Consider the following 57,671-nt stretch of genomic DNA (forward strand, 5'->3'; position numbering starts at 1 on the left):
CAATGACTTTACGATGACGATCATTACAAGAGAGACGAGATGACGAAGAACGATCTGTTGCGCCGTGCCGTGGCGGTCCACGTGGGACTGGCAATCGCCGTGCTGGCGCAGGGCGCGGAACCGGGTACCGAAGCGAATACCAAGGCAGGCGTGCAGGCCTGGCGCGACGCCACGCAGGCGCCGGAAGTGCGCGCCGGCCAGGTGCTGAAGGCCATGAGCTTCGAGCAGAAGGTGGCGCTGGTGAGCGGCGTCGACCCGGCCGACTATGCGCCGCTGGCGCCGCTGGGCATCCAGCCGCTGACGCGCGTCGATGCCTCGGCGGGCCTGCGCGGCGACAAGGGCGTGACGGCCTTCCCCGTGCCGCTGATGCTGGGCGCAACGTTCGACGCGGCACTGGCGCGCCGGTACGGCAGGGCGATCGCCGTGGAGGCGCGCGGCAAGGGCTGGAACGTGATCCTCGGCCCCACGGTCGACGTGGCGCGGGACGGGCTGTCCGGGCGCCTGACCGAATCGTTCGGCGAAGACCCGCTGGTCAATGCCGTCATGGGTTCGGAAGTGGCGTCCGGCATGCAGGGCGAGGGCGTCATCGCGATGGCCAAGCACTACACGGTGTACCACACGGAACGCGAACGGCTGACGATGAACGTGGAAGTGGGGCCCCGCGCGCTGCGCGAGGTGTACGACCTGCCGTTCCACTACCTGATTGAAAAGGCCAGAATCGGTTCGCTGATGGGCTCCTACCCGAAGGTGAACGGCACCTTCATGCTGGAGAACGCCGCGCTGCTGGCGCAGATCAAGCGCCACGGCTTCCATGGCTACATGGCCACCGACTTCATGGGCGGCGCCGACGGCATCGCGCAGTTCAATGCCGGCATCGATTCCTGGTCGCTGCAGCCGTTCCTGCGCAAGGCCGAAGGGTTTCGGGACGGGCGCATTCCGGCCAGCCGGCTGGACGATGCGGCGCGCCGCATGCTGTGGGCGCTGTTCTCGACGGGCACCTTCGACCGCCCCGTCACCGGCACGCCGGCAGCGGTCGTGACGAACCCGGAACACCAGGCGCTGGCCGTGCAGGTGGCCGAAAGCGGTACCGTGCTGCTGAAGAACGAGGGCAATGTGCTGCCGTTGCGGCGCACCGGCCAGATCGCCGTCATCGGCCCGGCCGGCAAGGAAACCGTGACGGGCGTGATGTGGTCGACCTTCGTCGATCCCGGCCAGTTCACCACGCCGGTCGAGGCGATCGCCGCCAGGGCCGGCACGGGCGCGAAGGTGGTCCATGCGCAGGGTTCGCTGGGCGACGCCGTGCTGCCGTCGATGTCCGCCGACGGCGGCATCTTCGCGCCGCCGGTGGGGCTGGTCGCGCCGGACGGCAAGCCCGGATGGCAGGTGCGGTACTTCGGCAGCGAGGATTTCAGCGGCGCCGCGCTGGCGCAGGACATCGTCAAGGAGATCGACATCAAGGGCAGGCCGTCGATGGCGATGCCGGCGAAATGGTCGGCCCGGTGGGTCACGGACTACACGCCGGACAGGGATGGCGCGGTACGCCTGGCAACCTCGCTGAGCGGGACCGTGAAGGTCAAGGTCGACGGCAAGGCCGTCGTCGACGGCGCCCGCTCGACGGCGGAGGGGTTCCCGGGCTCCGGCCCCAACACGTACCCGCTGCACGGCGTGGTACAGCTGGAAAAAGGCCGCAAGGTGCGCATCGAGGTCGAGTACTCGTCGCGCGGCGCATTCACGGGCCCGCGCATCCAGCTGGGCTGGCAGGGCGCGTCGATGATCCCGGATGCGGTGGCGCTGGCGAAGAAGTCCGATGCCGCCGTGGTGTTCGTCAACCAGGTGACGGGCGAGGAAATGGACCGCGACAACTACGCGCTGCCGGCCGACCAGGATGCGCTCGTCGAAGCGGTGGCTGCCGCCAACCCGAACACCGTGGTGGTGCTGAACACGGGCGGTGCCGTGAAGATGCCATGGCTGCCGCGCGTCAAAGGGGTGGTGCAGATGTGGTATCCCGGCGCCGCCTCCGGCACGGCGATCGCGAACGTGCTGTTCGGCGACGCCGAGCCGGGCGGCCGGCTGCCGGTCTCGTTCCCGGCCGACGAAAGCCAGGGTCCGCGGCCGTACCAGGGCGGCGGCACGGTGCGCTACGACGAAGGCGTGTTCACCGGCTACCGCTACCTGCACAAGCACGGCCAGAAGCCGCTGTTCCCGTTCGGCTACGGCCTGTCGTATTCGTCGTTCGGCCTGGACGGGCTGGAGGTGCGGGCGGAGAAAGGCGGGAAGGGCGGATTGGCCGACGTGGCGGCCACGGTATCGGTCCGGGTGAAAAATACCGGTGCGCGGGCCGGATCGACCGTGGTGCAGGTGTACAACGGGGCGTTGCCGGCGCCGGTCGACACGCCGGCCGTCAAGCTGGTCGGCTTTGTGCGGGTGCAGTTGCCGGCTGGCGGCGAGCAGGTGGTGACGATTCCCGTCGAGCGCCGGCTGCTGTCATACTGGGACGAGAAAGGGGGCAAGTGGGTGACGCCGGCCGGCAAGGTGTCGCTGGGCGTGGGCTTTAATGCCGCCGAGATCGTGCAGCGGCAGGAGGCTGTTTTGTCGCGATAGCGCCGGCCTTCGACGAAGGCAGCCGGCCGCCAGGCGCCTCGAGCCGCAGGGTCCGGCTGCCGGGGCGCGCCTGCCGGTCAGGGTGGGCTACTGTTTGACATAGGGGCGTGCGTCGATCGGCACAGTGACTGTAAAAGTCGTGCCGCGTTCCGCGGCGCTATCGACCACGACGGTACCGCCATGGCTTTCGGCGACATTCTGGACATACGGCAATCCAAGCCCCCAGCCCTTGACCTGCGTTGTTTCAAGTCGTTGATAGCGCTTGAACAGCCGTTCCATCTCGGACTTGGGGATCGGCACGCCTTCGTTGTGCACGGATAGCAGCATCGAGTCGTCTTCGCGCTGCACCTGCACTTTGATCGGCCTGGCGGAATCGCCATACTTCTGCGCGTTGGTCAGCAGGTTTTCAAGCACACGCTTCATCGAGTCGCGGCACCAGTGACCGATGATCCGTTCGCCGAGAACGCTGACATGTTTTCCGAGTACGGGAAGGTCGGCGCAAATCTCTTCTACCAGCGTCATGATGTCGAATGAAGTCAGGTGCAGTTTCAAGTTCATCTGCTCATGCGCCAGCGCCGCATCGAGCAGGGTTTGAATCATTCCATCGGCTTCCGCGATCTTGCGGCACACCCGTTTGGCCAGGTCGACGACGCCCGGGTCGGACGATTTGAGTTGTATCAACTGTGCACTCGCGTTCGCGACATTCAACGGATTGCGCAGATCATGGGACAGCGTAGCGATAAAGCCGACGCTTTTCTCACGGTCGGCTTCATCGAATCCGCTGATGGATTCCCGCGCGGCTTCTTCGATCGAGCAGCCGATCACCTCCGCATCGTGCTTGCTCAGGAAAAGCCCTTCCGTTCTCGCCACCGAGAAAATCACTTCCCGGAAGATCTGGAACTCATGAAGCAGATCGGGAGGCTTGTAGTCCGTCATGTTGGCGCGCTCCCGGCCGTGGGAAATAGCGAGATTCGTGCCCATGGTAGCGGTGAGGCGCAGGCTTTCTGCCGACAATGCCTCGACAATATTGTCGTACAGCTTGGGGACCATATTCATCAGCAATGGTTCGCCAAGCTTCACTGCGGTCGGTATTTCGGTCGATACCCGCAATTTCCAATGCTCGAGTATTAACTCGCGAAGCCCTGAAAACGCTGAAGCGAGTGCATTGATGGAGGGGGCTCGATTGTCTTCGGTATTCATTTTATTCTCGCACTGCTGAGTTGAGATGAACGCCGTCGAGTGGATATGCCAAACTGTCGACAGCACCCCCATGGTCCGGACAAAGGCACGACAATTCAATCGATGAGTTAAGGAGCCGCCGATTTATTCATGGCGGCGATCCTGGCCCTGGGAAAACGCGCCCAGCTGCGCCGCAAGTGCCACGCCATGCCCAGGTATGACGGAACATTTGCGTCTTGCTGAACACGTTTTTCAAGCCTGATCTCATCCTTCAGCAATACATCAGCGCTTCCTTAACTACGCAGTGGAAGCCGGCGCTGGCCGGGTTTTCGCAGCACGCGGCAGACCGTCTCGAACGATACGCCCCGTTCGCACAGCAGGCGTGCGGCAACGTAGATGCCGTGCGATCCAAGAATACCGATCGAAAAGTCAATCAGCGTTGCGGTTTCCCTGTCGTGGCGCGGCATCATGGTCGGGCATTTCTCGGGTTGGTGGAGATATTTCCATAAGTTTAGTTTAGTCTTGCCGGCGGTGTATTTCATTACGTTTGTGCATCGCACGAGACCTGTACCAGATTGCTGCAGCCCGCCAGGATTTGCCCCTGCTCATCCGCCTTTATGGATGTGTTCACCCATCAGTCCAGCCCGGCGAGGCCGAGACCGGCTGATTCGATGTGTCCATGATTGCTGCGCATAAAACAAAGACGCGAAAAACAGTCCATTCGCGATTGCGATAAGGTAGATACATATTCTATTGGCGGTTTTTTACTTTTTTCTTATGCAAAATATTCCATCAACCATTGAAGACGAGGAAACACTGCGACGTGTTTATGACAAACCGGCATCGCCCGGCGCGCTGCGGAAATGCCTCGACCATCTGGATGCGCACGCCCGTCATTTCATCGGCCTGTCACCCTTCCTGGTCATTGCCACCAGTGACGGCATGGCGTCATCCGATGTGTCTCCTCGCGGCGGCAGTGCGGGCCATGTAATTGTCCTGGACGATCGCCACTTATTATTGCCCGATCTTTCCGGCAATAATCGGCTCGACAGTTTTTATAATATCCTCCGGTTTCCCTGGGTCGGACTGCTTTTCTTTATCCCGGGCATGCCGGAGACATTACGCGTCAACGGGCGCGCGTCGATCTGTACCAGTACCGAGCTGCTGAAACATTGCGCCGGCAAGCGATTGCCGAAGGCGGGGCTGCTCGTGGAAGTCAACGAAATGTTCCTGCACTGTTCACGCTCCGTCGAGCTGGCATCGCTATGGGAACCGGAGTCCTGGCCGGATACGGCGGCGTTGCCGTCGCCGTCGCGGATCTTCTCGGACCACATCAGGCAATCGTCGCAGGCCGCGGGAATCGCGGCGAGGTAAGCGGCCCGGCGCTGTTGCCGCCGTGTCGCGCGCGGAGCCGTCCTGCCGGCGGCTTCGTGGCGGCTGGCGCCGGTACCTGCACACGGTTTGCATGAATGGCCGTGCCGCCCGCCGGTGGCCGGCAGTGGCCGCTCATTTTGATAACGCAGCATCCAGGGAGCACCATGTTCGGCTTTACCGCACTGGAACTGGCCCGCATCCAGTTCGCTTTCACGATATCGTTCCATATCCTGTTCCCGGCCGTGACGATCGGCCTGGCCAGTTTCCTCGCCGTGCTCGAACTGTCCTGGTTACGGACCAGGCGCACCGTGTACGTCGACCTCTACCATTTCTGGCTGAAGATCTTTGCCGTCATGTTCGGCATGGGCGTGGTGTCGGGCATCGTGATGGCCTACCAGATCGGCACCAACTGGAGCGCCATGTCGGAGTTCGCCGGCTCGATCATGGGCCCGGTACTGGCCTACGAGGTGCTGACGGCGTTCTTCCTCGAGGCCGGCTTCCTGGGCGTGATGCTGTTCGGCTGGACCCGCGTCGGGCCGCACCTGCACTTCGTCGCCACGTGCATGGTCGCGGTGGGCACCCTTATTTCCGCCACCTGGATCCTTGCCGCCAACAGCTGGATGCAGACGCCGCGCGGTTTTGCCATCGAGGGTGGGCGGATGGTACCGGCCGACTGGCTGGCAATCGTGTTCAATCCGTCGTTTCCCTACCGGTTGATGCACATGGTGGTGGCGGCCTATCTGGCGACGGCGCTGATCGTCGGTGCCACCGCTGCCTGGCAACTGCTGCGCGGCCGGGACAGTCCGGCGGTGCGCAAGATGCTGTCGATGGCGATGTGGCTGATCGTGCTGGCCGCGCCCGTCCAGGCCGTGATCGGCGACTTCCACGGCCTGAACACCCTCGAACACCAGCCGGCCAAGGTGGCGGCCATGGAAGGCCATTGGCAAAACCGGCCGGGCGAGGCGGTGCCCCTGCTGTTGTTCGGCATTCCCGACATGGCGGCCGAGCAGACCCGCTACGCCGTCGGCATCCCCCACCTCGGCAGCCTGATCCTGACGCATAGCTGGTCCGGCCAGATTCCCGGGCTGAAGGAATTCGCCCCCGAAGACCGCCCCAATTCGCTGATCGTCTTCTGGAGTTTCCGCCTGATGGTGGGCCTCGGGTTGCTGATGATCGCCCTGGGCGCGTGGAGCGTCCTGATGCGCAGACGCGGCCGCATCTTCACCGCCAGGCCATTCCTGCGCGCGGCGCTGTGGATGGGGCCGGCCGGGCTGGTTGCCATCCTGGCCGGCTGGGTTACCACGGAGGTGGGGCGGCAGCCCTGGGTGGTATATGGCGTGCTCAGGACAGCCGATGCGGTGTCGCCGCACAGCGCCGGGACGCTTGCCCTGACACTCGGCCTGTTCGTCGTCGCCTACTTCTTCGTGTTCGGCGCCGGCACCGCCTATGTGCTGCGCCTGATGAAGAAAGGCCCGCAGGCATTCGCACTGCACCGCGCCACCGAGGGCGGACCGGGCGAAACGCGCACGCCGATGCGGCCCTTGTCGGCGGCCGACGTCGGCAACGATGACGATGGCACCGGTACCGGCAGCGACGGCGCCAACCGGCGCGACGGAGACTGAGCCATGGGCATCGATACCTCGGTCATCTGGGCCGTCATCATCTTTTTTGCCGTCTTCATGTACGTTCTGCTCGACGGTTTCGATCTCGGCATCGGCATGCTGTTCCCGTTCGCCAGGGACAAGCGCGACCGCGACACCATGATGAATACCGTCGCCCCCGTCTGGGACGGCAACGAAACCTGGCTGGTGCTGGGCGGGGAGGGGCTGCTGGCCGCGTTCCCCGTGGCTTACTCGATCATCCTGTCCGGGCTCTACCTGCCATTGATCTTCATGCTGATCGGCCTGGTGTTCCGCGGCGTGGCCTTTGAATTCCGCTTCAAGGCGAAGGAGCACGAGCGTCACCTGTGGGACAAGGCCTTCATCGGCGGCTCCGTGACGGCGGCCTTCTTCCAGGGCGTGTCGCTGGGCGCCTTCCTGGACGGTATCGCCGTGTCCGGCCGCAGCTATGCCGGCGGTCCCGTCGACTGGATCGCCCCGTTCCCGCTGCTGGCAGGTGCCGGTGTCATGATCGCCTACACGCTGCTGGGCAGCACCTGGCTGATCATGAAGACGGAAGGGGAGCTGCACCGGCGCATGGTGCAGGTGGCGCGGCCGTTCGCGCTGTTGCTGCTCGGGGCGATCGTCGCGGTGAGCATCTGGACCCCGCTGCGCGACCCGGCGGTCGCCGATCGCTGGTTCTCTTTCCCTAATATCGTCTTCCTGGCCCCGGTACCGATCCTGGTGCTGCTCTTCATCACCATCCTGCTGCGATCGCTCAGGCGCCAGCCGCACCGCTGGCCTTTCGTGGCCTCGCTGGCACTGGTCTTCCTGGGTTACTCCGGCATGGCGATCAGTATCTGGCCGCACATCGTGCCGCCCCATATCTCGATCTGGGAAGCCGCGTCGCCGCCGTCCAGCCAGGGTTTCGCGCTGGTCGGCACGCTCTTCATCCTGCCCATCATCCTGATGTACACCATGTGGTCGTACTGGGTCTTCCGCGGCAAGGTCAAGGCCGATGCGGGGTACCACTGATGAATCCGAAACGGCTCTGGCTGCGCCGCCTCGGCTGGATGGTCGGCCTGTGGAGTGCCGGCGTGGCGGCCCTGGCTGTTGTCGCCGGGCTGCTGCGCATGCTGATGCATGCTGCCGGTATGCGCTAACGCGACCGGGTTTTTACGTGAAGGTCAGGTCCAGCCCGACCCACCTCGTCAGGGCGATAGTGAAGAGTCCCAGCAGCAGCAGCGCCAGCAGGAAGACCGCGGCGACCTTGACGGCCGCGATCAGCACCGCGCGCTTTTCCTGCGCCTCGTTCGTCTCCCCGCCTTGCTCCTTATCCCGTTTTTTCCTCCCTTGATCGTAATGCCACTTGACGGCGTAGTACATGCCCGTGCCCAGCACGAGAATCTTGAACGTCGCGAAGACGATAGGGATCCATTCCATTCTGCGTATTTCCCGGGTATTTCCTGTGACTGTCCGAGGAGCACCGCCTCGTAACAATGTGTCGGCAGCTGCGTGCTTGTTCAAGCCCGTTATCGAGCTCTGAGGCATACTACCGGAAAGCAAAATCCATACGTTGAGACAAAATGTCCCATGTGAAAACCATACAAGATGACGAACTGCCAGGCTGGTTGCCGGGATTGGCGCCGCATGGGGGCCGCGCTTCCTGCAGATCGCGGATGCGCTGCCACCGCAGCGCCGGCTGGCAGCACGGCTGGACGTCGACCTGACAACGGTCACGCGTGCCTACGACGAGGCCAGGCGCCGCAACCTGCTGGTCGGCCGCGGCGCCCGGGGCACGTATGTCGCGGCGCCGCGAGTGGAAATGACTCCGGTCCTCGACCTGAGCATGAACGTTCCGCCACCGCCGCAAGGCGTGGACTTCGACGACATGATGAAACAGGGCCTGGCCCAAGTACTGATGAGGTCGGACAATGGCTTGCTGATGACTTACCACCTGGGCGGGGGAAGCGACTCCGACCGCCAGGCTGCAGCCAGATGGCTGGAACCGGTCCTTGGACACCTGGATCCCGGGCAGCTTGTCGTCTGCCCGGGTGCACAAGCGGCGATCGCCGCCTTGCTCCTGGCGCTGACCGGGCCTGGCGATGTCATCCTGGCAGAACCAATGAGTTACCCCGGCCTGCGTGCCGCGGCGGCCCAGCTCGGGCGCCGCATCGTTGCCGTGGAAGCGGACAGGCAGGGGATGGTGCCTGCGATGCTCGAGGAAGCGTGCCGCCGGCACAAGCCGGCGCTGGTCTACCTCAATCCGACATTGCAGAACCCGACCGCGATCACCATGCCGGAACGCCGGCGCAAGGAACTCGCCGGCATCGCGAAGCGCTGCAATGCACGCGTCGTCGAGGACGATCCCTACTGGCTACTTGCCGATGCGCCGCCACCGCCGATCGCCACGTTCGCCCCGGAACGCGTGTACTACATCTCGACCCTGTCGAAATGCCTGACGCCCGGCTTGCGCGTGGCGTTCGTGCGCGTACCGGACCCTCAGGAACGCGAACGATTCCTCGTCGCGCTCAGGTCGTTCGCGCTGATGGCCGCTCCGCTGACGGTCGCACTGGCCACGCAGTGGATCCTCGACGGGTCGGCCGCGGGATTACTCGAAGGCGTACGCAGCGAGGCGCGCCTGCGCCACCGGATGGCCCGGGATATCCTGGCGGGCCGGTACAGCGGCGCCGGAGACGGCCTTCACGTGTGGATCGAGTTGCCGGCGTACTGGAACTCGCCGCAGCTTGCGCATGCCGCCGGCAGCGAGGGCATCGCAGTCATGCCGGCGGAAGCCTTCGCGACAGGCAGCGGATCCGTGAACGCCGTCCGGATCTCGCTGGGGACCGTCAAGGACCGTGGGCAGTTACAGGCGGGTCTTCAACGGCTGTCATATCTGCTTGCCCGGCGGCCCGGGTCGGTCAGCGCTGCGGTGGTTTGACTGTCCGGGAATACCACTAAAAAACGGCCCGGTCCGGTCAACAGCCGGCTCCCGCGAGAACTGCGGGAAGCCGGCGTACGGGTCATGTTCAGGCGCGGCGTCGTCGGTTGGCGGCTACCAGGCCCAGTCCGGCGAGCAGCATTCCCCAGGTAGCGGGCTCCGGCACGGCCGAAGGCGTCCACTGATAAGCGTTGGAATAATTGTTGATGCTGAGGCTGAACGCAACCGTACTTGCCACGTCGGTCGTATTGGCGATGGCATACCAAAATGGCCTGGTTGTGGTGCCTTCCAGCGGCGCATTGTACAGTCCGAAGTCCTGGCCGGTGACCGAATTACCGGAAGTCAAAGACAGGAGGGTCGACCAGTTCGCCGAGAACCCGGTATCGCCCGGATTGGACAGCACCGCGCTGCGGAATACCTCGCCGCTGAGTGTCAGCACGGAATGCGGGGCAAGCCGCAGCGTCCAGGATTGGTCTATGTAGCCCTCGGCGCTGAACGACTCGTCCATTTCACGCCCGACGGTCGTCGTCAGCGCAAGGTTGCCGGAAATTGCGTCGGCACTCGTGGCCACACGGCCTGAGAGAAACGAGGTTTCAAAGGCCGACGGGTCGGTGCCCGAAACGTCTTCCGTCCGATACGGCCCTTCGGATGGAATTGTCCATTTCGTCACGGAGTGCCAGTGCCGGGTGGCGACATCCTCAATGGTGAAACCTGCCGCCGCGCTGTCGGCGGGTGTCAGGTCGATGACGCCGAATTGCAGGTTCCTGAGGCCCGACGTTTGCGTGAAACTCTCCGCGGCCAGCGCAGCCGCAGGCAGGCACGCGGCTGCGAGGGGGAAGACCAGTATCGAAAGCTGTTTTTTCATTGGTAGAGTCCTTGCGAATCAGGCGCGGCTTGCGCGGCGGCGCGCTGCGGCGCCCAGGGTCAGAAGGCCGAGACCGAGCATCGCATAGGTCGCCGGTTCGGGAACGGGAAGGGCTTCGACAATCGTGAAGGAATCGGTGAGGAACTGGACAGTCACGACTGAATCCTCGGTCCCGGGATTGGCAAAAGCGAGCCAGAAATCTTCGGCATGGCTGTAACCGACTTCCCGGGTGCCCAGCGAGGTACGCGTGACCGGACCATTGTCGTTCCTGGAAAACATGTAAATCGTCGTCGATGCATTGGTCAGCCTGTTGCCGATGCCATTGCCCGAATAGCCAAGGTCGAGGAAGGCATGGCCGGACAGCGTCAGCGCGCTGCCGGCAGAGAGCGTCACGTCATAGGTCTGCACTGCCCTGATCTCGACGAGCGCATCAGCCTCCCTGTATGGAGAGATCGCTCCATGGATGCTGATTTCGCCGATGCCGTCTCCCGCAGTGAGGGTGGCGTTCAGATCTCCAGCACTCAATGTGTGCGTCACCGGCTGCTGGCCGGAAGTTTCGTCGGAAAATTCCTGGTCGAGGGAGCGTCCGTCGAGGCGGCCATAGTAACTGCTGTTCCGCAGGCTGGCCGAATACGATGCCGTTACACCGTCATCCGGCTGGAGATCGATGACACCGAACGTTGCGCCGCTGATGCCGCCGCTGAATGTGACGCCATCGACGGCCTGTGCGCCGGTCATGGACAAGATGAGGGCTGCCGCAAGCCCGGTTAATCTGCATATCCTGGAATTCATTTTTCCTCGCAAAGTGGATTCAGCTGCTGGAGTGTCCTTCACCAGCGAACTTCGGTTCAGGACACGAGGTGGTGGCTGCCGGCATGCCTTGCTTTCAATATAAAAGTAGCATTTTGACAACCATTGACAATCATAGCTTATTGTCATGCTTTGAGGTCAGGGGCGTGACAGGCCGGAACTGGCCGTTTCGCTGACACCACAAGCGCAGCGAGGGAAGGAGGACAGGGCGCACGGACCCGGCTGCCGTATGAAACGACAGCCGGGTTGACCCGATGGGGGGTTACTTGAACGAGTAGGCCAGCGCGGTGTAGAACTGGCGTCCGCGCGGGTCGGTATAGCTGGGATCGTACCCGACGGAGAAACTGAACAGCTGGTTCGACCGTGGGGGATTCTTGTCGAGCAGGTTCCTGATGCCGGCCCGCAGTCTCAGGCCCGGCGAGATCTGATACCCGCCGGTCAGGTCCAGCAGCGAGTAGGAATCGACACGGTGGACCGAGCCGTCGGCCAGCAGGTTCTGGTCGCGATAGCCGCTCAGGTAGGTTTGCTGCAAGGTCAGGTTGAGCGGGCCCCGTTCATAGTCCAGGCTCACCGTATGGCGCCAGCGCTGGACGATCTGGTCGTTGGTGTACACGCCCAGCGCGCTGATATCGGGGCCGTCGTTCGATTCGCGCGTCTTGTAGTCGAACACATAGGTGCCGTTGAGCGAGAAGGCAAACTTGCCCACGGCGGTGGCGGGCAGGCGCCAGTCGACGCCCAGGTCGACGCCCGAGGTTTCCAGCGCGCCGATATTGCGCAGCCGCGAATCGATCGACAGGATGGGCCCCGGAATCCCCGGCAATTCCGGATCGGGCTCGCCGCGGATGATGAAGGCGGCATTGCGCACCGGGTCGGTGAAGTAGGAGCCTTCCGGCGAGACGATCACGTCGGTCTTCTTGATGCGCCAGTAGTCCAGCGTGGTCGTGAAGTCGCGATACGGTTCGACCACCAGGCCCAGCGAAAACTGCTTCGATTCCTCGGGGCGCAGCGACGCCGAGCCGCCCCGGAGCTTATCCGGTTGCAGGCCGCAGTAATCGGGATTCTCGGTGTTGTCGATCGCGCCGACCTGGATGCAGCCGAGCGGGTCGTTGTAGATGCCGTTGGCCTGGCCCAGCCGCACCGGGCCGTACAGGTCGGCGAGGGACGGCGCGCGGAAACCGGTGCCATACGACCCGCGCACCACCACCTGCCGTATCGGATTCCAGCGTATGCCGACCTTCGGGTTGGTGGTCGAGCCCACGTCGTTGTAGCGGTCATGGCGCAGCGCGAGCTGCGCTTCGAGGCTGGCCAGCACGGGCAGGTTGACTTCGGTATACACGGCCTTGACGTTGCGCCCGCCCGAAAACGGCGTAGCCTCGCCTTCGCCGCGGATTTCCCCGGCCTGCAGCAACGCCGAGGGCCTGAAGCTCATCTTTTCGCGCCGGTATTCGGCACCGACCGCGATGGCGGCGTTGCCGCCGGCCATCGGGAACAGGTCGCGCGTGGCCTTGACATCGAACGAGTCGGTGGTGCCGCGCGAATGGCGCGCCGGGTCGTTGATCTTGGCCGCCGCCAGCTGGGCTTGGCCTTCGGGACCGGACGGTCCGAACGGATTGATGATGCCGCTCGCGAAAGCGGCATCGAACAGCGAGGTCCTGACATAGCCGTCGATGTATTTGTCGTCGACCTCGTTGACGCTGTGATTAAGCGCCATGTCGTAGTCCCATCCCTGCACCACGCCCTTGAGGCCGACCACCATGCGTGTGGCCTTCGCATCGATTTCATTGGTCCGCGGTCCGCCTTCGGTCAGGCGCATGTTGACGACGAGCGGAGTCTTGTTGTCCGATATCAGCGCATGCGGGTAGTACTGCCCGGCCAGCGGATAGATCTCGCCCGAGACCGTCAGCGCGCTGATGCGGTAGGTGGTCGATGTTTCGTTGACGAGCAACTCGCCGTACAGGGTCGTGTCATTGTCCAGCGCAAACTGGCCACGGGTGAGCAACGACGCGCGCTTCGATTCCGGGAAGAGTTCGGTGTCCTGCATGTAATCGTACATGCAGGCAGCCGGACCGACGAAGCTGTCCGGCGCGTAGACGGTGGCCGGCGGATTGCAGGCCGGTGCGCTGGGATTCAAGCGGGGGCCGGTGGCGCTGGTGCCATTCGCGCGGGTGCGGCGCACGTTTGCCGGAAACGTATTCGAACTGCCCGAATCGAGATTGATGTCGGGCTGGTAGGCCGAACCGATCCAGCTGCGCTGCGACGAGCGCAGGCTGCTGGTGTCCTGGTAATCGAGCACGGCCAGCAGGTTATAACGGTCGGTTGCCAGGTTGCCGATGCCGCCCGACAAGGTCGCCGTCGCCTTGCGCGCGCCGCCATGCTCGGTGTCGGCGTAATAAACACTTGCGTCGGCACCTTCGTAATTGCGGCGCGTGATGAAGTTGATCACGCCGCCGATGGCATCGGTGCCATAAATGGCCGAGGCACCGTCCTTGAGCACTTCGACGCGCTCCAGCGCCGCCGACGGAATCGCGTTCAGGTCGACGCCCGCATTGCCGCCCGGAGAGGCAAAGTTGGCCAGGCGCCGGCCATTGAGCAGCACCAGCGTGGACGACACGCCAATGCCGCGCAGGTTGGCGCCGTTGAAACCGCGCTGGCCGGCAATGTCGCTGAAACTGGCGCCGTCCGTCAGGGCGGCCGTGTTGGCGGACACTTTCGACAGCAGTTCAGCCACGGTGGTAACGCCGCTTTTCTCGATGTCGGCACGGGTGATCAATTGCACCGGCAATGCCGTCTCGGCGTTGAGGCGCTTGATCGACGAACCGGTGATTTCCACTTTCGGTATCGGCTGGGTCTCCTGCGCCGCAGCCGGAAAACCCAGCGAAGCCATTAAGCCGGCGGTGGCCGTGACACCAAAGATCCGCGATACATGGGCGGCGATACGCGTTGGAACCGGCAGGTTCCCGTGCTGATATGACATTCAATCCCTCCAGTGATTTCTTCGATGGGTTGTATTGATCGCTGCTATTACCTTGATAGCCGGGTGGTATTTACCTCTGGCTTGTAAACCGGATTACGCAAAGCCATTCGAGAAAATGTCGCGTCGGCGAAGGATTGCCGGCGCCGATATCGTCTCGAATATGGCGCAATGCGGTTCTCGATATTCCGTTCCGAGATGGATACACGCGGATGCAGCCATGCGCGTGGTTCCTGCTTTTACACTAGCGTGGGATAGGCGGATGAGCAACGAAATTGCTGCCGATTTTTACATCGTGCCCGAAATGTGTAAAAAATAATACATTTCTGGAATGGCTGGATGGTGGGGGTAAAGCAGTGGCGGTGCAGGGCCAGCGATGTCGGTAGGCATACGCACCCTCATGGAAACTGCTGCCGCCAGCAGCAGTTTCCGGAGCACGTTAGGGGCTCTCAATACCAGTCTGCGGGGAATAGGGTGCCGGAAGTGATGTCGAGATGCTTGTACAGTGCAACGCCGGTCCAGTCGCTGAGATTGAACACGGTATTCGAATCCGCCAGCTTTCTTACTTCGACGGTGGAGACTGTCAGAGGAAACTTGGGCCGGCACACGCTAGGCGGGACAGAGGGGCGAACAAAATAGACTGCGCTTTCCGTGGTGGTCGACGGGTTGGTGACCCGCTTCGCGGTCACCGGTCTCGCATCGCCATTTCCCTGTACCAGCAAGGCAGTCTCGACGCTGATGCCGATACCGCGCGCAGTCATATTGCCGCTTGAGGATGCGGGCAATACACCGCCGACGCATCCGGCGCTCCCGCTTGCCGTTCTGCTCGGCGCCACGATCCTTGAAATGAAGGTAATGAAGCGGCCCATCCGATCGCGGCTGTCGAAATGCGAATCGAAAATCAGGCTTGCCAATGCGGGTGGTGCGATGAAGCCACCCTGCAGACTCAGGGGATCGGGGTCGAACGTAATATCCTTGTAGTAGGGATTGAGCATCGACTCCTCCGACGTGGCAGACTTGTAGAGCGCGGAATAATCGAACTGGCCAAGTACTGCCAGACCGGCGCTGGTGCCACCGACGGGGACGTTTTTGGCCATCAGTGTTTTCAGCGTCTGTTCGAGCGCCGTCCCTTTCCAGAAACGGATGTAATGACTCTGGTCGCCGCCTGCGATAAAGACGACATTGGCCTTGGCAAGGATGGCATTCACGGCCGCGCTATTGGCCGCCCTGACGCTGGGGATCACCAGCGTTTCCACCGAGGTCAGGCCCAGCGAAGCGCCACCCACCCACAATTCGGCGATCGTCGTGGAGGTCGACAGCTTGTCATCGCTGTAGAAAATATAGGGGTTGTAGGCCTCCGTTCCGGTAGCCCGGATAACGACAAATCGTCCGCCGGTGCCCGGTTTGATGCCGGCCCGCTGGATCAGCCACCGAAAGGCCGGATCGACGTCAGGACCGCCTCCCATCAGCACGAAGGACGGCGTCGGCAGGGAGGACGGTGCCGTTACCGGCGCATTGACATCGCCTGTCGCGAAATAGGAATACAGAGGAATCGGCTGCGCAGGTTCGAATGTGGGCTCCGCGACTGCCGGCGCAGCGTAAACAAGCGACGTTATTGCGAGCATCAGCGCGCCGAAACCTGAAAGAAGCCGCATCAGCGACTGGTGGAAAGAGCGTGTCAGCATGGTTCGAGCTCCGATAAAGGCTGTTTCTGGGATTGAACATCTATCGGGACGGCAGGTCCCGATCATAAAAAGCGGCTCCTAACAACGTCGCTTGACAGCGCTCGACAGCAGCAGCAAGCCGCCCAGCACCATGGCAAAGGCGGGCGGTTCGGGCACCTGGGCGATACCGAAGGTCAGCGTGCCGGAATTCCACACACCTTCAGGCTCGTCGAATGCGAGATCCTTAAAGTAGTCATGGAACTCCAGGCGCAAGATACCGTCGGCGCCCACCGCAAAAACCTGTCCCAGCTCGCCAAGGTCCTGGAACCCGGCATAATTCATCGTCCCGTCAAAATCATCGCCGCCGCCAGGCGTAAAAGTCACACCGGTGCCCAATGAATCGCTGAAAGTGATCTGCATTTCGGACAGATAGCTGCCGGCATGACTCGTCACGTTGACATCCCACTTGAAACTCATGATCGATGCTCCGGCGCCGACGTAAAAGTCCAGGATGACATTACTCACCGCGCCTCTCTCGTCATTATTCAAGACGCCTTCAGTGTTCACCTGCAGCTCGTGCATGGCTTTTTCATGTGTCTTCACTTCAGTTGCGCTGGCACCGCTGGCCTGCGCCAATCCAAACGTTAATGCCATAGCTACCGTCAATAGACGCTGCACATACTTTGTATTCGTCATGATATTTTCCGGAAATAAATACCACAGCACGCAGGGAAACTATTCGATGGGTTGAAGGCATCGATAGTTCGAAGAGGTCGGTCGTGATCGATTGCAGGAGTCGATGCAAGTGTATCGCTAACGCTTGCTGTCAAAGCATCGAATGCAAAGAAAATACGTCGGCGGGTTACCGAAGAGAAATCCGTATTGCCGAAACTGATGAAAGAAGATTTTAAGGAGGAAACAGTACGTTGCGGATTGCATGTCCAGCGATTGATCGATGGATTTATCGCACAGGGAGAGACTGGTGGAGCCCCGAATTTGAGAACTGTACAGACAGCGTTTCAAGAAAAAACGGTAATACTGGTACGGCCCAATCGTGTCGATCGAGCGGGCAGGGCTGCGTATCGATATCCCAACAGGCTTACTGGCGACTGGGGGGCCGCAAAGACCTGGACAATGATGACGGTCGGGTCATAGACTGTGGAATTCGGCTGTGCCTTCGACGGACTGACTACATGATTACCTGCCACGTAAAATACACTATCGACCCCTATCAGCTGGACGCCTTCGAACGCTATTCACGCGATTGGGTCCGGATTGTCAGGCGAATGGGAGGGGAGCATCACGGCTATTTCCTGCCCGCCGAAGGGGCTAACAATATCGCCTACTGCCTGTTCAGTTTCGCCAGCCTGTCCGATTATGAACGGTATCGCCGCGAGTCCGCAGAAGACCAGGAATGTATCGAGCTGGTGGGCATGGCCACTCGGCAGAAGTTTATCCTGAGCTATGAACGCAGTTTTTTGCGGCCGGTGCTTCAGTAAATTTCCCGCGCCAGGCATTCACACGGTTCGATATTCGATGAGTTCATCCGCCTTTCGTACATTCCGCGCCGGCTTTCAAATGAAGGCCGATGCGACGATGTGCGTCGTGCGCCGCGTGCTGGCCGGCTTGGTCCTGCTGGCTTGCTTTGCCTCGCCAGCTTTCGCTTGTTTGCTGATAACCAGTAACAGGCTGTTCGACAGGTCGGTGCCGGACACCTTCCAGTGGGATAAAGCCAGGATGAACCGTGCCTTGCCGGCGCCGAAGCTGAAAACCGCCCGTATCGACCGCGACCCCGATATCCCCACCAGCTACGTGCGGCGAATAGAATCGTGCCGCAGCGGCATGGTAAGTGTGTGGATTCGCTGGCCACGCGCCGGCAAAACCGACATCGACAAGACAGGTTTTCAGTTCAAGCTGCTGAGCCCGGACAGCGGGCTGTCCGTGGACGACGTTCCCGTCATCGGCGTGCGCGAAGGCGATGCGATCCGCTTCCAGTTCCTGCTGTTCGAGTCGCCCTACGCGGCGAAGGACCCACTGGAAGTGAAAATGCAGGTCTACGCGGTCAATGATAAAAGGCAGCGTGGGCCAGCCAGCACGCTTGCATTGCGAGCGCCGCCGGCTTGCTCCACCGGGAGCCAGCGGTAACCGGGTATCAGCGGTAACTGGTATCGGCGTTATCGTGCACTTGCTGCGCGAGCCGTCGCCATGGGCACCCGCAAGGTCCACACGGTGCCCTGCGCGGACGTCGCCAGTTCCAGCGCGCCGTCGATCTTCGCGGCCCGTTCGCGCATGCCGGGAATGCCCCAATGGCCGGGGCGGCCGCCATCGTCGACGATTTCGCGCGGCATGCCGCGGCCGTCGTCCACGATGGCGATGCTCAATTCCGCCGGCGCGTAGCACAGCGTGACGGTGACCGTGCGCGGCCGCGCGTGGACGAAGGCATTCCACACCGCCTCGCGTGCGATGGCCAGCGCTTCCTCGGCAACCGCTTCGTCGAGCGGCATCGCCTTTCCTTCGGTGACCACGCTGAAGCGCACGCCGTGATCGCGTGCCAGCGGCTCGCCGTGGCTGGCGATGGCTTGCGCCAGGCCGCCGGCCGGCAGGGGCACGCCGCGCAGTCCGGCCACGCGGTCGCGCCCCTCGGCCAGCACCTGGTTGGCCTGCTCCAGCGCCGCCTCGAGCGGTTCGCGCTCGCCGTCCCGCAGCCGGTACACGGCGGCCGTCATCTTCAGGATCAGGCCCTGGATCGACTGCAGCAGCGTGTCGTGCAGCTCGCGGGCGATGCGCTCGCGCTCGGCATGACGTTCGTTCATCCTGGCCGCCAGCCCGCGCGCCACGCGGCGCAGCCGCATCCGGTGCAGCACCCACAGCGCGGCGACCACGCCGCCGGCGCACAGCATGCGGAACCACAGCGTCTGCGTCAGGCTCGGCGCGATCTCGAACGACAGCACGGCGCCTTGCTCGTTCCACACGCCATCGTCGTTGGAAGCGATCACGCGGAAGCGGTAGCGGCCCGGCGCCAGGTTGGTGTAATGGGCGGCGCGGCGTCCTTCGGCGTCCTGCCAGCCATGGTCGACGCCCTCGAGCTGGTAGCGAAAGCCCACGCGTTCGGCGGAGCGGTAGCTCAGCGCCGTGAAGTCGACCTCCAGCGCGCTGGTATGCGGTGGCAGCAGCATGCCCTCCCGGGCCGGCCATGCCTTGCCGCCGGACTTCAGCGCCGTCACGTACACCGGCGGCACCAGGCCGTTGCGCGGCAGCTGCGCGGGATCGAACGCGAAAACGCTCGCCATCGTCGAGAACCATAGCGAGCCGTCCGAGGCACGAATGGCCGACGGCAGCGGCGTGATGGAACTGGCGGTGCCGACCAGGCCATCGCGGTAGTCGAGGCGCTCGAAACGCACGCGGTAGGCCCCATCGACGGCTGCCCGCCGCAGATCGACCGACGCGATGGCGGAAAGGCCGGCGCCGCCATTGATCCAGAGCGTGCCGTCGCGCGCGAACACGAGTCCCGTGATGCCGGTGAACGGTTCGCCGCCCTGGCCGGTGACCGCCGTGAAGCGCTGGCCATCGAACCACGCCAGGCCGTTTTCGCCACCGATCCAGGCGCCATTGGTGGAGGGCAGGATGGCCAGTACCGTGCCGGTGGCGAGTCCGTCGGCGCGGTTGAACTTGCGCACGTTGCCGCGATCGAGCAGCGCAAGCTGGTCGTCGGTGGAGCCGAACCACATGCGCCCGAGCGGGTCGGCGGTCATCGCCGTGACGGCAAAGCCGGCCAGCCCGGCTACGCCGCCATGCGCGCTCCAGCTGCCATCGCGCAGCGTGTACAGGCCTCGGCGGCCCATGCTGGCCCACAGTGCGCCGCCCCCATCGGTGGCCAGTGAAAAAATGGCGGTGTGCTGCGGATCGACCAGTCCCGCCGGCAACGGCACCGCTTCCCGCTTCCCGTCGCGCACCTTCCACAGGCCGCCGATGCCGCCGCTCCACAGCGTGCCATCGGCGCCGGCATGCAGCGCGGTCGTCAGGTCGAGGTTCGACGATGGCGGCGCGAACGGCACCGCCGCCGCATCGGGCCCGGCCAGCGCCGAGCGGTCGACCCACGCGCCGCCGTCCGGACGCGGCGCCAGCGGGCGCGCACCGGCCGTGTAGCGCGGCAGGTCGATAGCCTTCAGGCGCGCGGCCCGGAACCGGTCCAGGCCATTCTCGGTGCCGACCCAGATATTGTCTTCGCGATCCTGGAACACGGTAAAACCATGCAGGCCGGAGAGCCCACGCTCGGCATCGGTGCGCTGCTGCGGTGCCTGGCGTCCCGCGGAATGACGCAGTACGCCGCGGTAATCCGGCTGCCACAGGTTGCCGGCGCGGTCGAACAGGAAGGCATTGAGCCGGTCGTCGATCTGCCACGTCTTCGGATCGGTGCCGGGTGCACCCGCCAGCAGGTGCAGGCCGGGACGCATCAGGTCGGACGTCCAGATGCTGCCATCGGGGTGCTCGGCCAATATGCCGTTCCCCGTGACATCGAGCTTGCGTTCGAAGCGGCCGGCGCCTTTCGGCAGCGAGAACACGCCGTCGCTGGTGCGCACCCAGAATGTGCCGCCGCGATCGCGCAGCATCGCCTGGACGGAGCCGCCCGGCGCGGCCAACGCCGCCGCCGGCTTGCGCCACACACCATCGGCACCCATCTCCCGCAGGCCGCCGCCGGACGTACCGAGCCACAGCCGGCCCGCGCCATCCTGGCCAAGACCGGAACTCGAACCCGCAGGCGTCCCATGTTCGCCGACGCGGAAGTGACGCATGCGGCCATTGGCCAGTAGGCTGGCGCCGCCGTACTTGTAGACGAGCCACAGCGCGCCATCCGGCAGCACGCCCAGGTGCGTGATGCTCGACGACAGCGGCTCCAGGCCGATGTCGCGTGCCCGTTCGAAACGGGCGCCGTCGAAGCGGAACAGGCCGGCGGCGCCGCCGATCCACAGCCAGCCGTCCGGCGTCTGCGCGATGGCCGAGATGCCGGTCGGCGCGCCGTCGCTGGCCGTCCAGCTGGTGTGCTGCATCGCGATGACCGGCTGGTTTTCAGCCGGTTCGGCTGGCGCTGCGATGACGGCCGCGATGTGGCATGCGAGTGCCGCGGCGACGAAGGATTTGGAAATGGTGCGAAGGGGCGGGAACATGGACGACCTGGTCAGTAACGGGCGCAGTGTAACCGAAACCTCCCGCTGAGGGCGGGGCAGGGCGTTGGTCGATCGGGGCTTGCGATGTTCCAGCGCCGCGGCACCTGAGCATTGTCGACTGATGTATCCGATCAGGGCACACGCCCGCGGCGGTATGGCCGATGGGATCGTATCAACAATCCGGCTGGAATGAGGGGGCGGTCGAACTGACCCGCCAGAGGCATGTCAGGCCTCGAACTGGTGGTACACCTTGGCGATGACTTTCCAGTCGCCTGCCATTTTGATCAAGGTGAGATAGTCGTTGTAGTCTGCACCAATGGCATCCTGCTCCATGTCCACGCGTACGACGGCAGTGGTGGGCGTGATCGCCAGCACGTCCAGGCGCGTAGTGATCTCCGCAGCTTTTCCGTTCTGCGTGACAAATTTGTACAAGTTTTCGATTGGCCCACCCAACAGCTGTCCATTGGTGAAACCGTACATCACGGCATCCTCATGGAATGCTTGGGCAACCTGTTCGACGCTACCGGTGCGCAGGCCGTCGACGTAGTGCTGGGCGACGGCGATGACACCGTTGTAATCGGCTGTCGGTACGGCTTTGATATTCTTGCTCATGTCTTGCTCCTGATGTGATTGGTTTAAAGGTGGTGGACGGTGCGCCCGCCGTGGCGTAGATGATCACAAAGTGGCGACAGGCCAGTCGGTGAACCCTTTTGCACCGCCGTTGTAGTAAGACTCGCGCGGTGCGATGGCAAGTTCCTTCCCGCGACGCAGACGCTCCACCAGGTCGGGGTTGGCAATGAACAGGCGCCCAAATGCCACTGCATCAATTTTTCCTTGCGCGCGCCGATCGATGGCGAGGTTGAGGTCGTAATTGTTGTTGCCAATGTAGGGGCCGTTGAACATGGCCCGTAATTGGTCGAGGTCGACATTGTCCGGCACGACACGCGAGCCGCCGGTGGTACCTTCGACGATATGCAGGTAGGCCAGTTCGAATCGGTTGAGTTCGCGGATCAGGTGGCCGTAGGTGCCCATGACGTTACTGTCGAGCGGTGTGTTGCCGACATCTGGTGTGACGGGTGACAGGCGAATGCCGACGCGGTTTCCGCCCCAGATGGCGACAATTGCTTCTGTTACGTCGAGCGTCAGACGCACGCGGTTTTCCAGTGTGCCGCCATACTGGTCGGTGCGTCGATTGGTGGCGTCGCGCAGGAACTGGTCGAGCAAGTAGCAATTGGCCGAGTGCACTTCCACACCGTCGAATCCCGCACGTAGCGCGTTCTTCGCGGCGTGTACATACTGCGCGATGATGCCGGCGATTTCGTCGGTTTCCAGCGCGCGCGGCATTGAGACCGGCACGAATCCTTCCGTTGTATAAGTGCTGCCTTCTGCCTTGATCGCCGAAGGAGCAACCGGTGAGCCGCCATCGGGTTGCAGTTTCACGGAAGAGAAACGGCCGACGTGCCATAGCTGGCAGACGATCTTGCCGCCCACTGCATGGACTGCATCGGTAACTCGCCTCCATCCTGCGACTTGCGCATCGTTCCAGATGCCAGGTGTCGCCGCATAGCCACGCCCCTGCGGCGAAATGTTGGTTGCTTCCGAGACGATCAGACCAGCACTGGCACGCTGGGCGTAGTACGTCGCGTGCAACATGCCGGGTACGCCGTCTTCACCGTAGCGGCTGCGCGTGACAGGAGCCATGACGATCCGGTTTGCAGTGGCGATTGCGCCGAAACTACTGGGAGTGAAGAGGTCGGTAAGTAAGCTGTTGTCGGGCATCGTGGTTCCTTGTCAGTCGTGGAGCGGTTCAGTGAAGTTCGCTATGCGGCTACTTTAAGGATCATTGATAATGAAGTGAATCGCCATAAACCGAGATACGGAATGATCAAAAACGACATAATCATCAAGTCGCCGCCCGTCATGGGATTAGCAAGTGACCCCTCGGCACTGACACCAATCCACCTCCCGGGGCTGATGGCGTTCGAGGCGGCTGCCCGGGTGCTCAACTTTGGCAAGGCCGCCGCGGAACTGGGCGTAACGGCCACCGCGATGTCGCGTACGATTAAAATTCTCGAAGAACAACTCGGCGTGCGGTTGTTCAACCGCACCACACGCAGCGTCGGCTTGACCGAGGCCGGTACTGCGTTAAACGCGGCCATTGCTCCGGCACTTGCCAGCATTCGCGGCGCCCTGGTTCAGGTCAGCCACGGCGCGGACCGGCCGTCGGGTCTGCTGCGAATAAACCTGTCATACGTGGCTTATCGCATTCTGGTCGAACCGCATGTCGATGCGTTCTTCGCCGCATTCCCGGGAATCAATCTGGAGATATCGCTGGACAATCAGCTCAGCGATATTGTCAGCGCGGGTTTCGACGCCGGCATTCGCCTGGGCCGGAAAGTGCAAAACGACATGGTCGCCGTGCAGCTAGGCGGCTTGCAACGACGTGTCGTGCTGGCGGCACCGGACTATTTCCGGGAGCGCTCGCGCCCCGAGCGTATCGAGGACCTGCTCGGGCATGACTGCATCCGGCAGCGCTATTCATTTGGTGGCAGGCTGTTCGACTGGAAATTCCAGGTGGCCGGCCAGATGGTCCAGATCGATGTGCAAGGCCGCTTGATAGTCGACGATATGCACTCTGTCATCGATGCGGCGGTGCGCGGTGCCGGGATCGCCTTCGCTTACGCAGACTTCGCGCGCCAGGAAATAGCTGCCGGATCCTTGGTGCGCATCCTCACGCAAGACAGCGCGACTGACGACGCATTTCATATCTATTATCCCCATCGCTCTCATATGCCCGGGAAGCTGCGTGTCTTTGTCGATTTCATGAGGGATGCCAACCGTCCTGCAAGGCCTTGAACAGCATGGTCCGATACGGGCGTTCGTCGTACGCTTCCTGCAACTCGAACTTCATTTGAACGATACCCGAACGGGCGTGAAACGCGTAGCGTTCGCGTGGATCCACACTGACGACTGGCGGGCATTCTTCGATAGCGGACCGCTAAAACAGCCTAACGATGAACCGGAACGGTCTGAAACGGTCTGTAACGCCGAAGCCAGACAGTCTAATTCGCGGCGAGATTTGCCAGGAACAGTCGATTCCGGTCCAAATTTTTCCGTGCAACGCTGATTCGGGACCGTAGTAGATGATTCGAGATCGTGTTGGAGCGATTTAGAGCGGCTGACGAAAAGGGTATCGCATCCGCACCCCACGCATCGTCATCCCTTGCCGGTCACGCGAGGTTGCGCTTGAAATAGGGTCCCAGTTTGGCCATCGCCAGGCCCATACCCGGTCCGTCGTACAGATCCATATGCGTCGCGCCCGGGATCACGGCCAGCTCCTTCCTGCCTGGTGCCCTGGCGAACAACGCCTTGCTGTGCCACAGCGAGCCGGCTTTGCTGCCGGCGACGATCATCACTGGCTGGGTCAGCGTCTCGAGGCGATCGAAGCCGGTGAACGCGATCATGTAGCTGGCGCTCGCCAGCAGCATCTTGTTGGGCGCATTCGGGTGCTGCCCGCGCGGCGTCAGGTAATAGTCGGCTGCCTGCTGCAGATCGTACGGGGCCGAACGGTCGCCGACGGCAGGCACGTAAGGGATGTAAACCGGCGCCGCACCGCCGGCCTCCGCGGTGCGCTGCCTCCCAGCGGCGTCCAGCGTCTTGATCTGGTCGGCGACCTTGCCCTTGCCGTCCCACCCCTGGCGAAACGCCGCGCCCACGTCCACGGCGCTGACCGTGCCGATTGCCCTGATGCGGCGATCGGTCGATGCCGCCTTGACGGTTGCGCCGCTGCCGGCACAGATACCGAGCGCGCCGATGCGGGCGTTGTCGACGTAGGGGAGGGTGGTCATGTAATCGACGGCGCTGTAGATATCGCCCACGCGGCGCATCGGGTCATCGAGAAAGCGCGGCATGCCGCCGCTGGCGCCCTGATGGGAGGCGTCGAACGCCAGCGTGAGGAAGCCCTGCCGCGCCAGGGCGCTTGCATACAGGCTGGCAGTCTGTTCCTTTACCCCGCCGCCGGGATGCACGACGATGACTGCAGGGTACTTTCCGGTCGCAGTGAATCCTTCGGGGAAGAACAGGATTCCCGCCATCCTGATGTCGTTGTTCGGGAACTGGACTTCCTGCGTCCTGGTCGCGTCGGCAGGATCGGCGGCAGGCGGTTCGGCGCCGAGGGCCGCCATCGACAGCGTTGCCGAGACAGCGGCGACAGCGCCGCCGGCCAGCACCGTGCGGCGGGTTGCATCGGGTTGGTTCGGATCGGTGAATGCGGGTTTCATGGTTTTCCTTTATACCGGGGCAGCAGTGGTGATCGGTGACAGCCACTATAGCGGCCGGCCACTCACATGATTAGCCCCTATAATGTGTGTGAGCCCATAAGCTGGAGTAATGAATGCGCCGGGAAGAAATGGCCGATTTGACCGTGTTCCTGGCTGTCGCCGAGGCACGCAGTTTTACGCGCGCCGCCGCCAGGCTCGGGCTGTCGCAATCGGCGCTCAGCCAGATCGTGCGGCGCCTGGAAGAGCGCCTGGGCGTGCGGCTGCTGACGCGCACCACGCGCAGTGTCGCGCCAACGGAAGCCGGCGAGCGGCTGATCGACACGCTCGCTCCGGCGCTCGATCAACTCGATGCCAGCCTGGCCGCGCTCAGCGAGCTCGGTGGCAAACCGACGGGCACCATCCGCATCACGTCGGTCGAGCATGCGACGAAAACCGTGCTGTGGCCGGTGCTGCAGGGATTCCTGGCGCAATACCCCGATGTGAAAGTCGCCGTCACGTCCGACTACGGCCTGGTCGATATCGTGGCCGAGCGCTTCGACGCAGGCGTGCGCATGGGCGAGCATGTCGACAAGGACATGATCGCCGTGCGCATCGCGCCGGATTTTCGCGCGGCCATCGTCGGCTCGCCAGCGTATTTCCAGGCGCGTTCGCGGCCCAAGGTCCCGCAGGACCTCGTCACCCACCAATGCATCAACCTCAGCCTGTCGACATCGCGCGGCCACTACATCTGGCACTTCAAGAAGGGCAGGCGCGAACTGAAGGCAAGGGTGGACGGCTGCCTGGCCTTCAACAGCATCGGCATGCTGAAGGATGCGGCACTGGCCGGATTTGGCCTGGCCTACCTGCCGGAGGACGAGGTCGCGGGCTGCCTGGCGGCGGGCAGCCTCTTGCGGGTGCTGGAGGACTGGTGCCCGCTGTTTCCCGGGTATCACCTTTACTATCCCAGCCGCCGGCAGCAAACGCCCGCGTTTTCGCTGCTGGTCGAAGCGCTCAAGGCGAATGCACGCTAATGCCCAGCCATGGAAAGCGTGGTCGAGCCGACGGGGCGAAAGGACTCCCGCCAGCATCGGCCCTTCGATCACCACCCAGCGTTAACCCTCAAAATTTGCAACTAACCGAAAGATATCGCAGCCGGATCGACTTCGCGATCCACAAGCGGAGCACAGGCCGGGCAGCCAGCCGAAGTCGCTGGCTGCACCGCGCCCGGCCGGTGCACTGGAGCGGCCCGGCGACGGACGCAGCAGGTCCCGTCAAAGCTCGATCTCCAGCACCGGCGTCACCGCGCGCGATACGCAGGGCAGGAAGCATCCGGCCCGCTCCGCCGTGGTCAGGTAACTGTCCCGGTGATCGGCTTCTCCGTCGCGCACCCGTGTCAGGCAGGTACCGCACACGCCCACTTCGCACGAGGAGTCGATGTCGATCCCGGCTTCCTGCAGGCAGGCGAGGGCGGTACGGTCGGCCGGCACGGCGATCTCGCGAGCGCTTTGTACGAGCCGCAGTACGAAAGGGCGGTCCCCGGCGGCCGGCGCGGCGGCGCCGAACGATTCGGTATGCACGGCGTCCGGGCCGAAACGCGCCACGGCCCGCGCGGTCACGGCATCCATGAACGCCGCCGGTCCGCAGGCGTAGACGTGCGTGCCGTCCGCCGCGGCGGCCAGCAGCGCGTCGATCTTCAGGCCGGTATCGTCGGGACCCAGCGCGCAATGCACGCTGCAGGATGGCCCGAGGGGGGGCGATTCCAGCTCGTCCGCGAACGGCACCAGCTCCGCCGCGCGGGCAAACACGGCCAGCCGGAACGGCAGCCCGCGGCGTGCCAGCGCATGCGCCATCGACAGCACCGGCGTGATGCCGATGCCGCCCGCGAACAGCAGGTGCGCCGCCGCGCCGGGCACCAGCGAGAACGCATTGCGCGGCGCGCCGATCTCCACGTGCGTGCCTTCGGTCGCGGCGTCATGCAGCCACGCCGAACCGCCGCGCGACTGCGGTTCGCGCTTGACGGCGATCCGGTAGCGCTGCGGCGAGGGCGTCGCGCAGCACAGTGAATACTGCCGCGTGATGCCGTTCGGCAGCGTCACGTCCAGGTGCGCGCCCGGTTCGTACGGCGGCAGCGCACTGCCATCCGCCGCCGCCAGTTCGAGGATTTTCACCTCCGCCGTGGCGTTGACGATATTGCGGATGACGGCTTTCATTGCGGTGCGTACTCCGCATTGCGCTCATCGAGCAGCGCGATCACGCGCCGCGCGCGGTTGGCGCCCGCGTCCACGTGGATGTCCACCATCGGCGGCTGGCCGAAGCGCTGCATGTTGTTCCACTGCGCTTCGATGATCTCGCGGTCTTCCTCGAAGGTGTCGGCGGTCTGCCGGTGGACCGTGTCCAGGTTGTCCGGCTGGTCGGGGTGGCTGGACGCGGCCATCGTCCAGAAATAATGCGACGTCGTCGCGGTTTCCGGCGTGATGCCATGGAAGCCGCGCATGTGGAAGCCGCCCCGGTCCGGATTGTCGATGGACTCCGAGCCGGCATCGACCGCCCCCGTAAAGATCTGCAGGTGGCTCACGTGGAAGTCGATTTCCTGCCAGCGGTCGATCAGGCCCTTGAACGGCCACGCCGCGGTGTACGTCGCGGGCGGCTGGGAACTCTTCATCTGGCGTACCACGCGCACGTGTTCGCCGTCGGCGGCCACGTTGGTCGGCGCTTCCATGTGCACGCGGGCATTGCCGCCGATGGTCTTGGTGTGTACGTAGCCGACGTGGCTCAGGTCCAGCAGGTTGTCGTGGATCAGCTGGTAGGGCGCCTGGTAGTGGAACGCGCCGCCCTTGAAGCGGTAGCGGGGATCGGCGTGCGCCGGCACGCGCGGCGGTTCGCAGTCCGGCTGGCCACCGGCTTTTCCGTCCACCTCGCGAGCCATCCAGATCCAGATCACCTGGTCCACGACCGCCACGGGGTAGGGCGCCACCCGCGCCTTGGTCGGGATCTTGCCTTGGCCCGGCACGTCGATGCACTGGCCGTCCGCCGCGAACAGCAGGCCGTGGTAGCCGCAGCGCAGCGCGCCGTCCTCGACGCGCCCGCAAGAAAGCGGCAGGGCACGGTGGCAGCAGCGGTCTTCCAGCGCCGCGATCTTGCCCGCCGCGTCGCGGAACAGCACGACCGGGCGGCCGAGGAAGGTGCGGCCGAGCGGCGCATCCTTCACTTCCCAGTCGAAGCCGGCCACGTACCAGCGGTTGAGGGGGAAAGTTGCGGAATCAGTCATGTCGGTCTCCTTTAGTTCTTGACGGGGTCCTTGACCGCGTCGTAGCGGTCGATTTCACTGGCGACGAAGGCGCCGCCCTGCTTGTCGATGCGGCGGATGTAGATCGTCTGCACGATGTCGTTGGTGACGGCGTCGATGGTCACGGTGCCGCGCGGGCTGGCCGCGCTGTAGCCCTTCACCGCCGTCATGAAGGCCGGTCCGTCGGTCTTGCCACCCGTCTTGGCCAGCGTGGCGGCGATCAGCGCCATGCCGTCGTAGCCGGACGCCGCCAGGAAATTGGGCTCGAATTTGCCGTTCACGGTCTTCGCGAACTCGGCGCGGAAGCGCGCGTTGTCGGCGCCCGGGCGCGAATATGAGTAGAAGCCCGCCGTGTAGATACCCGCCAGGCCTTCGCCGCCCTGTGCCAGCACGTCCTGGTCGGCCCAGCCTTCGCCGCCCAGGAAGCGGATGCCGGCCTTGTCCAGGCCCTTGTCCTTCCACGCCTTCATGAACGACACCATCGGCTGGCCGTTCGGCAGAAAAACGTGCACCGCATCCGGCTTCGCATCCTTGATCCGCTGTATATAGGCGCTGTAGTCGACGGTCGCCAGCGGCGCGCGCACCGAGCCGACGATCGCGCCGCCCGCCGCCTTGAAGGTCCGGTCGAACCATTCCTCGCCATCGAGCCCCGGCGCATAGTCGGCCACGATCGAATACACCCTGCGCGAACCGGTCTTGTGCGCCCACTGCGCCAGCGGCACGACCGACTGGGCGATCGTGTAGGAGGTGCGGGTGACATACGGCGAGCGTTTCGTGATGCCCGAGGCGGCGGCGTTCATGACCACGAGCGGGCGCTTCGCCCGGTCGGCCACGCTGGCGGCGGCCATCGCGTTCGGCGTGAAGACGAAGCCGGCGAGGATGTCGGCCTTGTCGCGGCTGACCAGTTCCGTGGCCAGGCGCTTGGCCACGTCGGCCTGCGGGCCGGTATCGTCGCGGTACAGCACTTCGATCTTCCGGCCGCCGGCGCTGGCGCCGTGCAGCCGCATCCAGGTGTCGATGCCGGCTTTCATCTGGGCGCCGCTGTGCGCCGCCGGGCCGGACAGGGAGGTGATGACGCCGATGCGGACCGGCTCGGCGGCGAAGGACATGAGGGAACAGGACAGCAGCGCGCTGCCGACAACAAGGTTGCGCAAGATCGTCTCCTTTGATGGTCGCGGGCCTTGACCGGCCCGTCGTGCAACGATCATCACGCAATTTCGTCTATCTGAAAATGGAATCTATTGCATAATCTGAATTCGAAAACGTAATAGAGGTGGGCGTGAAGGCATTCGACATGAACCTGCTGCCGGTGGCGCTGGCGGTGTTCGAAGAGAAGAGCGTGAGCGGCGCCGCGCGCCGCCTGGGCATGAGCCAGCCGGCCGTCAGCGTGGCCCTGAACAAGCTGCGCACGGCGCTGGGCGACCCGCTGTTCGTGCGCACCACGCAGGGCATGCAGGCGACGCCGCGCGCGCTGGACCTGATCGCGCCGACCCGCGACATCCTGCAAAGGCTGGAGACGGACGTGCTGGCGCGCCGCGATTTCGAGCCGGGCGCCACACGCAGGCGTTTCACGCTGGCGCTGTCGGACATCGGCGAGATGACCTTTCTGCCGAAGCTGCTCGACCGGCTGCAGCGCGACGCGCCGGATGCGTCGATCAGCTCCGTCAGCATGCCGCCGGACGAGCTGGCGCGCGCCCTGGAAAGCGGCGACGTGGACCTGGCGGTCGGCTATTTTCCCGACCTGCACCAGCGCAACCTGTTCCAGCAGCGGCTGTTCTCGCACGATTTCATCTGCCTGCTGCGGCAGGGGCATCCCTACCGCGCGCGGCGGCTCACGCTCGACGCGTTCCTGGAAATGGGGCATGCGGTGATCAAGGCGGAAGGCCGCAGCCAGGAGGTATTCGAACAGTTCCTCGCACGGCAACGCATCGAAAGGAGGGTGGTGCTGTCGACGCCGCACTTCATGTCGATCCCGTTCCTGATCGCCGCGAGCGACCTGGTGGTGACGGTGCCGCGGGCCGTGGGCGAGTCGTTCGCCAGGCTGGCGGACATCCGCCTGCTCGAACCTCCGCTGGAAATACCGCCGTTCGACCTGAAGCAGCACTGGCACCGCAAGTACCACAAGGACGGTGCCAGCATGTGGCTGCGCGGGCTGCTGGTCGAACTGTTCGGCGCCGGCTGACCCGCCGCGGGGCCAGGTATCGGTCCCGTCGATGGCTGCCATGGAAATTATCCATTTTTCGCCGCCGCTTCCCTTCTCTATATTGCCAGCATGCCCGGCCCGCACCGGCCGGCGAGCAACCCATAGAAGAAGGATCACAGCATGTTCAAGTACTTCCCGACCAACTACGTCTGGAACCTGTCGGTCGACCTGGCCATCGAAATGGGCGCCAAAATCGGCGAGATCGAAGAGATGTGCGCGCCGCTGCAGGAAGCGGCACGCCAGCCCGATGCCGATGGCACCCGCGCCTTCCGCGCCACCTGGTCCACGATGGCCGACAAGCTGTGCGGCCTGGCCGAGGAAGACGAGCGGCGCGGCCGCCTGATCTCCGCCGGCGACAAATACGGCCGCGCCGCGACCTATTACCTGACCGCCGAGCGGCTGCAGGCGCATGGCGCGCCGGGCCGCGTCGAGCTCTACAAGCGCTTCCTCGACGTGTTCGCCCGCGGCATCCGCCTGGCCGGCGAGAACTGCGAGCGCGTCGAGATCCCCTACGGCGACGGCCACATCGCCGGCCTGTTCGTGCGGGCCGAGGGAGTGGAAGGACCGGCGCCGATCCTGGTGCAGGTCAACGGCCTCGATTCCACCAAGGAGATGAAGTACCGCGTCGGCCTGCCGCGCTGGCTGGCGCAGCGCGGCGTGTCGTCGCTCGTCATCGACCAGCCTGGCACCGGCGAAGCCCTGCGCCTGCACGGCATGACGGCGGTATTCGACAGCGAACGGTGGGCGTCGAAAGTCGTCGACTGGCTGGAATCGACACCAGAGCGCCGGGCCGACGTCGATCCGAAGCGCATCGGCCTGGAAGGCGTATCGCTGGGCGGCTACTACTGCCCGCGTGCGGTGGCCTTCGAGCCGCGCTTCGCCTGCGGTGTGGTGTGGGGCGCGAACCACGACTGGCGCGACGTGCAGAAACGCCGGCTGGCCAAGGAGGGCAGCTTCCCGGTACCCCATTACTGGGAACACGTGCGCTGGGTGTGGGGTGCCAAGGACATGGACGACTTCATGCGCATCGCCGAGAACGTGCACCTCGACGGCGTGCTGGACCGGATCAAGGTGCCGTTCCTCGTCACCCACGGCGAGAAGGATTCGCAGATCCCGCTGCACTGGGCACAGCGCACCTACGACCAGCTCGTGAACAGCCCGGGGCGCGAGCTGAAGGTCTTCACGGACCGCGAAGGCGGCGTGCAGCACTCCAGTTTCGACAATTCCGCCAATGCCGGCGCGTACATCGCGGACTGGGTGGCGGAGACGCTGGGCGGACGCACCGCCGTTTAAGCGAGCCACGGCAGTTCGCGTCACTGGTGTCGGACACCGCAGGTGTCGGACACCAGGCACCAGCACCACCAGACATCACACATCAGACTCTCCAGGAGACAACATGAACATCATCGGACCCGACGCGCTGGTCTTCGGCGTGGACGACTTGGCCGCCTGCGCGCAATACCTGACCGACTACGGCCTGAAACCCGCCGGCAACGGCCGCTTCGAGGCGCTGGACGGCACCGCCATCGTGCTGGCACACAAGGACGACGCCAGCCTGCCGCCGCCGATGGGCACGGCCAGCATGCTGCGCAAGACCACCTACGGCGTGGCCGACGAGGCGACGCTCGGCGCCATCGCCGAGGAACTTGGCCGCGACCGCGAAGTGAAGCGCCTGCCCGACGGCAGCATCGAGTCCGTCGACGACATGGGCTTCGTGCTGGGCTTCCAGGTCACCGTGCGCCGCGCGCTGGACATGCCGGCCGAAACCATCAACGCCCCCGGCGCGCCGGCGCAGCGCAAGCCGAACGTGGTCGCCGTCGACGAGAACGCGCCGGCGCTGCCGCGCACGCTTTCGCATGCCGTCTACTTCGTGCCCGACGTGGCGCGTGCGGAGCAGTTCTACGTGGAGCGCCTGGGCTTTGCGTGCACCGACCGCCTGGTGGGCGCCGGCCCGTTCCTGCGTCCGGCCGGCACGCTGGACCACCATACGCTGTTCCTGATCCAGACCCCGCCGTTCATGAAGGGCATCGAGCACTTCACGTTCCACATGGGCGGCCCGACCGAGGTGATGCAAGCCGGCTCGCGCTTCGTCAACAAGGGCTACCAGTCGTTCTGGGGTCCGGGGCGCCACAAGATGGGCTCGAACTGGTTCTGGTATTTCAACTCGCCGCTGGGTTGCCATGTCGAGTACGACGCCGACATGGACCTGCACGACGAGGAATGGACTGCCCGCGCGGCGCCGGCGGGCGCCGATGCCTCGCAGCTGTTCCTGTTCGAGAAGCGCGAGAACTGGGCGCCGGGCGGCCCGCCACCGGGCGCCGCGGGAGCCGCGGAACGCCACTGATGGCGGCCGTGCTCCTGTGCCGCCTGGAAGACATACCGGACGGCGCGTCGCGCGGCTTCGATCCGCACGGCGAGGGGCGCGACACGGTGCTGGTGGTGCGGCAGGGCGGCACGGTCCACGGCTGGCGCGACGCGTGTCCGCATTATGGAACCACGCCGCTGGCCTGGCGCAAGGATGCCTACCTGAACGCCGGCGGCACCAGCATCGTCTGCGCCGCCCACGGCGCGCTGTTCGACATCGCCACCGGCGTCTGCACGCTGGGGCCCTGCCTGGGGCAGGGCCTGCAGCGCGTCGAGCTGCTGCTTACACCCGATAACGATATTTACATAGCGCCGCAAGGCGCAAGGAGACCAACATGACGAATCCAGTCCAACGCGCGCTGATCGTCGGCGGCGGCTTTTCCGGCATGGCCGCCGCCATCGAACTGAGAAAGCGCGGCATCGGCGTCGACCTCGTCGAGATCGATGCCGGATGGCGCTCGTACGGCGCCGGCATCAGCCTGGGCGGCGCCACGCTGCGCGCATTCCGCACGCTGGGCGTGCTGGACGAATTCGTGCGGCGCGGATCCGCGCACGACAACGTCGACCTGCACACGTCCGGCGGGCACCACATCGCCACCCTGCCCACGCCCCGCCTGGCCGGGCCGGACGTGCCGGGCGGCGGCGCCATCATGCGCCCCGTGCTGGCGGCGATCCTGGCCGAGGCGACCCGTGCTTCCGGTACCGATGTGCGCCTGGGCTGCACCTTCGCATCGTTCGCGCAGGATGCCGACGGCGTCGACGTGGCTTTTACCGACGGCAGCAGCGGCCGCTACGACCTGGTGATCGGCGCGGACGGCCTGTATTCGGCGATGCGCAACGCGCTGTTCCCGGGTGCCGCGGGACCGCAGTACACGGGGCAGGGCGTATGGCGCGCCGTGCTGCCGAGGCCGGCATACATCGACCACGCGATGATGTGGCTGGGGCCGAAGATCAAGGCCGGCGTCGCGCCCGTGTCGGACGACCAGATGTACCTGTACGTGACGGAAGACCGCGCCGAGCGCACCTATGTCGATCCGGCGCAGTTCCTGCCGATGCTGCGCGACCTGCTGGCGCCGTTCGACGTGCCCGCGCTGCAGGCCATCCGGTCGCGGCTGGCGGAGGATTCGCAGGTCATCTACCGGCCGCTGGAAGGCCTGCTGCTGCCGCGTCCGTGGCACCGCGGCCGTGTCGTGCTGATCGGCGACACGGTGCACGCCACCACGCCGCACATGGCATCGGGCGCCTGCATCGGCATCGAGGACGCGATCGTGCTGGCCGAGGAACTGGAACGCCAGCCCGGCGTCGATGCCGCACTGGCCGCGTTCGAGGAGCGGCGCTGGGAACGCTGCCGCATGGTGGTCGAGAACTCCGGCCGCCTCGGCGAGATCGAGATCACCGGCGGCGACAAGGCCGAGCACGGCCGCATCATGCGCGAGACGCTGGTCGCGCTGGCCCAGACGATCTGAGGGCGGCGCATGGAAACCCTGAAACCCGTCCGCCGCATCGTCACCGGCCACGACGCCGCCGGCAAGGCGATCGTCGCCGAGGCCGGGCCGCTGCCGACCGTGGTGCCGATCGAGAAGATCCCGGGCACCGTGTTCCATGAAATCTGGTCCACGGCCGCCACGCCGGCCCCGGTCGGCAATGGCGCCGACCCGACCGCCGGCCCGCTCGTGCTGCCGCCGCCGCGCCACGGCTCGCGCATCCGCATCGTCGACATTCCGCCCGATACCGACGACTTCCTGGCGCAGGGCGCGGCGCGGATGAAGGATGCCTTCACGCAGATCGGCGACGCCGCCGCGTCCACCGTCAAGGCCGATTCCCCGCACCCGCTGATGCACCGGACCGAGTCGGTCGACTACGGCATCGTGCTCGAAGGCGCGATGACGCTCGTGCTCGACGACAGCGAAGTGCCGCTGGCGCAGGGCGATATCGTGATCCAGCGCGGCACCAACCACGCGTGGGCGAACCGCTCGGGCGCCATGTGCCGGATGCTGTTCGTGCTGCTCGACGGCGAATATGAACCCGAACTGCGCGCCGCGCTGGCGGCGCGCGAGGAGAAACAATGAAATTCGCAACACTGAAATCGGCCGCTCCGGATGGCCGGCTGGCCGTCGTCTCGCGCGACCTGTCGCGCGCCGTCGATGCAGGTTCCATCGCCGCCACCCTGCTCGACGCGGTCGAGCGCTGGGATGACGTGCAGGCGCCGCTGCGGGCGCTGTACGACAGCCTGAATGAAGGCTCGGCCGAAGGCAGTTTCCCGTTCGACCCGGCGGCCTGCGCGGCGCCGCTGCCGCGCACCTGGCAGTGGTGCGACGCCTCCGCGTTCCTGAACCACGGCCGGCTGATGGAGCGGGCCTTCAATACCGAACCCATCCCGGATTTCGACACGATTCCCGTGATGTACCAGGGCGCTTCGGACGATTTCCTCGGCCCGCGCGACGACGTGCCGCTGCCGGACGAAAGCCTGGGCATCGACTTCGAAGGCGAGTTCGGCGTGATCACCGGCCCTGTGCCGATGGGCGCTGACGCCGCCGCGGCGCTGCGCCAGGTGCGGTTGCTGGTGCAGATCAACGACTGGAGCCTGCGCAAGCTGGGGCCGCGCGAGATGAAGACGGGCTTCGGCTTCTTCCAGTGCAAGCCGTCGACCAGTTTCGCGCCGGTCGCCATCACGCCGGACGAACTGGGCGACGCCTGGCATGACGGCCGCGTCAAGCTGGACCTGCACGTGCAGTGGAACGGCGCGTGGTTCGGCAATCCGAACGGCGCCGAAATGAACTACAGCTTCGGCCAGCTGATCGCCCATGCGGCGCGCACGCGGCGCCTGTCGGCCGGCACCGTGATCGGTTCGGGCACCGTGTCGAACGAGAGCCGCGCGGCGGGTTCGGCCTGCATCGCCGAGCGCCGCGTGATCGAGATCATCGACGACGGCGCGCCGCGCACGGAGTTCATGCGCTTCGGCGACCGCGTGTGGATGGAGGCGCGGGACGGGGCGGGCAATGCGCCGTTCGGCACCATCGACCAGCGCGTGGTCCTTGCCCCCGCCGCGGACTGAGGGCGGGCCATGCACATCGTGATCACCGGCGCCGGCGGCTTCGTCGGCGCCGCGCTGGCGCACCGGCTTGCGGCGCACGGATTGCCGGGGCAGCCGCCGGTCACCCGCCTCACGCTGGTCGACCGCCGATTCGGCGACGCGCCGGACGACGGGCGCGTACGCCTCATCCACGGCGACTTCGGCGCCGAGCCGGTACTCGACGCCATGTTCGACCTGCCGGTCGACGTGCTGTTCCACCTGGCCAGCGTGCCCGGTGCCGAGGCCGAACAGGATTCCGCGCTGGGCTACCGCGTCAACCTGATGGCGCCGCTGGCGCTGTTCGAGCGTGCCGCCGCGCAGGAGGCGGCGCCCCGCATCGTCTACGCCAGCAGCATCGCCGTGTATGGCAGCAACCTGCCCGATACGATCGACGACAGCACCCCGGCCCGGCCGGGCATCAGCTATGGTGCCCACAAGCTGGCGGCCGAGATCGTGCTGGCCGACCTGGCCCGGCGCGGCCTGGTGGACGGCATCTCGCTGCGGCTGCCCGGCATCGTGGCCCGGCCCGGACTGTCGGCCGGCCATGGTTCGGCATTCATGAGCGCCATCCTGCGCGCCGCCCAGCATGGGGAGCCGTACACCTGTCCCGTATCGCCGGCGGCGGCATGCTGGTGGATGTCGCTGCAGGCCTGTGTCGACAACCTCGTGCACGCCGCGGTGCTCGACACGGCGCTGCTGCCGGAGAGCCGTGCCGTCACGCTGCCCGTGCTGCGCCTGACCGTGGAGGAGGTCGTCGCCGCGCTGGCCAGGCGCTTCGGCGCGGATTCCGTCGCCGGCATCCGCTGGCAGCCGGAGCCGCGCATCGAGCATCTGTTCGGCCGGATGCCGCGGCAGGCGGCCGGCATCGCCGCCCGGCTGGGTTTCCGCCATGACGGCGACAGCGACGCGCTGGTGGCCAGGGCCCTGTAGCGTGCAGTGCGATGTCGCCGCTCCCCCGCGGCGACATCGGGTTTCCCGATACATCACATCGCCATAAACCATTTTTCGGCGCCGCGCGGGCTGGGTATTCTTGACCTACAAGAAAACGGAGACCCCTCCCGCCTTCCCAGGCACCGCATCACCTCGCAGCAGCAACAAAACTCAAGAAACGCGCACACGACCTGCGCGGCGGGCCCGTTCGTCCCGCATAAAACCAAGGAGACACGATGAAACATACCAGAGCATGCATGACGGCGGCCGTGGCTGCGGCGCTTGCCGCCATGGCCGGCGCGCAGGCCGCGGAAATCGCCACGGCGGTTCCCGACCTGACGGTCCGCTGGGACAATACCGTCAAGTACAGCGCCGCATACCGCCTGAAGCATCCATCGGCCGTGCAGGTCACGCCGGGCGAAAACACGGTCAATACCGATGACGGCGACCGCAATTTCGGCAAGGGCTTCGTGTCGAACCGTGTCGACCTGCTGTCCGAACTGGACGCCACCTACCGCAACATTGGCGTGCGGGTCAGCGGTGCGGCCTGGTACGACGGCATGTACAACCGCTCCACCGACAACCCGTTCCAGCCCACCTACAACGCGGCGTCCGTACCGGCCAGCGAGTTCACGGAAGCGACCCGCAAGCTGCACGGCCGGAAGGCCGAGCTGCTCGATGCCTTCGTGTTCGCCAAAGGCACCTTGGGCGACATGCCGTTCACGGTGCGCGCCGGCCGCCATGCGCTGGTGTACGGTGAAACGCTGTTCTTCGGCATGAACGGCATCGCCGGCGCCCAGCAGCCGATCGATGTCGTCAAGGGCCTGTCGGTGCCGGGCACGCAGTTCAAGGAACTGCTGCGGCCCGTGGGCCAGGTGTCCGGCCAGCTCCAGGCCGGCGCCAATGTCAGCCTCGGCGCCTATTACCAGTACCGCTGGGAGAAGAGCCGCCTGCCGGGCGCCGGCAGCTATTTTTCCACCGTCGACTTCCTCGACGAGGGCGGCGAGCAGCTGTACACGGGTGTCGATGCCACCGGCCGGCCCGTCGCGCTGGCACGCGCGCACGACCGGCTGGCGAAGAACTCGGGGCAGGGCGGCGTGCAGCTGAAATGGAGCCCGGAAGGCCTGGGGATCGACTTCGGCTTTTACGCGGCGCGGTACCACGACAAGACGCCGCAGGTGGTGCTGGCACCGGGCCTGCACACGTATTCGCTGTATTACCACGAAGGGATCCGCACCTACGGCGCCAGCGCGACGACGACGCTGGGCGAGTTCAATTTCTCCGCCGAGGCTTCGGTGCGCCACAACGCGCCGCTGTCGCATGCCGGCACGGCCGACCTGTTCGGCCTCGTGCCCGCGGCCTTCGGCGGGCCCGCCGCGGCGTCCGACAACAGCGGCAATCCGGTCTACCCGGTGGGCCGCACGGCGCACCTGAACGTGTCGGTGCTGGCTTCGCTGGGCCCCAGTTTCATCGCCCGCGAAGCATCGCTGGTGGGCGAAATCGCCTGGAACCGGGTGACCAGCATTACGAAGAACGCCACGATGATCGACCCGAACGCGCGCCGCGAAGGCACGGCGATCAGGGTCGTGTATGAACCCAGCTACCGCCAGGTGGCCGGCGGGCTCGATCTGTCGGTCCCCATCGGCCTGGGCTACGCGCCGGCCGGCCGCTCGCTTGCCCTCGGCAACAGCTTCGGCGTGCAGCGCGGCGGCGACATCAGCGCCGGCCTGAACGCCGTCTATGAAAGCGCCTGGTACGTGTCGCTGAACTATACCCACTACTACGGCCGCGAGGATACGCCGACGGTTGTCACCCACGCGGCGCGAAACCTGCCGCAGTCGGCCTACACCTACGGCCAGGCGATGAAGGACCGCGATTTCGTGTCGCTGTCCGTGCGCCGCACCTTTTAACCAGAACACCAGAACGGAGACACCATGACACGCATGAAGCACCTGCCGCTCGCCCTCGCGGCCATCCTGTTTGCCGGCGGCGCCCACGCCGCCACCGCCGAGGAAGCGGCGCAACTGGGCAAGAGCCTGACGCCGCTGGGCGCCGAGAAAGCCGGCAACAAGGACGGCACGATCCCCGCCTGGGATGGCGGCCTCGTCAAGGCGGCCGCCGGCTTCGCCAATGGCGGGCGGCGCGACCAGGACCCGTTCGCGGGCGAGAAACCGCTCGTCTCGATCACGGCGAAGAACATGGAACAGCATGCCGACAAGCTGTCCGACGGCAGCAAGGCGATGCTGAAGAAGTACCCGTCGTACCGCATCGATGTCTATCCGACCCACCGCACCGCCGCCGCGCCGGACTGGGTGTATGCCAACACGGCGAAGAACGCCACGCGCGCTAAGCTGAACGACAAGCTGGTGCCCGAAGGCGCGTATGCCGGCATTCCGTTCCCGGTACCGAAGACCGGCGCGGAGGTGATGTGGAACCACCTGCTGCGCTGGCGCGGTACCGACTGGCAAAAGCCGTTCCGCTCCTACCTGACGACGGCGGCCGGCAAGCCCGTGATGACGGTCGACGGCACGGCCGACGGCAGCATGCCGTACTACTACAAGGACACGGCGCCGGAGAAATTCAACGGCACCTACTGGACCATCCGCTTGGTCAATTCCGGCCCGCCGATCCGCGCCGGCGAGGCGATCAACGGCAAGCTCAATCTCGACCCCGAAAAGGATTCCAGCTACGTCTACCTGCCGGGCCAGCGCCGCACGCGCAAGCTGCCGAACGCCTGCTGCGACACGCCGACGCCGGCCACGGCGGGGGTGATGAGCTTCGACGAGGTGGACATCTTCGGCGGCCGGCTGGACCGTTTCGACTGGAAGATCCTGGGCAAGAAGGAAATGTACATCCCGTACAACAGCAACCGTTCGCTGAAGGGCAAGGATGCCGACCTGCTGGCGGCGAACCACCTGAACCCGGACAGCGTGCGCTGGGAACTGCACCGCGTGTGGGTGGTGGAGGCGAAGCTGAAGGCCGGCCAGCGCCACCTGGCGCCGCGCAGCGTGTACTACATCGACGAGGATTCGTGGACCGGCGCGCTGGCGGACCGCTGGGATGCCAATGGCCAGCTGTGGAAGACGCTGTGGTCGCTCCCGGTGACGATGCCGGACCTGCCAGCCACCACCAGCATCACGTTCGGCTTCTACGACCTGGTGTCGGGTACGTGGTTCGTCAGCGACCTGGTCACCGAGAAGGCGGCGCAATATAAACAGATGCCGCGCTGGCCGGAAGCCACGTGGAGCCAGGAAGCGCTGTCCGGCGCGGGGCTGCGCTGATGGGCCGCCTGTTCAATACGCTGCTGGCGGCCTGCCTGGTGCCGGCGGCGGCCATGGCAAACACGGCGCCGGCAACGGTGGCGGGTGTCAATGCGGTACTGGACCGCCCGGCCGTGCAGGATCGCCAGGCCCAGCACCGCGTCATGCTGGGCCTCGACCGCCTGGGCGGACGCGCCATCGCCGTGGGCGAGCGCGGGCTGGTGCTGCTGTCGGACGACGGCGGCCGGAAATGGCGCCAGGCGCAGGTGCCCGTCAGCGTCACGCTGACGGCGGTGCGCTTCGTCACGCCGCAGCAGGCGTGGGCGATCGGCCACGGCGGCGTGGTGCTGCACAGCGTGGACGGCGGCGCCACATGGCGCCGTCAACTGGACGGGCGCGGCATCATCCGGTTGCTGGACACGGCGGCGCGCGACAACGAGGCGCTGGCCGCCACCGCGCGGCAGTTCGCCGCGGACGGGCCGGACAAGCCCTTGCTGGACCTGCACTTCTTCGACGCCCGGCGCGGCATCGTGGCCGGCGCCTATGGTCTCGCCCTGCGCACGGAAGACGGCGGCGCCACCTGGGCGGTGCTGAATCACGCGATCGACAACCCGGACGGCCTGCACGTGTATGCGATCGCCGCGCGCGGCGACGAAACCTGGCTGGCCGGCGAACAGGGCTACCTGGCCCGCTCGGTCGACGGCGGCCGCAACTTCACGCGGGTGCAGGCACCGTATAAGGGAACGTGGTTCACGGCCCGGCCGCTGCCCGACGGCGGCATGCTGTTCGCCGGCCTGCGCGGCAACGCGTTCCGCTGGGACGGACAAGGCTTCGAACAGCTCGCCGGCTATGCGCCGGTATCGCTGAGTGCATCCGCCAGCGGCCCGCGCGGCGTACTGCTGGCCGACCAGGCCGGGCACCTGTACCGTGCCGGCACCGCGCAGCAGCCCGCGCGGATGGTGAAACTGGCCACGCCACCGGCGCCGATCGCGGCGCTGGCGGCGACGGCGGAGGGCGACGTGCTGGTGGCCGGCGTGCGGGGCGTCTCGCGCATCGATGCCGCCATGCTGGAAGGAGGTGCGCCATGAGCTTCGGCGGCTCCGCAGGCGAACAGGCGGTGATCCGCGACCTGTCGCAATTCGATACCCGCTCCGGCAGCGCGCTGGAACGGCTGCTGTTCAACCACCGGCTGCTGGTGGCGCTGGCCTGCCTGCTGGCGACGCTGGCGCTGGGCTGGCAGGCCACGCGCCTGAAGCTCAATGCCAGCTTCGAGGACATGATCCCGGCCAGCCATCCGTACATCGCCAATTACCTGGAGCATCGCGACCAGCTGAGCGGGCTCGGCAACGCAGTGCGCATCGCCGTCGCGGCGAAAGGCGGCACCGTGTACGACGCGCAGTATCTGGCCACGCTGCAGAAGATCAGCGACGAACTGTTCCTGATCCCCGGCGTCGACCGCACCTACATGAAATCGCTGTGGACGCCGTCCACGCGCTGGGTCGGCGTGACGGAAGAGGGCATGGAAGGCGGCCCCGTGATCCCCAACGACTACGATGGCTCGCCGCGCAGCATCGCCCAGGTGCGCGACAACGTCGCCCGCTCCGGCGAGATTGGCCAGCTGGTGGCGGTCGACGGCCGCTCCAGCATCCTGTATGTGCCGCTGCTGGAGCGCGGCGCCGACGGCAAGCCGCTGGACTACGCGGCGCTGGGCGAGCGGCTGGAGCAGCTGCGTGCGAAATACGCCGGCGGGCAGGTGGACCTGCACATCGTGGGCTTCGCCAAAGTGGCGGGCGACCTGATCGAGGGCTTGCGGCAGGTGCTGCTGTTCTTCGCCGCGTCGACGCTGATCGCGGCGGCGATGCTGTACTGGTACACCCGCTGCGCGCGCAGCACGCTGCTGGTGGTGGCCTGCTCGCTGGTGGCGGTGGTATGGCAACTGGGCCTGCTGCCGCTGCTCGGCTATGGGCTCGATCCGTATTCGATGCTGGTGCCGTTCCTCGTGTTCGCGATCGGCATGAGCCACGGCGCGCAGAAGATGAACGGCATCATGCAGGACATCGGCCGCGGCACGCACAAGCTGGTGGCGGCGCGCTACACATTCCGGCGCCTGTTCCTGGCCGGGCTGGCGGCGCTGCTGTGCGACGCAGTGGGCTTTGCCGTGCTGGCGATCATCGACATCAAGGTGATCAAGGATCTCGCGGCCGTCGCCAGCATCGGCGTCGCCGCGCTGATCCTGACGAACCTTATCCTGCTGCCGATCCTGCTGTCCTGGCTCGGCGTGGATGCGGAAGCCGCGCGGCGCAGCCTCAAGGCCGAGGCGGCCGAGGCGACCCATGGCGGCGGCAAGGGCGGCTGGACGGTGCTGGAACGGTTCACCGAACGGCGCACCGCGGCGGCGACCATCGCCATCGCCGCGCTGCTGGGCGCCGGCGGCTATTACGCCAGCCTGCACGTGAAGATCGGCGACCTGGATCCCGGCGCGCCGGAACTGCGGCCGGACTCGCGCTACAACCGCGACAACGCCTACGTGGTCAGCCACTACGCGGCCAGCAGCGACGTGTTCGCCGTAATGGTGAAGACGCCGGACAACGCCTGCGCCAGCTACGACACGCTGATGCGCGTGGATGCGCTGGAATACCGGCTGTCACAGCTGCCGGCGGTGGAGACGACGAATTCGCTGGCACTGCTGAACCGCCGCGTGCTGACCGGGATGAACGAGGGCAGCCTGAAATGGTATGAGCTGGTGCAGAACCAGGGCGCGCTGAACATGGTCACGGCGGGCGCGCCGCGCGGCCTGTACAACGACACCTGCAACCTGCTCACCGTCTATGCCTACCTGACCGACCACAAGGCCGACACGCTGGCCGGGGTGGTGAAAGTCGTCGAGGAGTTCGCCCGCGACAACGACACGAAGGACGTCAGGTTCCTGCTGGCGGCCGGCAATGCGGGCATCGAGGCGGCCACCAACATCGTCGTCCACGATGCCAGCCGGGCCATGCTGTACTGGGTCTACGCGGCGGTCATCGTGCTGTGCCTCGTCACCTTCCGTTCCTGGCGCGCGGTGGTCTGCGCTGTGGTGCCGCTGGTACTGACATCGGTGCTGTGCGAGGCGCTGATGGTGTGGCTCGGCATCGGCATCAAGGTGGCCACGCTGCCCGTCATCGCGCTGGGCGTGGGCATCGGCATCGACTACGCGCTGTACGTGATGAGCATCCTGCTGGCCCGGCAAAAGGCCGGCGACTCGCTGCGCGAAGCCTACCGGCACGCGCTGCGCTTTACCGGCAAGGTGGTGCTGCTGACGGGCGTGACGCTGGCGATCGCCGTCGCCACCTGGGCGCTGTCGCCGATCAAGTTCCAGGCCGACATGGGCATCCTGCTGGCGTTCATGTTCCTGTGGAATATGGTCGGCGCCCTGGTGCTGCTGCCGGCGCTGGCCTGCTTCGTGATGCCGTCGGCGCGGCGGCAGGCGGAGGAAGCGCCGGCTGGCCTGGCGGCCCGGCCGGCGATGGCGGAGTAGGTTCGGGTTGGGAGCAGGTGGTTCAGGAGCAGGCGGCCAGCGCGGGCGCCTGCTCATCGTCCTGTCCCTGCTCCCGCTGCATGGTGAAGCCTGGTTTGCCGGACGGATTGCCGAACGGGTCGGCGCGCGCGATATCGGCCAGCACGGAACGCAGCCAGATGTGCGACGGATCGCGGTCGAGGAAGTGGTTCCACTGCATGCACATTTCCAGCGCCGGGATGTCCAACGGCGGCGGCAGCAGGCGGATCGGGTAGTAGCGCGCCAGCGTGCGCGCCAGGCGCGTGTGCATCGTGGCGATGCGGTTGGTGCCGATCACGAAGTGGGGGATGCTGGTGAAGTTGGTCGTCGTGACCTCGATGCGGCGGTCGTAGCCGCTGATCTTCAGGAACCACTCTTCGAAACTGGTCACCGCGGCACCGAAGCGTGACGACACGTGGCCCAGCGCCATGTACTGGTCCAGCGTCAGCGTCTCGCCCACCTGGGTATTGCCGGTCCAGGCGATGCAGGTATAGGTTTCCTCGAACAGTACCTGGACCGGGTGGGTCTCGGCGATGAACTTGCGGGGCAGGACGATCAGGTCCACCTCGGCGCGCTCCAGCAGGTCGATCGGGCTCGATGTCGTCGGCAGCACGTCGAGGGTGATGTTCGGGGCATCGCTGGCAAAGCGCTGGCCCAGGTCGCCCAGCAGCACCGTCGAGATATAGTCGGAAGCGAGGATGCGGAAGGCGCGGCTGGCCGTCTGCGGATCGAATTCCGGGCGGATGTCGATCGTCGCCTGGATCTGCAGCAGCACCTTGCGCACCGGGTCGCACAGGCTGGTGGCCAGCGGCGTCAGGATCAGCGTGCGGCCGACGGGGACCAGCAGTTCGTCCTTGAAGTATTCGCGCAGGCGGGCCAGCACGCCGCTGGTGGCCGACTGGCTCAGGTTCAGGCGGCCCGCGGCGCGGGTGATGCTTTTCTCGCTCAGCAGTGCGTCGAGCGCGACCAGCAGGTTGAGGTCGAGGCGGTTGAATCGCATGGTGTCTCCTGATAATTTTTTTATGCGGAAGATAATGCCACATCCGGTGCGCCGGGCAGGCACCCGGAGCATCGGTTTTGTGGATACCTGTGATCGATACAATCCATTTGGCGGTGCCGGCGCGGGGCAGTACCCTTCACGCGACATAATATTTGACAACAAGCTGGAGACCGCCATGACCCGCCGCTTCATCGACCTTTCCATCTACCTTGAAAACGAGGTGCTGTCCGACCCGCCGCCGCTGGCGCCGAAGATCACGTATCAGAAGCACACGGACACGCTGCACGAATTCATGGCCATGATCCCCGGCACCACCGCCGAGGACTACCCGGACGGCGAGGCCGCCGCCGCCGAGTGGGTGACGATGACCACCCACAGCGGCACCCACCTCGATGCGCCGTACCACTTCCATTCGACGATGGATGCCGCCACCGGTGAGAAGAAGGCGTCGATCACGATCGACGAAGTACCGCTCGAATGGTGCTTCCAGCCGGGCGTGAAACTGGACTTCCGCCATTTCCCGGACGGCTACGTGGCCACCGCCGCCGACGTGGCCGCGGAGCTGGACCGCATCGGCCACGAACTGCGCCCGCTGGACATCGTCGTCGTCAACACCCGCGCGGGCAGCCGCTATGGCCACAACGACTACGTTTCCGCCGGCTGCGGCATGGGCTACGAAGCCACGATGTACCTGCTGGAACGGGGCGTGCGGCTGACCGGCACGGATGCGTGGAGCTGGGATGCGCCGTTCGCGTACACCGCGAAAAAAATCGCCGAGACAGGCAACAAGGCGCTGATCTGGGAAGGCCACAAGGCCGGGCGCGACATCGGCTACTGCCACCTGGAGAAGCTGCACGCGCTGGAAACGCTGCCTTCGCACGGCTTCTACATCAGCTGCTTCCCCCACAAGGTGCGGCGCGGCTCCGCCGGGTGGACGCGCGCCGTGGCCATTTTCGACGACGCCTTGCTGGCCTTGCCGCGCGGCTGAGCTTGTGTCCCGGTGCCAGGCACGGTGACACGGGCTCGTCGACGACCGCATGCTACCCTTGCCGCGGCTGAGCTCGTGTCCCGGTGCCAGGCACGCTGACACGGGCTCAGCAGCGTATCGGTCACCAGCGTCGATGAATTCGACGGTCAGCGCCTGTCGTCGGCAGTAATCCTGGTGACGGTTCTCGTCGAGATTGCGAAGTGGCGCGCGATCTGGTCGCGCGTGTAGACCCCCAATGCCCAGGCTGCCCGCACCGCCGCATCCCTGTTGCGATGGAGATGTTCCAGTTGAGCCAGGGACGGCGTCGGATCGGGTAGCCGAACGGCGCAGGATGGTTTTCTGCGTGCCGGGCGCGGCTTTCCCTTGGCAGCGCCCGCAGCGATAAAGGCGCGGTATGCCGCGATCTGCGCGACCGGTGTCGCTCCGTGAAAATGGTTGAGAATCCAGTCCACGTTCAGCCATGGTGGACATTGGTGGATGTCGCAAGTCTGGCGATGACTGCTCCAGGGCCATTCATCCGCGGAGATCGTCAGCCGTGCACGCACCGGATTGAGCACGATGTACCGGATGAGTTCAAGGAGCTGCGCCTGTTCGTCGACGATGCCGGAATGGTATCTGCCTTGAAATAAGTGTCCGGTCAGCGCATGCCGCCAGTTGAACTTCCGGGCATAGCGGCTGTTGAGGTGATGCATTGCGGCCGCGAGGTTGCCGTCCGGCGTTTCGACCAGCATGTGGAAGTGATTCGGCATCAGGCACAGCGCATACACGGAGAGATTGAAACGGGTAGCGGTCTCCGACAGCATGCTGAGCCAGATGACGCGATCGCGGTCATCCACGTAGGTTCGCGCACGGCGATTGCCACGGGAAGTGACGTGGTAGATCGCGCCATCGAATTGGAGTCTGTCTGGTCGGCCCATTCGATCAGGCTAGCACTGCGCAACAACGCGAAGATGAGCTCACTCACACGTCAGCCTGCAACTTTCCCTCAGTGGCTCAGAAGTGCTGCTGAGCTCGTGTCACCGTGCCTGGCACCGGGACACGGGCTCGGCAATACCTCAGCGGCTCAGAAAGTGCTGCTGAGCTCGTGTCACCGTGCCTGGCACCGTGACACGGGCTCGGCAATACCTCAGCGGCTCAGTAAGTGCTGCTGAGCTCGTGTCACCGTGCCTGGCACCGGGACACGAGCTCGGCAATATTCCAGCGGCGCCGAAAGTGCTGCTGAGCTCGTGTCATCGTGCCTGGCACCGGGACACGGGCTCGGCAATATTCCAGCGGCGCCGAAGGTGCTGCTGAGCTCGTGTCACCGTGCCTGGCACCGGGACACGGGCTCGGCAATATCACGTGCCTGGCGAGAGCCGGTATTCGCCACGTGCTCCCGCCGTATGGCCGAACACGCAACTTCTTGTAACTGACGGTTTTTGTAATCATTTATAGGAATCTTCCGCGCTGCAGCACGGCGCCTTGTCCGACAAGGCTGTTGCCCGTCCACCCACGCCGACCTGTAGCGTGCGGTTTTAAGCTGGTGGCGGGTCAACACTGGAGAGAAAACATGAGCAATGACGTGAACGGTTCCGCACCGCTCGAACTGTGGGGCGGCCTCGAATGCACGATCAACCGCGTGTCGGACCGGTACTTCAGCCAGATGGAACGCAACGGCCACCTCGAGCGGCTCGACGACATCGACCGCTTCGCCTCGCTGGGTATTCGCGCCGTGCGCTATCCCGTCCTGTGGGAGCGCACCGCGCCGGACGGTATCGACAATGCGGACTGGTCGTGGTCCGATGCACGCCTGACGCGGCTACGCGACCTGGGCGTGGAACCGATCGCCGGCCTCGTGCACCATGGCAGCGGGCCGATGCATACCAGCCTGGTGTCGCCATGCTTTCCTGAAAAGCTGGCCGAATTCGCCGGCGCGGTGGCGCGCCGCTATCCCTGGCTGGCGTATTACACGCCGGTCAACGAACCACTGACGACGGCACGGTTTTCCGCCTTGTCCGGTGTCTGGTACCCGCATGCCCGCTCGGAGCAGGCGTTCGTGCGGGCCCTGTTGAACCAGTGCCGCGCCACCGTGCTGGCGATGCGGGCGATCCGGGAAGTCAATCCGGAGGCGAAACTGGTACAGACCGACGACCTGTCGCGCACCTACGGCACGCCCGAGATGGCCGAACTGGTCGATTTCTTCAACGAGCGCCGCTGGCTGTCGTGGGACTTACTGTGCGGAATGGTCGGGCCGGAACACGCGCTGTACGGCTTCATGCTGACATCGGGCGCCGATCCGGAAGAACTGCAGTGGTTCCGCGATAACCCGTGCCCGCCGGACATCATCGGCGTCAATTACTACATCACCAGCGAACGGTGGCTCGATCACCGCGTCGAGCGCTTCCCGGACAGCCACGTGCACGAATACAAGGGCGTGCGCCATGCCGACATGGAAACGGCGCGCGTGCTGGCCAATCCCACGCGCGGCATCGGTCCGCTGCTGGGCGAGGTATGGGAGCGCTACAAGCTGCCGGTGGCGATCACCGAGGCGCACATCGACGCCCACCGCGAAGACCAGCTGCGCTGGCTGCGCGAAATCTGGCAGGCCGCCCAGTCGCAGCGCGACGCGGGCGCCGACATCCGCGCCGTCACGGTTTGGGCGCTGCTGGGCTCGTACGACTGGAACTGCCTGGTAACGGCCTGCCATGGCTACTACGAACCGGGCCCGTTCGACGTGCGCGGCGCCGCGCCGCGGCCCACCGCCGTGGCGGACCTGATGCGCCGGCTGTCGAGCGGCCGCAAGCTCGATCATCCGGTCTTGCAGGGCAGCGGCTGGTGGCACCGGCCCGGGCGCTTCCTGTGCCGGCCGGTGGCGGCGCCCGCCGTGACGGCATCGCTGTCGGAACGCCAGCAGGCCAGGGCGCCGATGCCGCCGATCCTGGTCGCCGGGGCCAGCGGCGCGCTGGCCCGCGCCTTCGCCGCCCGCTGCAAGGCGCGCAACCTGCCGTGCGTGCTGGCCGGCCGGGACACGATGGACGCGACCGACCCCGAAGCGGTCGAGCGCCTGATCCGCCAGCACCAGCCGTGGGCGATCGTCAATGCCGCCGGCTGCCGGCCGCCGGCGCCGGGCATGACCGAAGTGGGGCAGGTGGAAGAGCAGTACCGTGCCCACGTGGCGGGCGCTGTGGTGCTGGCGCTGGCCGCCGGGCGGCATGGACTGCCGTACCAGATGTTCTCCAGCACGGCCGTGCTGGCCGGCGTCGAGGGACCGCGCGACGAGGCGGCGACCCCGGTGCCGCTCGATGCCTTCGGCCATTGCCAGGCCGAGGCCGAGCGCCGCGTGCTGGGCGTCAATCCGGGCACGCTGGTCGTGCGCAGCGGGCAGTTCTTCAGCGCCGACGGCGACGTGGGGCTGCTGGGCCAGGCACTGGCATCGCTGCGCGACGGACAGCCGGTGGCCCTGCCGCAGGACCTGACGCTGGCGCCCAGCTACCTGCCCGACCTGGTCGACGCATGCCTGGACCTGGCGGTCGATGGCGAGCAGGGGATCTGGCACCTGAGCAACCACAGCGGCATCAGCGCGGTGGACCTGGTCGGGCGGGCGGCTTCGCTGCTGGGGCTCGGTGCAATGCTGGTACAGCATGACGTCGACGGCGAAGCGGTGGCTCCGGTGCTGGCAACACGGCGCGGCGCGCTGCTGCCCCCGCTCGACTACGCGCTGGCGCGCTTTGCCGCCGCCAGCCAGGCTGCCGCCGTGGAGCGGCGCAGCGTGCCGCGCGCGGGAAGGGGGTAATCGAAGTACCGCACGCGCGGCACACTAGTACTCGACCCGCGCCATCAGGTCGACCATGACACCCGGCGCCCCGCTCTCGCGGGTGCGCAGGTGCGTCTTCAGTTTCGGCGCCGCCTTCAGCGCGGCGGCGATGTTGGCGGCCAGCGCCGGCCGCAGCGGATTGGTGCGGTTGGTCAGCCATACGCGCCAGCCGCGCTTGCGGGCGCCGGCAGCGATCCAGACCAGCGTGTCGGTCGACGGGTTATCGTGCCGGCCGTCCGCCGAGATCACGTAGTGCCGCGCCTGGACGCGCCTGAAGAAATCCGCTTCCAGGTTGCGGTCGCTGCCGTGGTGCGGCACCTTCAGCACGTCAAAATAGACCCGTCCATCCGCATCCAGCAGGCCGGCGTCCTCCAGCCCCGCCAGCACGTGGTCGCCCCGCGCGTCGCCCGTCAGCAGCATGCTGGCCTTCCGGCCATCCGCACCGCGCGCGGTGACGACAATTACCAGGCTGGACAGGTTGAACACCGACGTATCCACGTAATCGGCGGTGGCTGCCGTGTCCTTGACGCCCTTGCGTTCCCATTCGATCGACAGCTTGCGCAGGTGCGCGATGTTCGGGCAGACCAGCTGCACGTCCAGCATGGCGGGATCGAGCGGCAGCGTCGCGGGGCCGCCGTCCGCCACCAGCGATGTCGCGCCGCCGTTGACCACCGCCTGCAGGCGCTCGAGCTGTTCCAGCAGGCCCTGGCCCTGCCGCACGCTGGCTCTGGCGGCTTCCAGGCCGGTGGGGTGGGCACCGTCACCGGACGCGGCCGGCGCCTGGTCATCGAGGGCCGCCATGGCGGCGCGCGCCGGTGCCGGCAGGTGCGCCAGCAGCGCGCCGTCGAACGTGTTGAGCCAGAAGCGGTCGCATTGCACCGGGCAGTCCTCGGCGCCGAGGCTTTCGGCCAGGGCCAGCACGCCGCCGATATGGTCGCCGTCCAGGTGCGTGACGAGGATGTGGCGCAGCTCCAGGGGCCGTTGCCCGAGCCGTTCGGCGATCTGCGCCAGCCGCGGGCCCAGCGTGCGCCGCCAGGTGCCGCGCGGACCGCCGTCGATCAGCAGGTGGCGCGGCGCGGCGCTGCCGCCGTAATGGAGGATCAGCGCATCGCCTTCGGCGGCATCGAGCGCTTCCAGCGAAAAGATGGCTGAGCGCCGCGTCGCCATCGTCACACCGCCTGCAGCGCGCGCAGCGCATCGACCAGGCCACAGCCCTGGAACGCCGGCTCGCGTCCCAGGTCCGTGGCCGAGCGTCGCAGCACGTCCTTCACGCGGCCCGGGTGGCCCATCAGTTCCGGATGGCGGGCCAGCAGCAGCGCGGCCACGCCGGATACGTGCGGCGCCGCCATACTGGTACCGTCCATCGTCGCCGTGCCGGCACCGGGCGCCGTGGACGTGATCTTCTCGCCGGGCGCCACCAGGTCCGGCTTGGCGCGGCCGTCGCCGGTGGGGCCGCGGCTGGAAAAGTACGACACGCCGTACAGGTGTGGGTCGCTGCGGTGCGTGGCGCCCACCGTGATCGCGGCCCGGGCATTGCCCGGATCCGTCAGGCTCTGGCCGCGGTAGGCGCCGCCCATGCTGGTGCGCGCATAGGCTTCGTCGAAACCGCAATTGCCGGCTGCCGCCACCACCACCACGCCGCTGCCGGCCAGCCGGTCGCACTCCAGGCAGACCGGCGTGCTGCCGCAGCCGTAGCTGCGCACCGAGTGGTGCAGCGACAGGCTGATGTTCACGCCATGCACGTACTGCCGGTCGCGGCTCTGGTTCAGGTAGCGCACGTATTGCAGCGCGGCGAGGATCGTGAATTCGTCGGCATCGCCGTCCGCATCGAAGACGCGCAGGTCGAGCAGTTCGATCGCCGGGCAGATGCCCAGCAGGTCGGTGCTGTCGGCCAGTTCCGGCGGCAGCGGCATCCCGCGCTCCAGGTAGTGCCGGCCATACCAGCCGGCGCCCAGGATGCCGGCGACGTGGGTGCCGTGGCTGTCGGGCGGCACCGCGTAGCCGCCGGGCGCATGGGACACCGCGAGCAGCGGTTCGAGCAGCGACCAGTCCAGCATGCGGCCGGCGGCAAGGTCGCGGCCGAGGCGGGCGGCGCGTTCCAGCAGGGCGGCGCCGTCAGGCTGTTTCGCCAGGCGGGCCGCGACGGACTTCGGCAGCGTGCCGGCGGTGAGGTCGGCCAGCCGGGTGAAGTCCATGGTTTGCACGATGCGCGACCGGCGCGCGTCGGCGGCATCGATGGCGGGCCCGCCACCGTCGCGCGCAAAGGCGGGATGGCTGGCGTCGATGCCGGAATCGACGACGGCCCAGCGCACGCCGCGCCCGCCCGTGTCGAAGACCCGGCTGGCGGCATCGGCCTTCACCGTGCGCCGGCTGGCGGCGATCGCATGCCGGGCGGGGCGGTTGCGGGCGATGTGCCACAGCGGCGGCAGGGCGCCGGGCGGCAGTCCGCCTGCGCCGTGGCGGTCGCCGTCGCAGCAATCGGCCAGCGCGCGCAGCACCGCGCGGGCGGCACCGCGGAGCCGGGCCTGCAGCGCCGCTTCTCCGATACTGTCGCGCGTGACGCCGAGCAGGCCCAGGCCCACGTACAGCGCCGCCACGTTGACCAGCCGGACCAGCGCGCCGTGCCCGCCCTCGGGCCCCGCGCCATGCACGGTATCGGCCACCAGCCGGCCCACGTCCTTGAAGCGCCCGATCGTCGCCACCGATGCCAGGTGTTCCAGCACGCGGCTGCCCAGTTCCTGGGCGGTGCGGTCGCTGCGCAGTACGGCCGCCACCGCATCGGCATCTTCCGGTCGGCCGGCGTGGCGGCGCCACCATGCCGTCAGCGGCAGCAGGCGGAGCAAGCCGAAAAAATCGAGCCGCGCCAGCAGGTGGGATTCGTTCGAGGCGATCACGGGCGCCGCGTCTTCCTCGCGGCGATGCAGGGAACGGGCGACCGCCTGGCGCAGCGTGGCCGGGTCGACGTCGCAGTGCGGGGTCAGCAGCAGTGACGCCGCCCCGTCGAAGCGCAGCTCGGCCGAGAAATGCAGCCACACGTCCGCGCCGACCGGCAGGTCGCTGGTGAACCGGCCCGGCTCGGGCTCGCAGCCCGCGTAGACCAGCATGTACGCGAGATCGCGCGCCAGCGGCGTCAGCGGATCGTCCGGCATGGCACCTCCACGGTGCGAAAGGGTTGATTCAGGCGGAAGGGGTAGCAATATTGTAGTCAGCGTGGACTACGCAGGGAAGAACAAGCGGAGAAAACAACGGCCGGGCTCGTGTCCCGGTGCCAGGCACGGTGACACGAGCTCAAGCGGAGGAAAGAGCGGCCGGGCTCGTGTCCCGGTGCCAGGCACGGTGACGCGAGCTCAAGCGGAGGAAAGAGCGGCCGGGCTCGTGTCCCGGTGCCAGGCACGAGGACACGAGCTCAAGCGGAGAAAACAACGGCCGGGCTCGTGTCTCGGTGCCAGGCACGGTGACACGAGCTCAAGCGGAGAAAACAACGGCCGGGCTCGTGTCCCGGTGCCAGGCACGGTGACACGAGCTCATGCGGGGGAAACAACGGCCGGGCTCGTGTCCCGGTGCCAGGCACGAGGACACGAGCTCATGCGGGGGAAACAACGGCCGGGCTCGTGTCTCGGTGCCAGGCACGAGGACACGAGCTCAAGCGGAGAAAACAACGGCCGGGCTCGTGTCCCGGTGCCAGGCACGAGGACACGAGCTCATGCGGGGGAAACAACGGCCGGGCTCGTGTCCCGGTGCCAGGCACGAGGACACGAGCTCAACAACGATTGGCCAGCCGGAACGCGTCAGCCGAACGCGCGGTAGCGGAAATTGCGGAAGCGGGCTTCGCCGTTGCCGGCCGCATACAGGGCCGGTTTGAGCGACATGAAGCCGCCGCGCACGTTGTGGTGGTAGCCGGAAACCTCATAGCCGCGCGGGCCGCGTGTCCACGTCTTGCCGTCGCCGGACAGGTGGATGCTGACCACGTGCCTGCGGTTGCGGATGCGCAGGAACACGCGCCGGCCGTACGGGTTGGCCGGCTGGCCGTGCTCGGTGCCGTAGCGGTGCAGCACCAGGTTCCTCTCCTCGAAGCCCATGCCGCAGTACAGCTTGTGGTCGTAGAACAGCAGCAGGCCGGCGCGCGTGCCGGGATCGACCTCGATCTCGCATTCGACTTCGTAATCCTGGTCCGGCACCACGAATACCAGCGGCGACGAGTCGGACGGCATCTTCCCGCTGGCCTTCAGGTGCAGCGTGCCGTTGCGCCGGGCCAGCCGCTTCGATTCGTCCGGCGCCGGATTGAAGAAGTTCCACTGGATGCCGTACTTGTCGGCGGAGAAATCGTCGGACAACGGCATGCCGTGATCGCCTGCGACGCCCCTGGCCGGTTTCCTGATCGGCTGCGACAGGTCGCCACCGCCGAAGTCCGGCCAGCCGTCGGCCGACCAGGTGACGGGCGCCAGCAGGCATTGCCGCCCCAGCGTCCAGAAGCCGTTCTCGTAGCCGTGGTAGACGCTCCACCAGTCGCCGGCCGGGCCCTGCACCAGCGTGGCATGGCCGCGCGACCACCATTTCTCGGCCACGTCGACCGTGCGCACCAGCGGGTTGCGCGGGTGGTGTTCCCATGGCCCGTCGATCGACTTCGACCGGGCGGCGATCACCATGTGGCCGGTCGGCGGACCGGAGGTGCCGCCCACCGCCAGGATCAGGTAGTAGTAGCCGTTGTGGCGCAGCACCTTCGGGCCTTCCGGCGAAAAGGCTTCCACTTCCCAGTCGTCCGGATAGCGCCACGGCTCGTACACCTTTTCCGGCTTGCCGACCGTCGACAGGCCGTCGTCGGCCAGCCGCACGCGGTCCACCCCGGACAGGAACAGCCAGCGCGAGCCGTCTTCGCCGACGGCGTGGCCGGGGTCGATGTGGCGCGGCAGGTCCAGGTCGACCGGGTCGGACCACGGTCCTTCGATCCTGTCCGCCCAGATCACCCACGACGTCGTCTTCGAGCCCGGCACCGCGGTCTTCTTGGTCGGGATGTACAGGTAGTACCGGCCCTTGTGCTTGCACAATTCCGGCGCCCACACGGAACCGATGTTCCGGTGCAGCGTGGCCGTCACGGGCCGCCAGTTGACCAGGTCCTTCGAATGCCAGATCACCAGGCCGGGATAGGCATCGAAGGTGGAGAACGTCATGTAGTAATCGTCGCCATCCTTCAGGATCGACGGATCGGGGCGGTCGCCCGCCACGATCGGGTTGAGGAACGTGCCGTTGCCCAGGTCCGGCTTGCGCTGGCCTTCGAAGCCGGCGCCCCAGGCGGGGGCGGCGGAAGCGGCGGGAACAGTGGCACAGGCAGCGGCCGCCGCCGCGGCAGCCGGCGCGCCGGCTCCCAGCAGCAGCGAGCCGAGGCCCGCCGATTTCATTGCATCGCGTCGGGATACCATCGGCCGCCCGTTCAGAACTTGTAGCGCACGCCGAGCAGGTACTCGCGGCCCGTCACGTTCAGCACGTTCACGCTGTTGCGCGTACTGCCCACGTACTGGTCGCTCGACTCGTTGGTGAGGTTGACGCCTTCGAACGTGAATTCGACCTTGTCGTTGAGCTTGTACGACAGCGACAGGTCGACGTTGGTGGTCTCGTTCTTGCCCGCCACGTCGTTGTTGTTCTGCGCCGGCACGGTCTGCAGGTAGGCCGAACGGTAGGCGCCGGTCAGGCGCGCGCTGAAGCGGCCGTCGTCGTAGTACAGCGTGGTGTTCCACGATTTCGGCGACAGGTTCACCAGCTCGTTGCGCACGGTGCCGCTGTTGGCGGTGGTGGCCGAGATGATGTAGTCGATCTTCGACGATACCTTCGTGTAGTTGGCGATCAGGCCGAAGTTGCGGCCCCAGGCCGGCAGGAACGTGAACGGCTGCTGGTAGTTCAGTTCGAAGCCGCGCAGCTTGCCGCCCGGGGTGTTGCGGAAGCTCGTCACGTCGAACGATTCGGTCCCCGTGAAGTTCGCCGGCAGCAGCGACAGCGGCAGGCCGGTCTGGTTATACGGCATCGATTCGCGCACGCCCTGCACGTAGCTGGCGATGTTCTTCTGGAACAGGCCCAGGCCCAGGAATGCCTTGTTCTGGAAGTAGTACTCGAACGACGCATCGAAGGTCTTGGCGCGGAACGGTTCCAGCAGCGGGTTGCCGGACGAGATGCCCAGCGCGCCGACGGTGCTGACGGTGCCGCCCGGGTTCAGGTTGCCCAGCGGCGGGCGAGACATGACCTTGGCCGCGGCCAGGCGCACCAGGAATTCCGGCGTCACGTTGGTGGTGACGTTGAAGGCGGGCAGGAAGTCGTTGTACTCGTTTTCCACCGTGACCGGGGTGCCGCCGCCGGTGGCGACATAGCCGGTGGCGGTCAGCTTCGTCTTCACGTAGCGCCCGCCGATATTGCCGCGCACGCCGTAGCCCCACAGTTCGGTATCGAAGTCGCCCTGCAGGAACACGCCATTGTCGCGCTCGGTGATGGCCCGGTTGTTGCCGCGTGCGCTCGTGTTCGACAGCGACGTCAGCGTGAAGTCGCCCGGGCCGCCGGCCGGACCGGTCTTCAGGCAGTTGCAGTACGCGTCGTACAGCGACGTGATGGCCTGGATGTTCGGCATGACCCAGCTCGTGGCGTTGCCGGCCGGGAGGTCCTGGCCGGGACCGAAGCCGGTCAGCACCGTCGCCAGGCTGTTCACGTCGGTGCCTGCCGGCAGGCCGTAGATCGTCTCGGCCGTGTTGGCGCGGCGCGATTCCCACGTGTTGAACTTGTAGCGTTTCAGGTTGACGCCGCCCTTGATCGTCCACGTATCGGACGCGCGCCAGGCCAGGTCGGTGCTGAACACGTCGTTGGTGTTGTCGGTACCCGCCGGGCGGATGCGGATCTCGCTCGGCAGCGCGTTGGCCGCGGCCGTGGCGCCGTCCGGCACGCCGTAGATGCCCAGCACGCCGGCCTTGGCGACGTCGAACGGATAGGTGATGACGGGCAGCCGGCCGTTCCGGAAGTCCACCGTGTAGCCGTTCACGTTCGGCGCGTCGAACGTGACGGTGGTCTGGATCGGGTTCTCGAACTTCGATTTCGCGTGGCCCAGCGCCGCGGTCAGGCGCCAGTCCTCGTTGATCTGGTGCGACAGGTTCAGCGTCGGCTGGAAGAACTTGGTCTGCATCTCGTCATAGCGCGACTCGGAGCGGATGTCGACGCCGTTGAACACCCCGTAGGTCATGCGGCCCAGCGCGTCGTACTGCACGTCGACCACGGAGGTCTGCGGCTTGCCGCCCGAGCTCAGGTTGCGCGAGAACGAGAAGCCTTCGATGTAGTTCTCTTCGCGGGTGGCGTCGAGGTCGGCGTACAGCATGTCCAGCGACAGGCGCGTGCCGCGCTGCGGCTTCCATTCGAACGAGCCGGTCACGCCCAGGCGCTCCTGCTCGTGCACCATGCGGCCGTAGCGCGGGAAGCGTGGGTGGTAGTTGGCGGCGCTGCTGGCGGCGTTGTACGCGGCGATGTTCTCGGGCGTGCCGGGCAGGCGCTGCGATGCCGGGAATCCGGGGGCCGAAGTGCTGCAGGTGGTCGACGTCGACGTGCCCACGCCCATCGGCGCGCACCAGCCGCCCACCGACGGGCCATTGTCCCAGCGGCCGGTGGAGAAGCCATCCTCGTACAGGTTGCGCTTGCCCCAGGCCACGGAGACCAGGTAGCCCATCGTGTTGTTGTTGAACGTATCCGAGAACATGAACGCGCCGCGCGGGTCGGACTTCTCGGACAGGTCGTTGTAGCGCCCCTTCAGCATCGCGGTGGCGTTGAAGCCGCGCTTGGCCAGGTCGA

45 protein-coding genes and 1 pseudogene (2 of these 46 running past the window's edge) are annotated in these 57,671 nt (G+C 66.0%); 25 read left to right on the forward strand and 21 right to left on the reverse strand.

Features of this window, described 5'->3' with window-relative positions:
• A protein-coding gene (locus tag FHS02_RS01565) for an MFS transporter (protein ID WP_137312487.1) crosses the window boundary here: on the forward strand, nt 1-6 show its end. Its footprint begins 1,254 nt before the window's first position; 6 of the gene's 1,260 nt are visible here — the last part of the coding sequence; the start codon falls outside the window, past its left edge; its stop codon occupies nt 4-6.
• 33 nt (nt 7-39) lie between these two features.
• The gene (locus FHS02_RS01570; protein ID WP_137312488.1) at nt 40-2,601 is read left to right on the forward strand and encodes a glycoside hydrolase family 3 C-terminal domain-containing protein; all 2,562 of its coding nucleotides are present in this window, start codon (nt 40-42) and stop codon (nt 2,599-2,601) included.
• A gap of 87 nt (nt 2,602-2,688) precedes the next feature.
• Here FHS02_RS01570 and FHS02_RS01575 read toward each other — a convergent pair whose 3' ends face one another.
• Together FHS02_RS01575 and FHS02_RS01580 are read right to left on the reverse strand one after the other, a co-directional pair.
• Nucleotides 2,689-3,801: a sensor histidine kinase gene (locus tag FHS02_RS01575; protein ID WP_175424696.1), complete on the reverse strand. Its 1,113-nt coding sequence runs from the start codon at nt 3,799-3,801 to the stop codon at nt 2,689-2,691.
• Nucleotides 3,802-4,073: 272 nt separating this feature from the next.
• Nucleotides 4,074-4,322, reverse strand: coding sequence for a hypothetical protein (locus tag FHS02_RS01580; protein WP_137312490.1), 249 nt, complete (start codon nt 4,320-4,322; stop codon nt 4,074-4,076).
• A gap of 235 nt (nt 4,323-4,557) precedes the next feature.
• Between FHS02_RS01580 and FHS02_RS01585 the strand changes: the two genes are divergently transcribed.
• From FHS02_RS01585 to FHS02_RS01600, 4 genes are all read left to right on the forward strand, one after another.
• Nucleotides 4,558-5,154 carry an MSMEG_1061 family FMN-dependent PPOX-type flavoprotein gene (locus FHS02_RS01585; protein ID WP_137312491.1) on the forward strand — a complete coding sequence of 199 codons (597 nt, stop codon included), beginning with the start codon at nt 4,558-4,560 and terminating at the stop codon, nt 5,152-5,154.
• 164 nt (nt 5,155-5,318) lie between these two features.
• Nucleotides 5,319-6,776, forward strand: coding sequence for a cytochrome ubiquinol oxidase subunit I (locus tag FHS02_RS01590; RefSeq protein WP_137312492.1), 1,458 nt, complete (start codon nt 5,319-5,321; stop codon nt 6,774-6,776).
• 3 nt (nt 6,777-6,779) lie between these two features.
• Nucleotides 6,780-7,787: a cytochrome d ubiquinol oxidase subunit II gene (gene cydB / locus FHS02_RS01595; RefSeq protein ID WP_137312493.1), complete on the forward strand. Its 1,008-nt coding sequence runs from the start codon at nt 6,780-6,782 to the stop codon at nt 7,785-7,787.
• Nucleotides 7,787-7,915 (forward strand): DUF2474 family protein, encoded by a 129-nt coding sequence (locus tag FHS02_RS01600; RefSeq protein ID WP_137312494.1) that lies wholly within the window; start codon nt 7,787-7,789, stop codon nt 7,913-7,915. The genes cydB and FHS02_RS01600 overlap by 1 nt, the downstream gene beginning before the upstream one ends.
• A 13-nt stretch (nt 7,916-7,928) precedes the next feature.
• Here the strand turns inward: FHS02_RS01600 and FHS02_RS01605 are convergent, their stop codons facing one another.
• Nucleotides 7,929-8,195 (reverse strand): hypothetical protein, encoded by a 267-nt coding sequence (locus FHS02_RS01605; RefSeq protein ID WP_137312495.1) that lies wholly within the window; start codon nt 8,193-8,195, stop codon nt 7,929-7,931.
• Between the two features lie 143 nt (nt 8,196-8,338).
• On the opposite strand from FHS02_RS01605, the pseudogene FHS02_RS01610 reads away from it, so the two are divergent.
• Nucleotides 8,339-9,693: pseudogene (locus tag FHS02_RS01610) on the forward strand (aminotransferase-like domain-containing protein).
• An 88-nt stretch (nt 9,694-9,781) separates the two neighbouring features.
• On the opposite strand, the gene FHS02_RS31315 reads toward FHS02_RS01610, so the two are convergent.
• The 5 genes from FHS02_RS31315 to FHS02_RS01635 form a co-directional block, all read right to left on the reverse strand.
• Nucleotides 9,782-10,558, reverse strand: a complete 777-nt coding sequence (locus tag FHS02_RS31315) for a PEPxxWA-CTERM sorting domain-containing protein (protein ID WP_229422508.1) — start codon at nt 10,556-10,558, stop codon at nt 9,782-9,784.
• An 18-nt stretch (nt 10,559-10,576) separates the two neighbouring features.
• Nucleotides 10,577-11,392, reverse strand: a complete 816-nt coding sequence (locus FHS02_RS31900) for a PEP-CTERM sorting domain-containing protein (protein ID WP_217496893.1) — start codon at nt 11,390-11,392, stop codon at nt 10,577-10,579.
• Nucleotides 11,393-11,630: 238 nt separating this feature from the next.
• A complete protein-coding gene (locus FHS02_RS01625; RefSeq protein ID WP_137312496.1) occupies nt 11,631-14,342 on the reverse strand; it encodes a TonB-dependent receptor in 2,712 nt (903 codons plus the stop codon).
• Nucleotides 14,343-14,788: 446 nt separating this feature from the next.
• A complete protein-coding gene (locus FHS02_RS01630) occupies nt 14,789-16,024 on the reverse strand; it encodes a cyanophycinase (RefSeq protein ID WP_175424697.1) in 1,236 nt (411 codons plus the stop codon).
• Nucleotides 16,025-16,102: 78 nt separating this feature from the next.
• Entirely contained in the window at nt 16,103-16,699 is a 597-nt protein-coding gene (locus FHS02_RS01635; protein WP_137312498.1) for a hypothetical protein, read from the reverse strand.
• Between the two features lie 497 nt (nt 16,700-17,196).
• Here FHS02_RS01635 and FHS02_RS01640 point away from each other — a divergent pair, with 497 nt between their 5' ends.
• Together FHS02_RS01640 and FHS02_RS01645 are read left to right on the forward strand one after the other, a co-directional pair.
• Complete coding sequence (locus FHS02_RS01640) at nt 17,197-17,502, forward strand: NIPSNAP family protein (protein ID WP_137312499.1); 306 nt, start codon at nt 17,197-17,199, stop codon at nt 17,500-17,502.
• A 37-nt stretch (nt 17,503-17,539) separates the two neighbouring features.
• The gene (locus FHS02_RS01645; RefSeq protein WP_137312500.1) at nt 17,540-18,148 is read left to right on the forward strand and encodes a hypothetical protein; all 609 of its coding nucleotides are present in this window, start codon (nt 17,540-17,542) and stop codon (nt 18,146-18,148) included.
• Nucleotides 18,149-18,177: 29 nt separating this feature from the next.
• Here FHS02_RS01645 and FHS02_RS01650 read toward each other — a convergent pair whose 3' ends face one another.
• The 3 genes from FHS02_RS01650 to FHS02_RS01660 all read right to left on the reverse strand — a co-directional run bounded on the left by FHS02_RS01650 (nt 18,178) and on the right by FHS02_RS01660 (nt 22,947).
• Nucleotides 18,178-21,168 (reverse strand): sensor histidine kinase, encoded by a 2,991-nt coding sequence (locus FHS02_RS01650; RefSeq protein WP_137312501.1) that lies wholly within the window; start codon nt 21,166-21,168, stop codon nt 18,178-18,180.
• A gap of 225 nt (nt 21,169-21,393) precedes the next feature.
• Nucleotides 21,394-21,780 carry a nuclear transport factor 2 family protein gene (locus FHS02_RS01655; RefSeq protein WP_137312502.1) on the reverse strand — a complete coding sequence of 129 codons (387 nt, stop codon included), beginning with the start codon at nt 21,778-21,780 and terminating at the stop codon, nt 21,394-21,396.
• Between the two features lie 63 nt (nt 21,781-21,843).
• Nucleotides 21,844-22,947, reverse strand: a complete 1,104-nt coding sequence (locus FHS02_RS01660; RefSeq protein WP_137312503.1) for an alkene reductase — start codon at nt 22,945-22,947, stop codon at nt 21,844-21,846.
• A 102-nt stretch (nt 22,948-23,049) separates the two neighbouring features.
• Here FHS02_RS01660 and FHS02_RS01665 point away from each other — a divergent pair, with 102 nt between their 5' ends.
• Complete coding sequence (locus tag FHS02_RS01665) at nt 23,050-24,024, forward strand: LysR family transcriptional regulator (RefSeq protein ID WP_137312504.1); 975 nt, start codon at nt 23,050-23,052, stop codon at nt 24,022-24,024.
• Nucleotides 24,025-24,398: 374 nt separating this feature from the next.
• On the opposite strand, the gene FHS02_RS01670 is transcribed toward FHS02_RS01665, so the two are convergent.
• Entirely contained in the window at nt 24,399-25,448 is a 1,050-nt protein-coding gene (locus tag FHS02_RS01670; protein WP_137312505.1) for an alpha/beta hydrolase, read from the reverse strand.
• A gap of 113 nt (nt 25,449-25,561) precedes the next feature.
• On the opposite strand from FHS02_RS01670, the gene FHS02_RS01675 reads away from it, so the two are divergent.
• Nucleotides 25,562-26,458 (forward strand): LysR family transcriptional regulator, encoded by an 897-nt coding sequence (locus tag FHS02_RS01675; protein WP_137312506.1) that lies wholly within the window; start codon nt 25,562-25,564, stop codon nt 26,456-26,458.
• A 240-nt stretch (nt 26,459-26,698) separates the two neighbouring features.
• On the opposite strand, the gene FHS02_RS01680 is transcribed toward FHS02_RS01675, so the two are convergent.
• The 3 genes from FHS02_RS01680 to FHS02_RS01690 are packed head-to-tail and all read right to left on the reverse strand — an operon-like array spanning nt 26,699 to nt 29,867.
• On the reverse strand, nt 26,699-27,637 hold the full coding sequence (locus tag FHS02_RS01680; RefSeq protein ID WP_137312507.1) for a PDR/VanB family oxidoreductase: 939 nt from the start codon (nt 27,635-27,637) through the stop codon (nt 26,699-26,701).
• Nucleotides 27,634-28,695 carry a Rieske 2Fe-2S domain-containing protein gene (locus FHS02_RS01685; protein ID WP_137312508.1) on the reverse strand — a complete coding sequence of 354 codons (1,062 nt, stop codon included), beginning with the start codon at nt 28,693-28,695 and terminating at the stop codon, nt 27,634-27,636. The genes FHS02_RS01680 and FHS02_RS01685 overlap by 4 nt, the downstream gene beginning before the upstream one ends.
• An 11-nt stretch (nt 28,696-28,706) precedes the next feature.
• Nucleotides 28,707-29,867 (reverse strand): ABC transporter substrate-binding protein, encoded by a 1,161-nt coding sequence (locus FHS02_RS01690; protein ID WP_175424698.1) that lies wholly within the window; start codon nt 29,865-29,867, stop codon nt 28,707-28,709.
• 125 nt (nt 29,868-29,992) lie between these two features.
• Here FHS02_RS01690 and FHS02_RS01695 point away from each other — a divergent pair, with 125 nt between their 5' ends.
• The 12 genes from FHS02_RS01695 to FHS02_RS01750 all read left to right on the forward strand — a co-directional run bounded on the left by FHS02_RS01695 (nt 29,993) and on the right by FHS02_RS01750 (nt 44,060).
• Complete coding sequence (locus FHS02_RS01695) at nt 29,993-30,895, forward strand: LysR family transcriptional regulator (RefSeq protein ID WP_137312510.1); 903 nt, start codon at nt 29,993-29,995, stop codon at nt 30,893-30,895.
• A 141-nt stretch (nt 30,896-31,036) separates the two neighbouring features.
• The gene (locus FHS02_RS01700; protein WP_137312511.1) at nt 31,037-32,209 is read left to right on the forward strand and encodes an alpha/beta hydrolase family protein; all 1,173 of its coding nucleotides are present in this window, start codon (nt 31,037-31,039) and stop codon (nt 32,207-32,209) included.
• A 103-nt stretch (nt 32,210-32,312) separates the two neighbouring features.
• Entirely contained in the window at nt 32,313-33,260 is a 948-nt protein-coding gene (locus FHS02_RS01705; protein ID WP_137312512.1) for a VOC family protein, read from the forward strand.
• Nucleotides 33,260-33,619 (forward strand): Rieske (2Fe-2S) protein, encoded by a 360-nt coding sequence (locus tag FHS02_RS01710; protein WP_137312513.1) that lies wholly within the window; start codon nt 33,260-33,262, stop codon nt 33,617-33,619. Before FHS02_RS01705 ends, FHS02_RS01710 begins: the two co-directional genes overlap by 1 nt.
• Complete coding sequence (locus FHS02_RS01715; protein ID WP_137312514.1) at nt 33,616-34,746, forward strand: FAD-dependent oxidoreductase; 1,131 nt, start codon at nt 33,616-33,618, stop codon at nt 34,744-34,746. The genes FHS02_RS01710 and FHS02_RS01715 overlap by 4 nt, the downstream gene beginning before the upstream one ends.
• Nucleotides 34,747-34,755: 9 nt before the next feature.
• Nucleotides 34,756-35,349, forward strand: coding sequence for a cupin domain-containing protein (locus FHS02_RS01720; protein WP_137312515.1), 594 nt, complete (start codon nt 34,756-34,758; stop codon nt 35,347-35,349).
• Nucleotides 35,346-36,335, forward strand: a complete 990-nt coding sequence (locus FHS02_RS01725; RefSeq protein WP_137312516.1) for a fumarylacetoacetate hydrolase family protein — start codon at nt 35,346-35,348, stop codon at nt 36,333-36,335. The genes FHS02_RS01720 and FHS02_RS01725 overlap by 4 nt, the downstream gene beginning before the upstream one ends.
• A gap of 9 nt (nt 36,336-36,344) precedes the next feature.
• Nucleotides 36,345-37,283 (forward strand): NAD-dependent epimerase/dehydratase family protein, encoded by a 939-nt coding sequence (locus FHS02_RS01730; RefSeq protein WP_137312517.1) that lies wholly within the window; start codon nt 36,345-36,347, stop codon nt 37,281-37,283.
• A gap of 236 nt (nt 37,284-37,519) precedes the next feature.
• On the forward strand, nt 37,520-39,193 hold the full coding sequence (locus tag FHS02_RS01735; protein WP_137312518.1) for a DUF1302 domain-containing protein: 1,674 nt from the start codon (nt 37,520-37,522) through the stop codon (nt 39,191-39,193).
• A 24-nt stretch (nt 39,194-39,217) separates the two neighbouring features.
• Entirely contained in the window at nt 39,218-40,564 is a 1,347-nt protein-coding gene (locus FHS02_RS01740) for a DUF1329 domain-containing protein (protein WP_137312519.1), read from the forward strand.
• Nucleotides 40,525-41,631, forward strand: coding sequence for a WD40/YVTN/BNR-like repeat-containing protein (locus FHS02_RS01745; protein ID WP_217496894.1), 1,107 nt, complete (start codon nt 40,525-40,527; stop codon nt 41,629-41,631). The genes FHS02_RS01740 and FHS02_RS01745 overlap by 40 nt, the downstream gene beginning before the upstream one ends.
• Complete coding sequence (locus tag FHS02_RS01750) at nt 41,628-44,060, forward strand: efflux RND transporter permease subunit (RefSeq protein ID WP_137312520.1); 2,433 nt, start codon at nt 41,628-41,630, stop codon at nt 44,058-44,060. The genes FHS02_RS01745 and FHS02_RS01750 overlap by 4 nt, the downstream gene beginning before the upstream one ends.
• 22 nt (nt 44,061-44,082) lie before the next feature.
• On the opposite strand, the gene FHS02_RS01755 is transcribed toward FHS02_RS01750, so the two are convergent.
• Nucleotides 44,083-45,078: a LysR family transcriptional regulator gene (locus FHS02_RS01755; protein WP_137312521.1), complete on the reverse strand. Its 996-nt coding sequence runs from the start codon at nt 45,076-45,078 to the stop codon at nt 44,083-44,085.
• A 175-nt stretch (nt 45,079-45,253) separates the two neighbouring features.
• On the opposite strand from FHS02_RS01755, the gene FHS02_RS01760 reads away from it, so the two are divergent.
• The gene (locus FHS02_RS01760) at nt 45,254-46,066 is read left to right on the forward strand and encodes a cyclase family protein (RefSeq protein ID WP_137312522.1); all 813 of its coding nucleotides are present in this window, start codon (nt 45,254-45,256) and stop codon (nt 46,064-46,066) included.
• 146 nt (nt 46,067-46,212) lie between these two features.
• Here FHS02_RS01760 and FHS02_RS01765 read toward each other — a convergent pair whose 3' ends face one another.
• Nucleotides 46,213-46,983 carry an REP-associated tyrosine transposase gene (locus tag FHS02_RS01765; protein WP_137312523.1) on the reverse strand — a complete coding sequence of 257 codons (771 nt, stop codon included), beginning with the start codon at nt 46,981-46,983 and terminating at the stop codon, nt 46,213-46,215.
• Between the two features lie 632 nt (nt 46,984-47,615).
• Here FHS02_RS01765 and FHS02_RS01770 point away from each other — a divergent pair.
• Nucleotides 47,616-49,838: a family 1 glycosylhydrolase gene (locus FHS02_RS01770; protein ID WP_137312524.1), complete on the forward strand. Its 2,223-nt coding sequence runs from the start codon at nt 47,616-47,618 to the stop codon at nt 49,836-49,838.
• Nucleotides 49,839-49,862: 24 nt separating this feature from the next.
• Here the strand turns inward: FHS02_RS01770 and FHS02_RS01775 are convergent, their stop codons facing one another.
• The 4 genes from FHS02_RS01775 to FHS02_RS01790 form a co-directional block, all read right to left on the reverse strand.
• Complete coding sequence (locus FHS02_RS01775) at nt 49,863-51,026, reverse strand: MBL fold metallo-hydrolase (protein WP_137312525.1); 1,164 nt, start codon at nt 51,024-51,026, stop codon at nt 49,863-49,865.
• A gap of 2 nt (nt 51,027-51,028) precedes the next feature.
• Nucleotides 51,029-53,008, reverse strand: coding sequence for a S8 family peptidase (locus FHS02_RS01780; protein WP_137312526.1), 1,980 nt, complete (start codon nt 53,006-53,008; stop codon nt 51,029-51,031).
• A 639-nt stretch (nt 53,009-53,647) separates the two neighbouring features.
• Nucleotides 53,648-55,255 (reverse strand): family 43 glycosylhydrolase, encoded by a 1,608-nt coding sequence (locus FHS02_RS01785; protein ID WP_217496895.1) that lies wholly within the window; start codon nt 55,253-55,255, stop codon nt 53,648-53,650.
• Between the two features lie 32 nt (nt 55,256-55,287).
• A protein-coding gene (locus tag FHS02_RS01790; RefSeq protein ID WP_137312528.1) for a TonB-dependent receptor crosses the window boundary here: on the reverse strand, nt 55,288-57,671 show its 3' portion. The gene runs 550 nt beyond the window's last position; only the last 2,384 of its 2,934 coding nucleotides appear in the window; the start codon falls outside the window, past its right edge; it ends in the stop codon at nt 55,288-55,290.

The sequence above is a fragment of the Pseudoduganella umbonata genome (genome assembly GCF_014192225.1).
GTDB lineage: Bacteria > Pseudomonadota > Gammaproteobacteria > Burkholderiales > Burkholderiaceae_D > Rugamonas > Rugamonas umbonata.

Coding starts and splice junctions, on each gene's coding strand:
- FHS02_RS01570 (WP_137312488.1), top strand. CDS start 40: ATGACGAAGAACGATCTGTTGCGCCGTGCCGTGGCGGTCCACGTGGGA.
- FHS02_RS01575 (WP_175424696.1), bottom strand. CDS start 3,801: ATGAATACCGAAGACAATCGAGCCCCCTCCATCAATGCACTCGCTTCA.
- FHS02_RS01580 (WP_137312490.1), bottom strand. CDS start 4,322: ATGAAATACACCGCCGGCAAGACTAAACTAAACTTATGGAAATATCTC.
- FHS02_RS01585 (WP_137312491.1), top strand. CDS start 4,558: ATGCAAAATATTCCATCAACCATTGAAGACGAGGAAACACTGCGACGT.
- FHS02_RS01590 (WP_137312492.1), top strand. CDS start 5,319: ATGTTCGGCTTTACCGCACTGGAACTGGCCCGCATCCAGTTCGCTTTC.
- cydB (WP_137312493.1), top strand. CDS start 6,780: ATGGGCATCGATACCTCGGTCATCTGGGCCGTCATCATCTTTTTTGCC.
- FHS02_RS01600 (WP_137312494.1), top strand. CDS start 7,787: ATGAATCCGAAACGGCTCTGGCTGCGCCGCCTCGGCTGGATGGTCGGC.
- FHS02_RS01605 (WP_137312495.1), bottom strand. CDS start 8,195: ATGGAATGGATCCCTATCGTCTTCGCGACGTTCAAGATTCTCGTGCTG.
- FHS02_RS31315 (WP_229422508.1), bottom strand. CDS start 10,558: ATGAAAAAACAGCTTTCGATACTGGTCTTCCCCCTCGCAGCCGCGTGC.
- FHS02_RS01625 (WP_137312496.1), bottom strand. CDS start 14,342: ATGTCATATCAGCACGGGAACCTGCCGGTTCCAACGCGTATCGCCGCC.
- FHS02_RS01630 (WP_175424697.1), bottom strand. CDS start 16,024: ATGCTGACACGCTCTTTCCACCAGTCGCTGATGCGGCTTCTTTCAGGT.
- FHS02_RS01635 (WP_137312498.1), bottom strand. CDS start 16,699: ATGACGAATACAAAGTATGTGCAGCGTCTATTGACGGTAGCTATGGCA.
- FHS02_RS01640 (WP_137312499.1), top strand. CDS start 17,197: ATGATTACCTGCCACGTAAAATACACTATCGACCCCTATCAGCTGGAC.
- FHS02_RS01645 (WP_137312500.1), top strand. CDS start 17,540: ATGAGTTCATCCGCCTTTCGTACATTCCGCGCCGGCTTTCAAATGAAG.
- FHS02_RS01650 (WP_137312501.1), bottom strand. CDS start 21,168: ATGTTCCCGCCCCTTCGCACCATTTCCAAATCCTTCGTCGCCGCGGCA.
- FHS02_RS01655 (WP_137312502.1), bottom strand. CDS start 21,780: ATGAGCAAGAATATCAAAGCCGTACCGACAGCCGATTACAACGGTGTC.
- FHS02_RS01660 (WP_137312503.1), bottom strand. CDS start 22,947: ATGCCCGACAACAGCTTACTTACCGACCTCTTCACTCCCAGTAGTTTC.
- FHS02_RS01665 (WP_137312504.1), top strand. CDS start 23,050: ATGATCAAAAACGACATAATCATCAAGTCGCCGCCCGTCATGGGATTA.
- FHS02_RS01670 (WP_137312505.1), bottom strand. CDS start 25,448: ATGAAACCCGCATTCACCGATCCGAACCAACCCGATGCAACCCGCCGC.
- FHS02_RS01675 (WP_137312506.1), top strand. CDS start 25,562: ATGCGCCGGGAAGAAATGGCCGATTTGACCGTGTTCCTGGCTGTCGCC.
- FHS02_RS01680 (WP_137312507.1), bottom strand. CDS start 27,637: ATGAAAGCCGTCATCCGCAATATCGTCAACGCCACGGCGGAGGTGAAA.
- FHS02_RS01685 (WP_137312508.1), bottom strand. CDS start 28,695: ATGACTGATTCCGCAACTTTCCCCCTCAACCGCTGGTACGTGGCCGGC.
- FHS02_RS01700 (WP_137312511.1), top strand. CDS start 31,037: ATGTTCAAGTACTTCCCGACCAACTACGTCTGGAACCTGTCGGTCGAC.
- FHS02_RS01705 (WP_137312512.1), top strand. CDS start 32,313: ATGAACATCATCGGACCCGACGCGCTGGTCTTCGGCGTGGACGACTTG.
- FHS02_RS01710 (WP_137312513.1), top strand. CDS start 33,260: ATGGCGGCCGTGCTCCTGTGCCGCCTGGAAGACATACCGGACGGCGCG.
- FHS02_RS01715 (WP_137312514.1), top strand. CDS start 33,616: ATGACGAATCCAGTCCAACGCGCGCTGATCGTCGGCGGCGGCTTTTCC.
- FHS02_RS01720 (WP_137312515.1), top strand. CDS start 34,756: ATGGAAACCCTGAAACCCGTCCGCCGCATCGTCACCGGCCACGACGCC.
- FHS02_RS01725 (WP_137312516.1), top strand. CDS start 35,346: ATGAAATTCGCAACACTGAAATCGGCCGCTCCGGATGGCCGGCTGGCC.
- FHS02_RS01730 (WP_137312517.1), top strand. CDS start 36,345: ATGCACATCGTGATCACCGGCGCCGGCGGCTTCGTCGGCGCCGCGCTG.
- FHS02_RS01735 (WP_137312518.1), top strand. CDS start 37,520: ATGAAACATACCAGAGCATGCATGACGGCGGCCGTGGCTGCGGCGCTT.
- FHS02_RS01740 (WP_137312519.1), top strand. CDS start 39,218: ATGACACGCATGAAGCACCTGCCGCTCGCCCTCGCGGCCATCCTGTTT.
- FHS02_RS01750 (WP_137312520.1), top strand. CDS start 41,628: ATGAGCTTCGGCGGCTCCGCAGGCGAACAGGCGGTGATCCGCGACCTG.
- FHS02_RS01755 (WP_137312521.1), bottom strand. CDS start 45,078: ATGCGATTCAACCGCCTCGACCTCAACCTGCTGGTCGCGCTCGACGCA.
- FHS02_RS01760 (WP_137312522.1), top strand. CDS start 45,254: ATGACCCGCCGCTTCATCGACCTTTCCATCTACCTTGAAAACGAGGTG.
- FHS02_RS01765 (WP_137312523.1), bottom strand. CDS start 46,983: ATGGGCCGACCAGACAGACTCCAATTCGATGGCGCGATCTACCACGTC.
- FHS02_RS01770 (WP_137312524.1), top strand. CDS start 47,616: ATGAGCAATGACGTGAACGGTTCCGCACCGCTCGAACTGTGGGGCGGC.
- FHS02_RS01775 (WP_137312525.1), bottom strand. CDS start 51,026: ATGGCGACGCGGCGCTCAGCCATCTTTTCGCTGGAAGCGCTCGATGCC.
- FHS02_RS01780 (WP_137312526.1), bottom strand. CDS start 53,008: ATGCCGGACGATCCGCTGACGCCGCTGGCGCGCGATCTCGCGTACATG.
- FHS02_RS01785 (WP_217496895.1), bottom strand. CDS start 55,255: ATGAAATCGGCGGGCCTCGGCTCGCTGCTGCTGGGAGCCGGCGCGCCG.